At 72.3% G+C, this 57,671-nt stretch carries 46 protein-coding genes, 2 tRNA genes and 1 pseudogene (2 of these 49 cut by a window edge); 28 read left to right on the top strand and 21 right to left on the bottom strand.

The genetic code is table 11. The features are described from left to right. The 5 genes from clpX to DNK56_RS07540 form a co-directional block, all read right to left on the bottom strand. On the bottom strand, positions 1 to 124 hold the 5' end (the start) of the coding sequence (gene clpX, locus DNK56_RS07560) for an ATP-dependent Clp protease ATP-binding subunit ClpX (RefSeq protein ID WP_111331672.1). The gene continues 1,175 nt to the left of window position 1, outside the view; 124 of the gene's 1,299 nt are visible here — the first part of the coding sequence; it begins with the start codon at positions 122 to 124; its stop codon lies off the left edge, out of view. A 156-nt stretch (positions 125 to 280) separates the two neighbouring features. After that, positions 281 to 964, bottom strand: coding sequence for an ATP-dependent Clp protease proteolytic subunit (locus tag DNK56_RS07555; RefSeq protein ID WP_111331670.1), 684 nt, complete (start codon positions 962 to 964; stop codon positions 281 to 283). Between the two features lie 79 nt (positions 965 to 1,043). After that, on the bottom strand, positions 1,044 to 1,649 hold the full coding sequence (locus DNK56_RS07550; protein WP_185993056.1) for an ATP-dependent Clp protease proteolytic subunit: 606 nt from the start codon (positions 1,647 to 1,649) through the stop codon (positions 1,044 to 1,046). A gap of 266 nt (positions 1,650 to 1,915) precedes the next feature. Next, positions 1,916 to 3,310, bottom strand: a complete 1,395-nt coding sequence (tig, locus tag DNK56_RS07545) for a trigger factor (protein ID WP_111331666.1) — start codon at positions 3,308 to 3,310, stop codon at positions 1,916 to 1,918. Between the two features lie 151 nt (positions 3,311 to 3,461). Further along, a tRNA-Pro gene (locus DNK56_RS07540) sits at positions 3,462 to 3,538 on the bottom strand. A gap of 191 nt (positions 3,539 to 3,729) precedes the next feature. On the opposite strand from DNK56_RS07540, the gene DNK56_RS07535 reads away from it, so the two are divergent. Beyond that, positions 3,730 to 3,803: transfer RNA gene (locus tag DNK56_RS07535), tRNA-Gly, on the top strand. 68 nt (positions 3,804 to 3,871) lie between these two features. Here the strand turns inward: DNK56_RS07535 and DNK56_RS07530 are convergent. Next, complete coding sequence (locus tag DNK56_RS07530) at positions 3,872 to 4,066, bottom strand: hypothetical protein (protein ID WP_111331664.1); 195 nt, start codon at positions 4,064 to 4,066, stop codon at positions 3,872 to 3,874. A gap of 478 nt (positions 4,067 to 4,544) precedes the next feature. Here DNK56_RS07530 and DNK56_RS07520 point away from each other — a divergent pair, with 478 nt between their 5' ends. Then, positions 4,545 to 5,648 carry an acyltransferase family protein gene (locus DNK56_RS07520; protein WP_199563824.1) on the top strand — a complete coding sequence of 368 codons (1,104 nt, stop codon included), beginning with the start codon at positions 4,545 to 4,547 and terminating at the stop codon, positions 5,646 to 5,648. A gap of 71 nt (positions 5,649 to 5,719) precedes the next feature. Here DNK56_RS07520 and DNK56_RS07515 read toward each other — a convergent pair whose 3' ends face one another. Next, complete coding sequence (locus DNK56_RS07515; protein ID WP_111331658.1) at positions 5,720 to 6,199, bottom strand: HD domain-containing protein; 480 nt, start codon at positions 6,197 to 6,199, stop codon at positions 5,720 to 5,722. 196 nt (positions 6,200 to 6,395) lie between these two features. Here DNK56_RS07515 and DNK56_RS07510 point away from each other — a divergent pair, with 196 nt between their 5' ends. Next, positions 6,396 to 7,580 (top strand): cation:proton antiporter, encoded by a 1,185-nt coding sequence (locus DNK56_RS07510; protein ID WP_111331656.1) that lies wholly within the window; start codon positions 6,396 to 6,398, stop codon positions 7,578 to 7,580. Here DNK56_RS07510 and DNK56_RS07505 read toward each other — a convergent pair. The 4 genes from DNK56_RS07505 to DNK56_RS07490 form a co-directional block, all read right to left on the bottom strand. Further along, positions 7,566 to 8,711, bottom strand: coding sequence for a PP2C family protein-serine/threonine phosphatase (locus tag DNK56_RS07505; RefSeq protein WP_111331654.1), 1,146 nt, complete (start codon positions 8,709 to 8,711; stop codon positions 7,566 to 7,568). The two genes, DNK56_RS07510 and DNK56_RS07505, sit on opposite strands and share 15 nt — an antisense overlap. A gap of 105 nt (positions 8,712 to 8,816) precedes the next feature. Continuing rightward, positions 8,817 to 9,626 carry an Fpg/Nei family DNA glycosylase gene (locus DNK56_RS07500; RefSeq protein WP_111331652.1) on the bottom strand — a complete coding sequence of 270 codons (810 nt, stop codon included), beginning with the start codon at positions 9,624 to 9,626 and terminating at the stop codon, positions 8,817 to 8,819. Between the two features lie 76 nt (positions 9,627 to 9,702). After that, positions 9,703 to 10,191 carry a ribose-5-phosphate isomerase gene (locus DNK56_RS07495; protein ID WP_111331650.1) on the bottom strand — a complete coding sequence of 163 codons (489 nt, stop codon included), beginning with the start codon at positions 10,189 to 10,191 and terminating at the stop codon, positions 9,703 to 9,705. Positions 10,192 to 10,314: 123 nt separating this feature from the next. Then, positions 10,315 to 10,908: a biotin transporter BioY gene (locus tag DNK56_RS07490; protein WP_111331648.1), complete on the bottom strand. Its 594-nt coding sequence runs from the start codon at positions 10,906 to 10,908 to the stop codon at positions 10,315 to 10,317. Between the two features lie 370 nt (positions 10,909 to 11,278). On the opposite strand from DNK56_RS07490, the gene DNK56_RS07485 reads away from it, so the two are divergent. Continuing rightward, positions 11,279 to 11,920: a superoxide dismutase gene (locus DNK56_RS07485; protein WP_111331647.1), complete on the top strand. Its 642-nt coding sequence runs from the start codon at positions 11,279 to 11,281 to the stop codon at positions 11,918 to 11,920. 241 nt (positions 11,921 to 12,161) lie between these two features. On the opposite strand, the gene tnpA is transcribed toward DNK56_RS07485, so the two are convergent. After that, positions 12,162 to 12,590, bottom strand: a complete 429-nt coding sequence (gene tnpA / locus DNK56_RS07480) for an IS200/IS605 family transposase (RefSeq protein ID WP_111331645.1) — start codon at positions 12,588 to 12,590, stop codon at positions 12,162 to 12,164. 50 nt (positions 12,591 to 12,640) lie between these two features. Between tnpA and DNK56_RS07475 the strand changes: the two genes are divergently transcribed. From DNK56_RS07475 to DNK56_RS07465, 3 genes are all read left to right on the top strand, one after another. Further along, entirely contained in the window at positions 12,641 to 13,855 is a 1,215-nt protein-coding gene (locus tag DNK56_RS07475) for an RNA-guided endonuclease InsQ/TnpB family protein (RefSeq protein ID WP_111331643.1), read from the top strand. Between the two features lie 48 nt (positions 13,856 to 13,903). Beyond that, positions 13,904 to 14,743 (top strand): MOSC domain-containing protein, encoded by an 840-nt coding sequence (locus DNK56_RS07470; RefSeq protein ID WP_111331640.1) that lies wholly within the window; start codon positions 13,904 to 13,906, stop codon positions 14,741 to 14,743. A 94-nt stretch (positions 14,744 to 14,837) separates the two neighbouring features. Continuing rightward, a complete protein-coding gene (locus DNK56_RS07465) occupies positions 14,838 to 15,803 on the top strand; it encodes an aldo/keto reductase (protein ID WP_111331637.1) in 966 nt (321 codons plus the stop codon). On the opposite strand, the gene DNK56_RS07460 is transcribed toward DNK56_RS07465, so the two are convergent. Together DNK56_RS07460 and DNK56_RS07455 are read right to left on the bottom strand one after the other, a co-directional pair. Beyond that, positions 15,794 to 16,711 (bottom strand): DUF4232 domain-containing protein, encoded by a 918-nt coding sequence (locus tag DNK56_RS07460; protein ID WP_111331635.1) that lies wholly within the window; start codon positions 16,709 to 16,711, stop codon positions 15,794 to 15,796. The two genes, DNK56_RS07465 and DNK56_RS07460, sit on opposite strands and share 10 nt — an antisense overlap. Positions 16,712 to 16,834: 123 nt before the next feature. Beyond that, the gene (locus tag DNK56_RS07455; RefSeq protein WP_111331633.1) at positions 16,835 to 17,485 is read right to left on the bottom strand and encodes a mycothiol-dependent nitroreductase Rv2466c family protein; all 651 of its coding nucleotides are present in this window, start codon (positions 17,483 to 17,485) and stop codon (positions 16,835 to 16,837) included. A 132-nt stretch (positions 17,486 to 17,617) separates the two neighbouring features. On the opposite strand from DNK56_RS07455, the gene pepN (DNK56_RS07450) reads away from it, so the two are divergent. The 4 genes from pepN (DNK56_RS07450) to pepN (DNK56_RS07435) all read left to right on the top strand — a co-directional run bounded on the left by pepN (DNK56_RS07450) (position 17,618) and on the right by pepN (DNK56_RS07435) (position 27,842). Continuing rightward, positions 17,618 to 20,239, top strand: a complete 2,622-nt coding sequence (gene pepN, locus DNK56_RS07450) for an aminopeptidase N (protein WP_111331631.1) — start codon at positions 17,618 to 17,620, stop codon at positions 20,237 to 20,239. 208 nt (positions 20,240 to 20,447) lie between these two features. Further along, on the top strand, positions 20,448 to 23,759 hold the full coding sequence (locus tag DNK56_RS07445) for a S8 family serine peptidase (protein WP_199563825.1): 3,312 nt from the start codon (positions 20,448 to 20,450) through the stop codon (positions 23,757 to 23,759). Positions 23,760 to 24,118: 359 nt separating this feature from the next. After that, positions 24,119 to 25,147 (top strand): aspartate-semialdehyde dehydrogenase, encoded by a 1,029-nt coding sequence (locus DNK56_RS07440; RefSeq protein WP_111331629.1) that lies wholly within the window; start codon positions 24,119 to 24,121, stop codon positions 25,145 to 25,147. A gap of 118 nt (positions 25,148 to 25,265) precedes the next feature. Next, entirely contained in the window at positions 25,266 to 27,842 is a 2,577-nt protein-coding gene (gene pepN / locus DNK56_RS07435) for an aminopeptidase N (protein ID WP_111331627.1), read from the top strand. 263 nt (positions 27,843 to 28,105) lie between these two features. On the opposite strand, the gene alc is transcribed toward pepN (DNK56_RS07435), so the two are convergent. From alc to DNK56_RS07410, 5 genes and pseudogenes are all read right to left on the bottom strand, one after another. Beyond that, entirely contained in the window at positions 28,106 to 29,245 is a 1,140-nt protein-coding gene (gene alc, locus DNK56_RS07430) for an allantoicase (RefSeq protein ID WP_111331625.1), read from the bottom strand. Positions 29,246 to 29,304: 59 nt separating this feature from the next. Further along, entirely contained in the window at positions 29,305 to 30,255 is a 951-nt protein-coding gene (locus tag DNK56_RS07425) for a LysR substrate-binding domain-containing protein (protein WP_111331623.1), read from the bottom strand. Between the two features lie 34 nt (positions 30,256 to 30,289). Next, positions 30,290 to 30,520 (bottom strand): hypothetical protein, encoded by a 231-nt coding sequence (locus DNK56_RS07420; RefSeq protein ID WP_443064228.1) that lies wholly within the window; start codon positions 30,518 to 30,520, stop codon positions 30,290 to 30,292. Between the two features lie 57 nt (positions 30,521 to 30,577). Beyond that, the gene (malQ, locus tag DNK56_RS07415; RefSeq protein ID WP_111331619.1) at positions 30,578 to 32,755 is read right to left on the bottom strand and encodes a 4-alpha-glucanotransferase; all 2,178 of its coding nucleotides are present in this window, start codon (positions 32,753 to 32,755) and stop codon (positions 30,578 to 30,580) included. Continuing rightward, positions 32,756 to 32,947, bottom strand: a pseudogene (locus tag DNK56_RS07410) (hypothetical protein); the annotation flags it as partial. It abuts the gene before it with no gap. 316 nt (positions 32,948 to 33,263) lie between these two features. Between DNK56_RS07410 and DNK56_RS07405 the strand changes: the two are divergent. Beyond that, the gene (locus DNK56_RS07405; RefSeq protein ID WP_111331615.1) at positions 33,264 to 36,266 is read left to right on the top strand and encodes a beta-N-acetylglucosaminidase domain-containing protein; all 3,003 of its coding nucleotides are present in this window, start codon (positions 33,264 to 33,266) and stop codon (positions 36,264 to 36,266) included. Positions 36,267 to 36,384: 118 nt separating this feature from the next. Here DNK56_RS07405 and DNK56_RS07400 read toward each other — a convergent pair whose 3' ends face one another. Further along, positions 36,385 to 36,921: an HNH endonuclease gene (locus DNK56_RS07400; RefSeq protein WP_111331613.1), complete on the bottom strand. Its 537-nt coding sequence runs from the start codon at positions 36,919 to 36,921 to the stop codon at positions 36,385 to 36,387. Positions 36,922 to 37,144: 223 nt separating this feature from the next. On the opposite strand from DNK56_RS07400, the gene DNK56_RS07395 reads away from it, so the two are divergent. The 10 genes from DNK56_RS07395 to DNK56_RS07345 all read left to right on the top strand — a co-directional run bounded on the left by DNK56_RS07395 (position 37,145) and on the right by DNK56_RS07345 (position 49,289). Next, the gene (locus tag DNK56_RS07395; protein WP_111331611.1) at positions 37,145 to 38,200 is read left to right on the top strand and encodes a mechanosensitive ion channel family protein; all 1,056 of its coding nucleotides are present in this window, start codon (positions 37,145 to 37,147) and stop codon (positions 38,198 to 38,200) included. A gap of 178 nt (positions 38,201 to 38,378) precedes the next feature. Next, positions 38,379 to 39,599, top strand: coding sequence for an ROK family transcriptional regulator (locus tag DNK56_RS07390; RefSeq protein ID WP_111331609.1), 1,221 nt, complete (start codon positions 38,379 to 38,381; stop codon positions 39,597 to 39,599). Between the two features lie 68 nt (positions 39,600 to 39,667). Next, the gene (locus tag DNK56_RS07385) at positions 39,668 to 41,005 is read left to right on the top strand and encodes an ABC transporter substrate-binding protein (RefSeq protein ID WP_111331607.1); all 1,338 of its coding nucleotides are present in this window, start codon (positions 39,668 to 39,670) and stop codon (positions 41,003 to 41,005) included. Between the two features lie 10 nt (positions 41,006 to 41,015). Then, positions 41,016 to 41,957, top strand: a complete 942-nt coding sequence (locus DNK56_RS07380; RefSeq protein WP_111331605.1) for a carbohydrate ABC transporter permease — start codon at positions 41,016 to 41,018, stop codon at positions 41,955 to 41,957. 1 nt (position 41,958) lies between these two features. Continuing rightward, positions 41,959 to 42,861, top strand: coding sequence for a carbohydrate ABC transporter permease (locus tag DNK56_RS07375; RefSeq protein ID WP_111331602.1), 903 nt, complete (start codon positions 41,959 to 41,961; stop codon positions 42,859 to 42,861). Between the two features lie 3 nt (positions 42,862 to 42,864). Then, positions 42,865 to 44,130: a 6-phospho-beta-glucosidase gene (locus tag DNK56_RS07370; protein WP_111331600.1), complete on the top strand. Its 1,266-nt coding sequence runs from the start codon at positions 42,865 to 42,867 to the stop codon at positions 44,128 to 44,130. After that, the gene (locus DNK56_RS07365) at positions 44,121 to 45,095 is read left to right on the top strand and encodes an N-acetylglucosamine kinase (protein WP_111331598.1); all 975 of its coding nucleotides are present in this window, start codon (positions 44,121 to 44,123) and stop codon (positions 45,093 to 45,095) included. The genes DNK56_RS07370 and DNK56_RS07365 overlap by 10 nt, the downstream gene beginning before the upstream one ends. 339 nt (positions 45,096 to 45,434) lie before the next feature. Continuing rightward, entirely contained in the window at positions 45,435 to 46,835 is a 1,401-nt protein-coding gene (locus tag DNK56_RS07355) for a hypothetical protein (RefSeq protein WP_446750433.1), read from the top strand. Between the two features lie 83 nt (positions 46,836 to 46,918). Continuing rightward, entirely contained in the window at positions 46,919 to 47,890 is a 972-nt protein-coding gene (locus tag DNK56_RS07350; RefSeq protein ID WP_111331592.1) for a glutamate ABC transporter substrate-binding protein, read from the top strand. A 67-nt stretch (positions 47,891 to 47,957) separates the two neighbouring features. Continuing rightward, entirely contained in the window at positions 47,958 to 49,289 is a 1,332-nt protein-coding gene (locus DNK56_RS07345) for a hypothetical protein (protein WP_111331590.1), read from the top strand. 34 nt (positions 49,290 to 49,323) lie between these two features. Here DNK56_RS07345 and DNK56_RS36665 read toward each other — a convergent pair whose 3' ends face one another. After that, entirely contained in the window at positions 49,324 to 49,743 is a 420-nt protein-coding gene (locus DNK56_RS36665; protein WP_446750468.1) for a hypothetical protein, read from the bottom strand. Here DNK56_RS36665 and DNK56_RS07340 point away from each other — a divergent pair. The 6 genes from DNK56_RS07340 to DNK56_RS07315 all read left to right on the top strand — a co-directional run. Continuing rightward, a complete protein-coding gene (locus tag DNK56_RS07340; protein ID WP_446750435.1) occupies positions 49,637 to 52,081 on the top strand; it encodes a tetratricopeptide repeat protein in 2,445 nt (814 codons plus the stop codon). The genes DNK56_RS36665 and DNK56_RS07340 overlap by 107 nt on opposite strands. A 2-nt stretch (positions 52,082 to 52,083) precedes the next feature. Beyond that, positions 52,084 to 53,319: a PP2C family serine/threonine-protein phosphatase gene (locus DNK56_RS07335; protein ID WP_199563827.1), complete on the top strand. Its 1,236-nt coding sequence runs from the start codon at positions 52,084 to 52,086 to the stop codon at positions 53,317 to 53,319. Positions 53,320 to 53,423: 104 nt separating this feature from the next. Then, positions 53,424 to 54,761, top strand: a complete 1,338-nt coding sequence (locus DNK56_RS07330; RefSeq protein ID WP_111331584.1) for a vWA domain-containing protein — start codon at positions 53,424 to 53,426, stop codon at positions 54,759 to 54,761. Positions 54,762 to 54,803: 42 nt separating this feature from the next. Further along, positions 54,804 to 56,075 (top strand): FHA domain-containing protein, encoded by a 1,272-nt coding sequence (locus tag DNK56_RS07325; protein WP_111331582.1) that lies wholly within the window; start codon positions 54,804 to 54,806, stop codon positions 56,073 to 56,075. Between the two features lie 42 nt (positions 56,076 to 56,117). Continuing rightward, positions 56,118 to 56,522, top strand: coding sequence for a globin (locus DNK56_RS07320; RefSeq protein WP_111331580.1), 405 nt, complete (start codon positions 56,118 to 56,120; stop codon positions 56,520 to 56,522). A gap of 172 nt (positions 56,523 to 56,694) precedes the next feature. Then, a protein-coding gene (locus tag DNK56_RS07315) for an FtsX-like permease family protein (RefSeq protein ID WP_111331578.1) crosses the window boundary here: on the top strand, positions 56,695 to 57,671 show its beginning. Its footprint extends 2,344 nt past the window's final position; 977 of the gene's 3,321 nt are visible here — the first part of the coding sequence; its start codon is at positions 56,695 to 56,697; the stop codon falls past the right edge of the window.

Raw genomic sequence — 57,671 nt, 5'->3', positions numbered from 1 at the left:
AGAGATCGATGCACTCGTCGCAGATGTACACACCGGGACCCGCGATGAGCTTCTTCACCTGCTTCTGGCTCTTTCCGCAGAACGAGCACTTGAGCAGATCGCCGCCATCACCGATGCGTGCCACGAGGTGCTTCCCCTTCGCCTGGGAGACGCCTGGTTCAGCGGCTCCTGTGCCTCTATCCGACGGTACCTTGCCTGGCCCCCCATTCGGGCCCCCCTTGGCACGGTTCACACGGCCGGAGCCGGGTGTCGCCGCCGTGCCAAGGGGAAGCGGCGCAGGTCAGGCGAGCGCTCCGGACGCGCTCTTGCGCGTCGACACGATCTGGTCGACGAGGCCGTAGGCGAGGGCGTCCTCGGCGGTGAGGATCTTGTCGCGCTCGATGTCGTCGCGGATCTTGTCCAGCGGCGTGGTGGAGTGCTTGGCGAGCAGCTCCTCCAGCTGGGTCCGCATGCGCAGGATCTCGTTGGCGGCGATCTCCAGGTCGGAGAGCTGCTCGCGGCCGGTCTGCGAGGACGGCTGGTGGATCAGCACACGGGCGTTCGGCAGCGCCATGCGCTTGCCCGGCGTGCCCGCGGCGAGCAGCACGGCGGCGGCGGAGGCGGCCTGGCCCATGCAGACCGTCTGGATGTCCGGCTTCACGAACTGCATCGTGTCGTAGATCGCGGTGAGCGCCGTGAACGAGCCGCCGGGGCTGTTGATGTAGATGGAGATGTCCCGGTCCGGGTCCATCGACTCCAGGCACAGCAGCTGCGCCATGACGTCGTTGGCGGAGGCGTCGTCGATCTGCACGCCGAGGAAGATCACGCGCTCCTCGAAGAGCTTCGCGTACGGGTCGTACTCGCGCACGCCCTGCGAGGTGCGCTCCACGAAGCGCGGGACGATGTAGCGGTTGTCCACCTGCGGGCCCGTGTAGAGGCCGCTCGCGGAGGCGCCGGGGAAGTTGTTCATGTGGGTGTTCACCATCCTGGTGGCGTTCTGTGGCTGGGTGTCTCGGCGTACGAGAGATGCGCGGTGCGGTGGGGCGCCGTCCGGGAGGGCCGGATCAGGCGCCGGTGCCGCCGCCGCCCGGAACGCCCGATGCGATCGAGATGATCTCGTCGATGAGGCCGTACTCCTTGGCCTCCTCCGCGGTGTACCAGCGGTCGCGGTCGCCGTCGCGGATGATCGTCTCCACGGTCTGGCCGGAGTGGCGGGCGGTGATCTCCGCCATGCGCTGCTTGGTGCGCAGCAGGTACTGGGCCTGGATCTTGATGTCCGAGGCCGTACCGCCGATGCCGGCCGAGCCCTGGTGCATGAGGATGTCGGTGTTCGGGAGCGCGAAGCGCTTGCCGGCGGTGCCGCCGGTGAGCAGGAACTGGCCCATCGAGGCCGCCATACCCATGCCGATGGTGACCACGTCGTTCGGGATGTACTGCATGGTGTCGTAGACCGCCATGCCGGCCGTCACCGAGCCGCCGGGGCTGTTGATGTAGAGGTAGATGTCCTTCTCGGGCTCGGCCGCGAGGAGGAGCAGCTGCGCGGTGATCTTGTTGGCGATCTCATCGTCCACCTGCTGGCCGAGGAAGATGATGCGTTCGCCGAGCAGCCGGCTGTAGACCTGGTCACCGAGGCCACCACCGAGGGACGGCTCTCCGGCGGCGTAGGGCATCAGATTCGTCACGTATCCACCTGCTCGTCTCTGACGGCTCCGGCCGTCTCAGCGTCTTCGTACCGGGTGGGCCGGGACTACCCGACCCTTCCTCTTCATGGACCCTAACGCGCAGGTGGAACAACGCCATCCCGCTTCCGCGACTGTTCGCTGGGAGCGCAAGCTCCGCAGCCGGTACGCGGGTTGTGGCGAATCGTCCGCCGGTACGGCGACGGGCTCCGGACGCGATGGCGTCCGGAGCCCGTCGTACGGGGTCGGTGCGAGGCTCAGGCCTCGGTCTTCTCCACGGCGGCGTCGGCCTCGGTGGCGGTGGCGTCGGCGGCGACCTCGGTGGCCTCCTCGACCTCCTCCTCGTCCTCCAGCTCGACGACCTCACCGTTGGTGTCGACGACCTTGGCGGCCTCGACGACGACGGCGAGCGCCTTGCCGCGGGCGACCTCGCCGACGAGCATCGGCACCTGGCCGCCCTCGACGACGGCCTGGGCGAACTGGTCCGGGCTCATGCCGGAGGAGGCCGCACGCCGCATGAGGTGCTCGGTGAGCTCCTCCTGGTTGACGTTCAGCTTCTCCTTGTTGACGAGCTCGTCCAGGATGAACTGGGTCTTGATGCCCTTGACGGCCTGCTCGGAGGTCTCGGCCTCGAACTCCTCGGCGGTCTTGCCCTGGATCTCCAGGTACTTGTCGAGGGTGAGCCCCATCTGACCGAGCTGGTGGTGCTCCAGGTTGTGCTTGCGGGTCTGGATCTCGTCCGCGAGCAGCTTCTCCGGGATCGGGACCTCGGCGAGCTTGAGCAGCTCCTCCAGGACGCGCTCCTGGGCCTGGGTGGCCTGCTCGTACTGCTTGGTGTTCTCCAGGCGGCTGCGGCTGTCGGCCTTCAGCTCCTCCAGCGTGTCGAACTCGCTGGCCATCTGCGCGAAGTCGTCGTCCAGCTCGGGGAGCTCGCGGGCGGCGACGGCGGTGACCTTGACGGTGACCTCGGCGTCCTTGCCCTCGGCGGAGCCGCCCTTGAGCTGCGAGGTGAAGGTGGCCTCGCCACCGGCCTCCAGACCGGTCACGGCCTCGTCGATACCCTCCAGGAGCTCACCGGAGCCGATGGTGTACGAGACACCCTCGGCCACGCCGTCCTCCAGGACCTCGCCGTCCACCTTGGCCTGCAGGTCGATCGTGACGACGTCGCCCTCGGCGGCGGCGCGCTCGACCGGGTTGGTGGAGGCGAAGCGGTTGCGCAGCTGCTCGACGGCCTTCTCGACGTCCTCGTCGGTGACCTCGATGGCGTCGACGGTGACCTCGATGCCGGAGTAGTCCGGGATCTCGATCTCGGGGCGCACGTCCACCTCGGCGGTGAAGGCCAGCAGCTCGCCGTCCTTCAGCTCGGTGATGTCGACCTCGGGCTGGCCGAGAACGTTCAGCTCACCCTCGTTGACGGCCTCGGTGTAGAACTTCGGGAGCGCGTCGTTGACGGCCTCCTCCAGCACGGCGCCGCGGCCGAACCGCTGGTCGATGACCCGGCTGGGGATCTTGCCCTTGCGGAACCCCTTCACCGTGACCTGCTGGTTGATCTTCTTGTACGCCGCGTCGAGGCTGTCCTTGAGCTCCTCGAAGGGCACCTCGATGCTGAGCCGAACCCGGGTCGGGTTCAGGGTCTCCACGGCGCTCTTCACGGTTCGGTCTCCTTGGTGGCTGACTTCTTGGGGTTCTGCTCCGCCGCACCTGGGGCGGCTTCGCGGACCGAGCCCGGTACATCAGACACACGGGCACGCATTTTGCATAGTAACGGCAAGGGGGAGAACTCCCGCAACGCGATCTTGCCGGTGGTCGGGGTGGCCGGATTCGAACCGACGACCTTCCGCTCCCAAAGCGGACGCGCTACCAAGCTGCGCCACACCCCGTCGGTGCGACACGTAGGGTACATGGAGCGGAGGGCCGGGCCGGCAGCTTTCCACGGGCCGGTCGGGGCGCGGCTCGCGCCGGGCTTCCGTCGAGGGTGCCGGGCGGTCTCGTACGGAGTGTGCGGACAGCGCCCGTGACCCGCTACGATGCTTGTCGTGCCGCGGTCGCCGAGACCTGCGGTGCGCGCAGTGCGGGCGTAGCTCAATGGTAGAGCCCTAGTCTTCCAAACTAGCTACGCGGGTTCGATTCCCGTCGCCCGCTCCATCGCGAAGGGCCCGGTCTCCGAGAGACCGGGCCCTTCCGCGTGGTGCCCGGGGGCCGCCGGCGCGACCTCAGAAGTTGATCTGGCCGACGGACTCGATGATCGAGTTCATGAAGCGGTTGATCGACGGGCCCATGCCCGTGGGCGCCAGGAAGAAGCCGAAGAGCGCCGCGACCACCGCGGGGCCGGCCTTGATGGACCCGCTGCGGATCATGACCACGAGGACGATCCCCAACAGAAGCACCACTGACAGCGAAATGGCCACGTCTGCTCACACCCTCGGTCGGTCCGCCTTGCCGGCCCGGAGATGTGCGGCCGTGCACCCTCCGTCGCTCCCATCGTGCCACCAACTCCCCCCGGCCTGCTGCCGGGTGATGTATCGACCTGTCGATATCGCGCCATCCTGCGCCCTGTGCGCCCCCCATGCACCCAACCGGTTCCGGAGCCGCCCCCAGAGCCCTCCCCGGAGCCGCCCTCGGAGCCGCCCCGGCCGCATAACCGCACTTCGGAACGGCCTGCGACGATGATCGTTTCTGCATCCACGCGGTTTATCCACAGGGGAATTCGACGCCGAAAGCGAGGTAATTCACTTCCATCAACTGGCTGATGATTTACCCCTTTTGGGGGATATAAAGCGGGACAAACCAGTCACGGCCCGTGAGTTTGACATTTGATATGAAGGGAAGACGCGCTATTCGACCGCGGTTTTACGGATGCCAATCGAGACGTCTAGGGTGCCTGAGATGTTCCACGCTCCGAACGCAATGCAGAGGACCGCACTCCCCCCGGTGACCGAGGGTGCGGAGGTCAGACGCCCTGCGCGGGAGGATGCGGGCAGGAAGCGCGACGCCCACTTCGACAACGCCAAGTACCTCGCCATCGTGCTCGTCGCGGTGGCGCATTCCTGGGTTCCGGTCATGGACGGGAGCCGGACCGCCCGTGCGCTGTACATGGTGGTCTACACATTCCACATGCCCGCCTTCATCCTCATCTCGGGCTATTTCTCCCGGTCATTCGACCTGACCCCCGCCAAGGTGAAGCGGCTCATCACCGGCATCGCCGTGCCCTATGTGGTGTTCGAGACGGCGTACTCGCTGTTCCGCCGGTACGCCAACGACGTGCCGGGCGCCCCCGTCAGCCTGCTGGACCCCTGGTATCTGACGTGGTTCCTGGCCGCCCTGTTCATCTGGCGGCTCACCACCCCGGTGTGGCGCAATCTCCGCCATCCGCTGGCCGTTTCGCTCGTGATCGCCGTGCTCGCGTCGGTCTCCCCCAGCATCGGCCGGGACCTCGATCTGCCGCGCGTCCTGCAGTTCCTGCCCTTCTTCGTCCTCGGACTCCAGCTGAAGCCGGAGCACTTCGAGCTGGTCCGCCGCCGCGAGGCCCGGCTGATGGCGCTCCCCCTGTTCGCCTGCGCCCTGGTCGTCGCGTACTGGGCGGCGCCCCGGATGCAGCTGGGCTGGTTCCTGCGCGACTCCAGCGCCCAGGAGATGGGGGCGCCGTGGTGGTCGGGCGCGGTCATGACGCTGGCGATGTTCTGCTGCGCGACGCTGCTGACGGCCGGGTTCCTGGCCCTGGTGCCGCGCCGCCACATGTGGTTCACGGTGCTCGGCGCGGGCACGATCTGCGGCTATCTGCTGCACGGCTTCCTGGTGAAGGGCGCCGACTACGCGGGCGTCTTCGACGACCACGCGTGGCTGGTCTCCCCGACCGGCCTGGTCGTCGTGACCGCGGTCGCGGCCACCGCCGTCACCCTGCTGTGCACCCCGCCGGTGCGGCGGGCCCTGCGCTGTGTGACCGAGCCCGACATGGACTGGGCGTTCCGCCGGGACTCCGCCAGGATCTGACTTCCCGCCTACGCGTACGACGAAGCCCGGCCCCGTGCGGCCGGGCTTCGTCGCGCCGGGCCGGTGTTGGCTCAATCCCGTCGTTCGAGGGGCCCCTGCGGTGCGGTGAGCCCCAACAGCCCCCGCATCCGCGCATACTTCGCGGTCAGCCGGGTACGCACGGCCGGCTCCAGCACCGCGAGGCGGGCCGGGTCGGCGTTGTGGGCGAGGTCCGCCTCCTTGACGAGCAGGGCGCCGGGGGTCGCGAGGATGCGCCGGCCGTACGCCTCCGGCTCCTCCCCCGCCCGCTTGGTGACCGCGAGGACCATCGCCTTGACCTCCTCCGGCAGCGCGGCCCCGGCCAGCCACTCGGCGGACAGCGCGTCGTCCTCCACGGCGTCGTGCAGCCAGGCCGCGGCGATCTGCGCCTCGCTTCCGCCCCTGGCCCGGACGCCCTCCGCGACGGCGGCGAGGTGTTCGACGTAGGGCCGGCCGGCCTTGTCCCGCTGACCGGCATGAGCGGCGCGGGCCAGGGCCTCGATCTCGGTGAGGGTCAAGCGGGGAGGCGTCATGGCGAGGACTCCAGGCCCTCGGGCGGGCCCGGAGTCCGGCTTCGTACGCCCGTTCGCGGGCCCGGGGTCCGGCCCGCACGCCCGCCGGACAGTTGCAATGTCAATTGTTCGGTAAACTAACCGATGACTCCCCCTTGACCTTTTCTTGACCTCTTGAAAGGCCAGGCTCATCGGACACGCAGACACACTCATCGCCATGGGCGGCGCCTTCCTCGCCGCCGCCGTCCTCGCCCGCGTCGGCCGGCGCATCGGACTGCCGACGATCCCCCTGTTCATCCTGGCCGGGATTCTCCTCGGCCCACACACCCCCGGCATCGTCCTCGTCGCCGATCCGCACGAGCTGGAGATGCTCTCCGCACTCGGCCTGGTGCTGCTCCTCTTCTACCTCGGGCTCGAATTCCATCTGGACGACCTCAAGACCGGCGGCCGCAAGATGGTCGTCGCCGGGACCGTCTACCTCATCCTGAACGTGGGTGCCGGGCTCGGCTTCGGCTTCGCGGTGGGCTGGGGCACGGCCGAGGCGCTGGTGCTCGCCGGCGTGATCGGCATCTCCTCGTCGGCCATCGTCACCAAGGTCCTGGTCGACCTGGGCAGGCTCGGCGATCCGGAGACCCGGCCGATCCTCGGCATCATCGTGGTCGACGACATCTTCCTCGCCCTGTACCTGGCCGCCCTCCAGCCCGTTCTGTCCGGCGCGGACAGCCTCGGCGCGGCGGTGACGGACGGGAGCAAGGCGTTCGGCTTCCTGCTCGTGCTCGCCCTGGCCGCCCGCTACGGCACCCGGCTGATCGGCAGGCTGATCAACACGCGGGACGACGAACTCCTCGTCATCTCGTTCCTGGGAGCCGCCGTCCTGGTGGCCGGGATCTCGGACTGGTTCGGCGTCGCGGACGCGATCGGCGCCTTCATGGTGGGGCTGATGCTCGGCAACACGTCGTCGGGCGACCGCATCCGCACGCTGGTGCACCCCCTGCGCGACGCGTTCGGCGCGATCTTCTTCTTCGCCTTCGGTCTCTCCATCGACCCCGGCGACCTGCCGACCGTGCTGTGGCCGGTGCTGGCCGCCGTCGCGATCACCCTCGCGATGAACATCCTCTCCGGTATCGCCACGGCCAGGGTGTACGCGTTCGGCCCGCAGGCCGCCGCGAAGATCGCCACCACCCTGGTGGCGCGCGGCGAATTCGCGCTGATCCTCGCCACGATGGCGGCCGGTGCCGGGCTGAACGAACGGCTATCGCCGTTCATCGCGGGGTACGTCCTGGTCCTCGCGGTCCTCTCCCCGCTGGCGGCCGGGCGCTCGCACTGGCTGGCCCGCGTCCTGCCGGGCCGAAGCGAGCCGGCGCTCCCCGAGCCGGCCCGGACCGGTTCAGGACTTGCGTGACAGGAGCAGCAGGGCCCGGTCGTCGTTGACGTCCTTGGCGCAGGCTTCGATCAGGTGCCAGGCGGCGCCCTCGAAGCCGGTGCTCACATAGCGGTCGGCCTCGCCGGTCAGCCGGTCGATGCCCTCCGCGATGTCCCGGTCGGCGGCCTCGACCAGCCCGTCGGTGAACAACATCAGCACGTCGCCGGGGGCGAGATGGCCCTTGACCGCGTCGAACTCGGCGCCGTCGTACACCCCGAGCAGCGGACCCTCCGCCGCCTTCTCCTCCCACTGGCCGCTGCCGGCGTGGAGCTGGAGGGCCGGCGGATGGCCCGCCGAGAGGAGTTCGTAGTCGCCGGTCTCCAGGTCCAGGACGAGGTGGATGGAGGTGGCGAAGCCCTCGTCCCAGTCCTGGCGGAGCAGATAGCCGTTGGCGGCGGGCAGGAAGCCGTGCGGCGGCAGCGAGCCGAGGAGCCCGCCGAAGGCGCCGGACAGCAGCAGGGCGCGGGAGCCCGCGTCCATGCCCTTGCCGGAGACGTCGGTCAGGACGGCTTCCAGGGTGCTTCCGCCCTGGGTGCGGGCCGCGACGACGAAGTCGCCGGAGAAGGACTGCCCGCCCGCCGGGCGCAGCGCCATCTCGCGGTGCCAGCCGTGCGGGAGGCGGGGCAGCGAGCTCTGGACCCGGATGCGTTCGCGCAGGTCGAAGAGCATGGTGCCGCCGCGCCGCCAGGGCACCCCGACGCGGGCCCGGAACTGGGCGAGGATCAGCCCGAAGAGTCCACAGGCCGCGACGGTGAGCACGGTGCCGGGGGTGACTCCGGCCGGGCCGTCCTCGTAGGGGCCGAGCCGGACCGACTCGACGATGAGGGCGGCGGCGGACGCCGCGTACAGGCCGAGGAGGCTGGCGGGGCGCAGCAGCAGGCCGCCCGCGACGATCGGCAGGACGAGCATGGTGGGCGCGCACCAGACCGGGTCGAGCAGGGTGCAGGCGGTGATGACCGGGATGACGAGCATCAGGCCGGCCAGGGCGACCCAGTCGGAGCCGTCGCCGCGGAAGTAGTCGACCCCGGACCGGCGCAGCGTGCCGTAGACCCGGCGCGCCGATTTCCGCAATCGGGCCGGGTACGTCTCTGTTCCTGCGCGTCGGGCCATTGCGGGGACCTTATCCACCCGGCGGCCTCCGGTGCAGGGGGACCCCATGACAATGCGTTCGAAAACGGCCCGCCGGGTGTCGTACCGGCGGGTGGGCGAGAGGTGTCACGCGGTCTGGCAGCCGGGGCACCAGAAGAGGTTGCGGGCGGCGAGGTCGGCGGTACGGATCTCGGTGCCGCAGATGTGGCAGGCCTGGCGGGCGCGCCGGTAGACGTACACCTCGCCGCCGTGGTCGTCGACGCGCGGCGGGCGGCCCATGGCCTCGGGCAGGTGCTCGGGGCGGACGGTGTCGATGCGGTTGTGGCGTACGCCCTCGCGCATCAGTGCGCACAGGTCCGCCCAGATCTCGTCCCACTCGCGGCGGGTGAGGTCCCGGCCCGCGCGGTAGGGGTCGATGCCGTGCCGGAAGAGCACTTCGGCGCGGTAGACGTTGCCGACGCCCGCGATGACCTTCTGGTCCATCAGCAGGGCGGCGACGGTGATCCGGCTGCGGGAGATCCGCTGCCAGGCCCGTTCGCCGTCCTCGCCGTCGCGCAGCGGGTCGGGGCCGAGCCGGTCGTGTATCGCGGCCTTCTCGGCGTCGGTGATCAGGGCGCAGGTGGTGGGGCCGCGCAGGTCGGCGTGGTGCGCGTCGTTGAGCAGGCGCAGCCGGACGGTGTCGGTGGGCGGCGGGGCCGGCACCGTACCGAAGCCCAGTTTGCCGAACAGGCCGAGGTGGATGTGGACCCAGCCGGTGTCCCCGAAGCCGAGGAAGAGGTGCTTGCCGTGGGCGTCGGCGGTGTCGAGGACCTGTCCGTCGAGCAGGGCGGCGCTGTCCGTGAACTTGCCCTGCGGGCTGCTCGCCCGGACCGGCCGGCCGGCGAAGCGCTCGCGGTGGTCCGCGGCGAGGCGGTGAATCGTGTGTCCCTCGGGCACGGTGGCGGGTCTCCTGGCTGGTGCGGGGTCCGGACATGGCTGTGCCGCCGGGCGGACCGGCGGCACAGGAAGTCGGTCAGCCCTGCTGGGGGTGGTGGGCGGGGATCGGGGGGAGTTCGCCGGTGTTCTCGTAGGCGGTGAGCATGTCGATGCGGCGGGTGTGCCGCTCCTCGCCGGAGTACGGGGTGGCGAGGAAGATCTCGACGAACTTGGTGGACTCCTCGACGGTGTGCATCCGGCCGCCGATGGAGATCACGTTGGCGTCGTTGTGCTCGCGGCCGAGGGCGGCGGTCTGCTCGCTCCAGGCGAGCGCGGCGCGGACGCCCTTGACCTTGTTGGCCGCGATCTGCTCGCCGTTGCCGGAGCCGCCGATCACGATGCCGAGGCTGTCCGGGTCGGCGGCCGTCTTCTCGGCGGCCCGGAGGCAGAACGGCGGGTAGTCGTCCTGGGCGTCGTAGACGTGGGGGCCGCAGTCGACGGCTTCGTGGCCCTGAGCCGTGAGCCACTCGACGAGGTGGTTCTTGAGTTCGTAACCGGCATGGTCCGATCCGAGGTACACGCGCATGGGAGGAGTGTGGCACGTGCGGCGCGGGGCCGCCGACGACGGGGGGCGGCGTGCCCGAAGGCGGGCAGGGACGCGAAGAGGCCCGCCGGGGGTCCGGCGGGCCTCTCGGTGAGTCGGTACGGGTCAGCCGCGGCTGCCCAGGAGCTTCCAGGCGGCCGGCAGCGCGCCCATGGCGAGGGCGGCCTTCAGCGCGTCGCCGAGCAGGAACGGCGTCAGGCCCGCGGCGATCGCCGCGCTCGCCGACATGCCGGTGGCCAGGGCGAGGTAGGGCACGCCGACCGCGTAGATGATCGCGGAGCCGAGGACCATCGTCCCGGCGGTGCGCAGGACCGAGCGGTCGCCGCCGCGCCGGGCGAGGCCGCCGACGACGGTGGCGGCCAGGAGCATGCCGAGGACGTAGCCGAAGGAGGCGCCGCCGGCACCGGAGCTGCCGGCCGAGAACCACGGCATGCCCGCCATGCCGACGAGCGTGTACACGGCGAGGGAGAGGAAGCCCCGGCGGGCGCCGAGCGCGGTGCCGACGAGGAGGGCCGCGAAGGTCTGGCCGGTGACCGGGACCGGGGAGCCGGGGACGGGCACGGCGATCTGGGCGGCTATGCCGGTGAGCGCGGCGCCGCCGAGCACCAGCGCGGCGTCCACGGCGTAGCGGTGCCGGGCGGCGGGGAGCAGATCGGCGAGGACCGCTCCGGTGCGGGCGGGGGCGGCAGCAGTGCTCATCGGGGGACTCCGCGGGGTGAGGGTGGGACGGCTGGGGACGGACTGATCGTGACGTTAGCCGACTGAGCCGTGCTCGATCACCATCGGCGGCCCACAAAGCGGCGGTTGGGCCGTTGGTGGAATTCGCACAAGAAGTGCGGCGCAATCACCGCGGGGGGTGACGCTGGTCACGAAGGTGGGGATGGATTCCGCCGCTCCGGCGCGGGGAGGGGCACGGGCCCGTGACTGTGCACTCCCTCCAAAAGCGCGACACGCCGGTACGGGGGCCTAAGCCCAAGGACCGACCCGGAGTTCGGCACTTCTGCTGTTAGCCTGCTCTTGCATAGTGATTGCAATAACAACTTGTCAGCAGTTGGAGGGTTCGAAACCAATGGCCACGTACACGCTCCCGGAACTCCCGTACGACTACGCCGCGCTCGAACCGGTCATCAATCCGCAGATCATCGAGCTGCACCACGACAAGCACCACGCCGCCTATGTGAAGGGCGCCAACGACACCCTGGAGCAGCTGGAGGAGGCGCGCGACAAGGAGGCGTGGGGAGCGATCAACGGCCTCCAGAAGAACCTCGCCTTCCACCTGTCCGGCCACATCCTGCACTCCATCTACTGGCACAACATGACCGGTGACGGCGGCGGCGAGCCCCTCGCGGCGGACGGCGTCGGCGACCTCGCGGACGCGATCACCGAGTCCTTCGGCTCCTTCGCCGGTTTCAAGTCCCAGCTGACGAAGGCGGCGGCCACCACCCAGGGCTCCGGCTGGGGCGTCCTCGCCTACGAGCCGGTCAGCGGCAAGCTGATCGTCGAGCAGGTCTACGACCACCAGGGCAACGTCGGCCAGGGCTCCACGCCGATCCTGGTCTTCGACGCCTGGGAGCACGCCTTCTACCTCCAGTACAAGAACCAGAAGGTCGACTTCATCGAGGCGATGTGGGCCGTCGTCAACTGGCAGGACGTGGCCAGGCGCTACGCCGCCGCCAAGGAGCGCGCGGACGTCCTGCTGCTCGCCCCCTGACCGGGCACCCCGAACGTCCTGCCTCGTGATCGTCTTCTCACCCTTCACCAGGCAGGCGGTTGAAGAGGAGGCCCCCGCCCGGACGTGACGGACGGGGGCCCTCCTTGTTGCCCCGGCGGCTGCCATGATGCCCGCCATCCCTGATCTTGCGTAGGTATCCCTGGTTTCGGCCGGGAAGGGAAACGCGTCCTCGGATCGGAGGCGCGCGGCGCCGGGGTTCCCTGCGTCCCTGGAGTGAGGGTCAGACGGGTCGCTTCTGTCCGTCGATGTACTGGCGGATCACGGCCAGCGGTGCACCGCCGCAGGACCCGGCGAAGTAGGAGCGGGACCAGAACACCGAGCCGATGCCGGTCCGGTTGATCCGGTCGGCGTACTCCGCCCGCAGATACCGGGAGCTGACGCCCTTGAGTGAGTTGATCAGCTTCGACAGGGCAACCTTCGGCGGGTAGTGCACCAGCAGGTGGACATGGTCGGCTTCGCCGTTGAACTCGCGCAGCTCGGCCCCGAAGCTGCCGCATACCTCCCGCATGATCTCTTCACACCGCTTGAGCATGTGGTCATCGAACACATCACGCCGGTATTTCGTAACAAACACCAAGTGTGCGTGGAGGCTATAGATTACGTGACGTCCGGTGCGGATGTCGGGGTTTGGTTCCCAGCGTGGTGACATACGCCAACTGTATGGTGATCGAGCTGGCTTGACCGAAGGGAGTGGGCTGGGTGATCCGTGCGTATAAGTTCCTCATGCGGCCCACCGTGGGCCAGGCGGTCGCGCTCGGCGAGATGCTGCGTGATCACTGCTCGCTCTACAACGGGGCCTTGCAGGAACGCCGTGACGCCTACCGGCACGTTTCGAGGACGAGCGTCACGTACGGGCGGCAGTCCGCGCAGCTCAGGGAGATCCGGGTGTTCGATCCGGAGCGTCAGGGACGCTGGTCCTTCTCCTCGCAGCAGGCGACGCTTCGTCGTCTGGACAAGGCGTTCGCCGCGTTCTTCCGCCGGATCAAGTCCGGCGATACGCCTGGTTGTCCCAGGTTCCGGGGCGTGAACTGGTTCGACACGGTGGACTTCCCCAAGGACGGCGACGGCTGCCGGTGGGGCTCCACCCCGCACGATCCTGTCACCCGCGTCCGCTTCCAGGGTGTCGGGCACGTCAAGGTCAACCAGCACCGCGCGGTGGTCGGCAAGGTCAAGACCGTGTCGGTCAAGCGTGAGGGCCGCAAGTGGTTCGTCGTGCTCACTGCCGAGCAGAAACAGCCCGAACCGCTTCCCACGACGGGCAGCGCGGTCGGCATCGACCTGGGTATCGCCTCGTTCCTCACCATGTCCAGCGGTGGGCACATCGCAAACCCGCGCTACGCCCGCAAGGCCGCCAAGAAGCTCGAAGCGGCACAGCAGGCGCTCAGCCGCTTCCCACGCCGCAAGGCCAAGGACCGCACCCGCAATCATCAGCGCGCCGTGGAGAAGGTCGCGGCCCTGCACGGCAAGGTGCGTCGTCGGCGCCTCGACCACGCGCACAAGACCGCGCTGGGCCTGGTCCGTGAGCACGACTTCATCGCGCACGAAGACCTCAAGATCCGCAACATGAGCAAGGCCCCCGCGCCGAAGCCCGACCCCGGGACGCCGGGCGGCTTCCTGCCCAACGGGGCCTCGTCCAAGGCCGGGCTGAACCGCTCGATCGCTGATGCCGGGTGGGGGGGGTTCCTCGCGATCCTGAACGCAAAGGCTGAGAGCGCCGGGCGGGAAGTGATGGCCGTGGACCCCCGCGACACCTCACGACGGTGCCCCGAATGCGGGCACATCGCCAAGGAGAACCGGCCCACACAGGAGAAGTTCCACTGCCAGACGTGCGGCCACAACGCGCACGCCGACACGGTGGGCGCACTCAACGTTCTACGGGCCGGGCTGGTCCGCCGCGACGCCAACCAGGCATAGCGAGAAGCCCCCTTGCTCACGAGGGGGAGGAGTCACGAGGAGCACTTCATGACTATCACCGTCCACGAGTTGGTCCACTACCCGGTCAAGGGCTGCGCCGGAACCTCGGTGGAATCCGCCCGCGTCACCGTCACCGGCCTCGCCCACGACCGGACGTTCATGGTGGTCGCCGCGGCCGACGGCGCGTTCCGCAGCCAGCGCACCCACCCCGCGATGGCCGCGATCGGCGTCCGCGTCCTGGACTCGGGGGCGGCCCTCGCCCTGTCCGCCGAGGGGCCCGGGACACTGCGCCTGGAGGTCGACCCGGACGGGCCGCGCCGCGAGGTCAGCATGTTCGGCAGGGCCCTCGGGCCCGCCGTGGACCAGGGCGACGCGGCGGCGGAGTGGTTCTCCGAGGCGCTCGGGGCCGCGTCCCGGCTGGTACGGGTGGTCCCCGGCTTCGACCGCGACGGCTGGGGCGAGACCCCCGGCAAGGTCAACTTCGCCGACGCGCACGCGGTCCTGGTCACCTCGACGGCCTCGCTGGCCGGGCTCAACGCCCGCATCGCGGAGCGGGGCGACGCCGCGCCCGTCCCCATGAACCGCTTCCGGCCCAACATCGTGCTGGCCGGCGACGGCGAACCGCACTTCGAGGACCGGGTGGCCGGGATGGCCGTGGGCACCGCCGAACTCGCCTACTCGGTACGGGCGCTGCGGTGCAACGTCCCGCTCGTGGACCAGCGCACCGGCCTCCGCGCGGGCCCGGAGCCGGTGCGCACGCTGGCCACGTACCGCAAGGAGCCCGAGTACGGCAACAAGCTCAGCTTCGGCACGAAGAACGCGGTGGTCCGCGAGGGCGTGGTGCGGGTCGGCGACCCGGTCTCCGTGCACAGCGCGGTGGCCGGCTGAACCCCCCGTAAAACCGGCTGCCGCGCGCGGCCCGCTCTCCTATCGTCGTGCCGATGTTCCCCGTGTGAACGGGACGACGACGTGGAGGATGACTGTGCGCTACCGCGAGCTGGGACGCAGCGGACTTTCGGTGTCGGAGATCGGCTACGGAGCCTGGGGCATCGGCGAGTCGAGCTGGGTGGGGGCGAGTCGGGACGAGTCGCTGCGCGCCCTGAACCGGGCCGTCGACCTCGGCGTGAACCTGATCGACACGGCGCGCGGCTACGGCGAGAGCGAGCGCATCGTCGGGGAGGTCGTGCGCGCGCGGGCCGGTGACGGGGTGCTCGTCGCGACCAAGGTGCCGCCGAAGAACGGGGTGTGGCCGGCGGCCGACGGCACGGACCCGGCGGACGCGTTCCCCGGCGAGCACATCCGCGCCAGTCTGGAGACCAGCCTCGCCGCCTCCGGCCTCGACCACTTCGACGTGCTCCAGTTCCACGTCTGGAACGACGAGTGGCTGGGGCGCGGGGACTGGCTGGAGACGGTCGCCGCGCTGAAGCGGGAGGGCAAGATCCGGCTGTTCGGGGTCTCCGTCAACGACCACGCGCCCGACAGCGCCCTCGCACTGGTGCGCAGCGGTGCGGTGGACAGCGTGCAGGTCATCTACAACGTGTTCGACCAGTCCCCCGCCGACGCGCTGCTGCCGGCCTGTCAGGAGTACGGCGTCGGGGTCGTCGTGCGGGTCGCGCTGGACGAGGGCGGGCTGACCGGCCGGATCACCGCGGACACGACGTTCCCCGAGGGCGACTGGCGCAACCGCTACTTCCGCGACGACCGCCCGGCCGAGGTCGAGCGGCGCGTCGCGGCGATCGTCGCGGACCTGGGCATCGGGCAGGACGAGATCGCCGAGCACGCGCTGCGGTTCGTCCTGAGCCACCCGGCCGTCTCGACCGTCATCCCGGGCATGCGCAGCGTGCGCAACGTGGAGCGCAACACCGCCGTCGGCGACGGACGACCGCTGACCGCCGAGCAGTTGGCGGTGCTGGCGAAGCACCGCTGGCAGCGCGACTTCTACTCCTGAGAGGCGCCCGGCCTCTGGTCCGGTCGCGGCTGCCGGTCCTCCGGGGTCTTCGTCCACGGGCCGACGCCGAGCCGGCCGGTGGTCCCGAGGTCCAGTTCCGGGGTGACGGTCACCGGTTCGGCGCCGGGCCTGGCGGTGACCTCGACGTAGGGGGCGTCGACCGGGTCGCCGGCCGTGGTGGTGTTGCGCCAGGCGAGGTTGGCGTAGGCGCTCTCGCCGGGCCGCAGTGTGACAGGGCGGGGCGAGGGGTCGCCGCCGATGCCGCTGGAGATCTTGTCGGTGCCGCGCAGGATGTCCACACCGGTCACCGGCTCGCGGTCCTCGCCCAGGAGCCGCAGCGCGGGGTAGCCGTTCAGGCGGTAGTCGGCGGTGGAGCAGTTGACCAGGTGGATGCCGACGACGCGCAGGCCCATCGCGGCGTTGCCCTCGTCGTTGGTGACGCGGACCCCGGAGAGCGGGCAGGCGTCCGTCCCGCCGGGCGCCCCGTTCGCCGGGACGGCGCGGACCTTGGTGATCCGGGCCCGGTGGCCGCGCGCGGAGCCGGGGCCCTCGTCCGTGTCGAGGGGGCGGCGCACGGTCTGGCCGGGCTTCACCGCCTCGACGGTGCGCGTGACGCTGTCCATGGCCTCGCCGAAGCCGTTCACCAGGGTGAAGGTGATGGTGTAGGTGAGCGGTTCGTCGTCGTTGTTGGTGACCTCGTACCCGGTGGAGGGGGCGCCGGAGGGCCCGCACTCGCCGCTGATGACCCGGACGTCGTCCCAGGTCCGGCCGGCCGGGTCGGGGACCGGGGCGAGGGAGGCGCAGGTGGCGGCGGGCGCGGCTTTGGCGGCCGTCTCCTTCCCGCAGCCGGTGAGCAGCGCGGTGCTCGCGAGGGCGGCACACAGGGCGAGGACGGGGGCGGGGCGCATCCGTTCAGAAGATCAAAGCGCACCGGGAGGTGCTGTGCAACAGGTCACATATCGCGTCACGGTGGCGTCACAGACGGCGCGGGCCCGGCCGCCGGACGGCCGGGCCCGCGCACGGGGGTGTGCTCAGTCGAAGACCGGGCCCTGGGTGCGGGTGCGCTTGATCTCGTAGAAGCCGGGGATGGAGGCGACCATCAGGGTGCCGTCCCAGAGCTTCGCGGCCTCCTCGCCCTTGGGCGCGGGGGTGACGACCGGGCCGAAGAAGGCGATCTGTCCGCCGTCCGGGCCGGGTACGGCGATGACCGGGGTGCCGACCTCCTGGCCGACCTTCTCGATGCCCTCCCGGTGGGAGGCGCGCAGTTCGGTGTCGTAGGCGTCGGAGTCCGCGTACGCGGCCAGTTCGACGGGCAGGCCGACGTCCTTCAGCGCGGCCTCGACGGCCTCGGGGGTGACGCCCTCGCCCCGGTTGTGGATGCGGGTGCCGAGCGCGGTGTAGAGCGGGCCGACCACCTCGTCGCCGTGCTTCTGCTGGGCGGCGACGACGACCCGTACCGGGCCCCACGCCTTGTTCTCCAGCATGTCGCGGTACTCCTCCGGCAGCTCGTCGATCCGGTCCTCGTTGAGCACGGACAGGCTCATGACGTGCCAGCGGACCTCGACGTCGCGGACCTTCTCCACCTCCAGCATCCAGCGGGAGGTCATCCAGGCCCAGGGGCAGACCGGGTCGAACCAGAAGTCGACGGGGGTCCTGCCGCTCGCCGTGCTGTTGTCAGACATCTCTCTCCTCGAACTGGACCGAACGCTCCGTGCGCGAGAACACCGGACGACGCTCCGGCCATTCCCGCCCGCGACTCCGGGAGGCGGCATGCGAGGATCAAACTATTCGAACGTGACACAAAGGAGTGTGCCGTGCCCGGCGAGAACCTGTCCCGCGACGAGGCCCGCGAGCGAGCGGAGCTGCTGACCGTCGACGGTTACGACGTCGAACTCGACGTCCGTTCGGCGGTCGGTGACCCCGGCCGGGACGACCGGGCCCGGGGCCCGCTGACCTTCCGCTCGGTGACGACGATCCGGTTCCGCACGCGGCGCGGCGGCGCGTCCACCTTCGCGGACCTGATCGCCCCGTCCGTCAGCGCGGTGACGCTGGACGGTGCCGAGCTGGACCCGGCCGCCGTGTTCGACGGGGCGCGGGTGACGCTGGCGGACCTGTCGGAGGGCGAGCACGTCCTGGTGGTCGACGCGCAGTGCGCGTACAGCCGGACCGGCGAGGGCATGCACCGCTTCGTCGACCCGGAGGACGGCGAGGTCTACCTCTACACCCAGTACGAGCCGGCGGACGCGCGCCGCGTCTTCGCCAACTTCGAGCAGCCCGACCTCAAGGCCCCGTACCGCTTCCGGGTGACGGCGCCCGCGGAGTGGACGGTGTGGAGCAACGGCGCGGAGGAGTCCCGCGAGGGCGGGGTGTGGCGGTTCGCGGAGACGAAGCCGATCTCCACGTACATCACGGCGGTCGTCGCCGGTCCGTACCACTACGTGACGGACTCCTACAGCCGGACCTTCGAGGACGGCACGACGCTGGAGATCCCGCTCGGCGCGATGTGCCGCAAGGGGCTCGCCAAGCACTTCGACGCCGACGACGTCTTCCTGATCACCAAGCAGGGCCTGGACTTCTTCCACGACAACTTCGACTACCCGTACCCGTTCGGGAAGTACGACCAGGCGTTCGTGCCGGAGTACAACCTCGGCGCGATGGAGAACCCGGGCTGTGTGACGTTCCGCGAGGAGTACATCTTCCGCGGCAAGGTGACGCAGGCGGCGTACGAGGGCCGGGCCAACGTCATCCTGCACGAGATGGCGCACATGTGGTTCGGGGACCTCGTCACGATGGGGTGGTGGGACGACCTGTGGCTGAAGGAGTCCTTCGCGGACTTCATGGGCGTCTTCGCGATGACCGGCGCGACCCGCTTCGAGGACGGCTGGATCACCTTCGCGAACAACCGCAAGTCCTGGGCGTACCGCGCCGACCAGCTGCCGTCCACCCACCCGATCACGGCCGACATCCGTGACCTGGAGGACGCCAAGCTGAACTTCGACGGCATCACGTACGCCAAGGGCGCCTCGGTGCTCAAGCAGCTGGTGGCGTACGTGGGCCGGGAGGCGTTCCTGGAGGGCGCCCGGCGCTACTTCAAGAAGCACGCCTACGGCAACACCACGCTCGGGGACCTGCTGTCGGTGCTGTCCGAGACGTCCGGGCGGGACATGACCGCGTGGTCGCGCTCCTGGCTGCAGACCGCGGGCGTCAACTCGATGACCCCGGTGGCGACGTACGACGCGGCCGGCCGGATCACCGAGCTGGCCGTCCTCCAGGAGGCCGCCGAGTCCCACCCGGAGCTGCGGCCGCACCGGGTCGCCGTGGGCCTGTACCGGCGCGACGCCGAGGGCGCGCTGGTGCGCTACGCGCGTGCCGAGGCGGACGTGTCGGGCCCGCGCACGGTGATCGGGGAGCTGGCCGGGGCCGAGCGGCCCGAGTTGATCCTGGTCAACGACGACGACCTGACGTACTGCAAGGTGCGGTTCGACGAGGTGTCGCTGGCCACGCTGCGGGCGCATCTGGGCGACATCACGGACCCTTCCCCAAGCTCTTCGAGCAGGGGATACCCCATGGCCCGTGCTCTGTGCTGGTCGGCGCTGTGGAACCTCACCCGGGACGGGCTGATGCCGGCCCGTGACTTCGTGTCCCTGGTGCTGGCGTTCGCGGGGCGCGAGACGGACATCGGCGTGCTCCAGATGCTGCACGCCTGGACGCGCGGCGCGCTGACGCACTACGCGGCGCCCGCGTGGCGCGAGGAGGGCGGCCGGGCGCTGGCCGAGGGCGCGCTCGGCGAACTGCGGCTCGCGGAGCCCGGCAGTGAGCACCAGCTGGCCTGGGCCCGGTTCTTCGCGTCGGTGGCCGCGTCGGACACCGACTTCCAGCTGCTGTCCGGGCTGCTCGACGGGTCCGCCCGGATCGACGGGCTGGACGTGGACCAGGAGCTGCGCTGGGCGTTCCTGTCGCCGCTGGTCTCGCATCTGGTGGCCGACGAGGCGGCGGTGGACGCGGAGCTGGCGCGGGACGACACGGCGTCCGGCGAGCGGCACCGGGTGCGGTGCCTGGCGTCCCGGCCGTCCGCCGAGGTGAAGGCGCGGGCGTGGGCGGACGTCGTGGAGTCGGACGCGCTGTCCAACGCGCTGGTGGAGGCCACGATCGCGGGCTTCGAGCAGTCCTCGCAGCGGGAGCTGCTGGCGCCCTACGCCGAGCGGTACTTCGAGGCGATCGAGCGGGTGTGGGCGGACCGGTCGATCCAGATCGGGATGGCCGTGGTGCGGGGCCTGTTCCCGTCGCTCCAGGACGACCCGGCGACGCTGGAGGCGACCGACGCCTGGCTGGAATCGCACGCGGACGCGGCGCCGGCGCTGCGGCGGCTGGTCCTGGAGTCCCGCGACGACCTGGCGCGCGCTCTGCGGGCGCAGGCGGTGGACTCGGTGGCGTAACGGAGTCACGGGCGGGGCGAGCGGGACGGGCGGGTCGGTACGCGTGGCGTATCGGCCCGTTCGTCCCGTCTGACGCTTCGGCACCAGTGGCGGGATTACGCCATGTACTCAACAAGTCCCCCACAACTCTCCACAAACCCCTGTCATTTACGAAAGGGTGAGCGGTCATCCGGTACCGATTTCCGGACTCTCTCTTTCACATACAGGGATGCTGATGACCTCCGAATCCCCCGGCTCCATATCCGGAGCGAGACGAGCGGCCCGGGTGGCGGCCGTCGCCGGTCTGGCGGCCGCGCTGGCCGCCTCCGGTATGGCCCCCGTCCTCGCCGCCGACGACCCGTCAGGCTCACCCGTCAAGGAGGCCGGTGCCGCCGCTCCGGCCGACAAGCTGGGCACCGCCGACGCCGAGGTCCTGACCAAGGCCAAGGCCAAGGGCGAGAAGAACGTCACCATGATGGTCGCGACCGCCCCCGGCGCGACCGAGCAGGTCACCAAGCAGCTGGACGCCGTCAAGGGCTCCGTGCTGGGCCTCGCCTACGACAGGCTCGGCTACGTCCGGGCGACCGTGCCGACCTCCGCCGCCGAGGCCACCATCAAGGCGGCGTCGAAGCTCAGCTCCGTCCACGGCATCGATCTCAAGCAGGAGATCATGCTGGACGACCCGACGCCCGCGGCCGACCGGGCCACCGGCGCCAAGGCGCGCACGAAGTCCACCGGCAGCTACCCGGCGCCGGGCAGGAAGACCCCGGCGAAGAACCCGTACAACCCGTCCTTCGAGACGGGCGCGGTCGACTTCGTGCGGCAGCACCCCAAGGCGGACGGCCGCGGGATCACCATCGGCGTGCTGGACTCGGGCGTGGACGTCGCCCACCCGGCGCTGCAGAAGACCACCACCGGCGAGCGCAAGATCGTCGACTGGGTGACCGCCACCGACCCGGTGAGCGACGGCGACGGCACCTGGCTGCGGATGACGGACGCCGTCTCCGGCCCGGTGTTCACGTACAAGGGGCGTACGTACAACGCGCCCAAGGGCTCGTACCGGATCAGCGTGTTCGCCGAGGCCGCCACCAAGGGCGGCGACATGGCGGGCGACCTGAACCGCGACGGCGACACCACCGACACCTGGGCCGTCCTCTACGACCCGGTCACCGGCACCTCCCGCGTCGACCTGAACGGCAACGCGGACTTCCGCGACGACACCGCGCTCAAGCCGTACAAGGAGAAGCACCAGGTCTCCTACTTCGGCAAGGACGACCCGCGCACCGATGTGGTCGAGCGCATCCCGTTCGTCGTCGAGAACCGCGCGGACGTCGTCTACAACGCGGCGGGCGACACCGCCGACTTCGTCTCCATCGGCGTCATCGAGTCCGAGCACGGCACGCACGTCGCGGGCATCACCGCCGCCAACGGCCTGTTCGGCGGGAAGATGGACGGTGCCGCGCCCGGCGCGAAGATCGTCTCCTCGCGCGCCTGCACCTGGTCCGGCGGCTGCACCAACATCGCGCTCACCGAGGGCATGATCGACCTCGTCGTGAACCGCGGCGTGGACATCGTCAACATGTCGATCGGCGGTCTGCCGCCGCTGAACGACGGCAACAACGCCCGCGCCGAGCTGTACAAGCGGCTCGTGGACATCTACGGCGTCCAGCTGGTCATCTCGGCCGGCAACGACGGCCCCGGCGTCAACACCATCGGCGACCCCGGCCTCGCCGACCACGTCATCTCGGTCGGCGCGTCCATCTCCAAGGAGACCTGGGCCGCCAACTACGGCTCCGGCGTCACCAAGAAGTACGACATGATGCCGTTCTCCTCGCGCGGCCCGCGTGAGGACGGCGGATTCGCGCCGACCCTGACCGCCCCCGGCGCGGCCATCAACTCCACGCAGACCTGGCTGCCCGGCGGCCCGGTCAAGGAGGCCGGCTACTCGCTGCCCGCCGGCTACTCGATGCTCCAGGGCACGTCGATGGCCTCCCCGCAGGCCGCCGGCGCCGCCGCGCTGCTGCTGTCCGCCGCGAAGCGGAAGCACATCGAGCTGCCCCCGGCCGACCTGCGCACCGCGCTGACCAGCACCGCCACCAAGATCAAGGGAGTGCCCGCGCACGCCCAGGGCGCCGGTCTGATCGACATCGTGGACGCCTGGAAGCTGATCTCCCGGAAGGGCGCCCCGGCGCACGAGTACACCGTCAAGGCGCCGGTGGACACCGCGATCGACTTCGCGCTGAAGACCCCGGGCTTCGGCACCGGCCTCTACGACCGCGAGGGCGGCCTGAAGGCGGGCCAGAAGAAGACCTACGACATCACGGTCACCCGCACCACGGGCCCCGACCGCGACGTCGCGCACAAGCTCTCCTGGAAGTACGGCGACGGCACCTTCCGGATCGTCGGCCCCAAGAAGGTCTCGCTGCCGCTCGGCAAGCCGGTCACCGTCAAGGTCCAGGCGAAGCCGCGCACCGCGGGCGTGCACAGCGCGATCCTCCAGCTCGACGACAGGAAGACCGCCGGCACCGACCAGCAGATCCTCACCACGGTCGTCGTCTCCAAGGAGCTGGCGAAGCCGTCCTACGCGTACACGACGTCCGGCACGGTGCAGCGCAACAGCACCACGTCGTACTTCGTGACCGTGCCGGAGGGCGCCAAGACCCTGGAGGTCTCGCTGGGCGCCCTGCGCTCGGGCAGCCAGACCCGCTTCATCTCCATCCACCCGTACGGGGTGCCGGTGGACAACAGCGGTACGCCGTACTGCTACCCGAACTACGAGAACCCGGCCAACACCTGCCGCCCGGACGCGCGTTCCTACGCCGACCCGCAGCCCGGTGTCTGGGAGATCGAGGTCGAGGCGCGGCGCACCTCGCCGCTGCTGGACAACCCGTACCGGCTGAACGTGGCGCTGCTCGGCGCGACCTTCGACCCGGCGGTGCAGACCATCGCCGAGGCGAAGATCGGCACCCCGGCCGCGGTCGACTGGACGGTCACCAACAACGCGGGGCCCCTGGAGGCGCACCTCAAGGGCGGCTCGCTGGGCTCGGCGGCCGTGGAGCGCCCGTCGATCTCCACCGGTGGCACGTACGTCAAGGAGGTCACCATCGGTGAGGGCGTCGAGAAGCTGGACGTCGCCATCGGCGGCACCACCGACGCCAACGCCGACCTCGACCTGTACGTGTACAAGGGTTCCGCCGAGGTGGGCGCCTCCACCACGGCGGGCTCCGAGGAGTCCGTCAGCCTGCTGAAGCCGGCCGCCGGCACGTACACCGTCCTGATCGACGGCTACGACGTCCCGGCCGGCACCACCGAGTACGACTACCGCGACGTCTACTACTCGGCGGCGCTCGGCACCATCTCCGTGGACGAGTCGAAGGCCGTGAACCTGGCCGCCGGCGAGTCCGCCGAGGTCGGCGCCGAGGTGAAGGTGGCCGGCGCGGCCCCCGAGGGCCGGCAGTTCTTCGGTGAGGTCAGCCTGGTGAACGCGCGCGGCACCGCGGCGGGCACCGGCAGCGTGGTGATCCGGAACGTCACCCCGTAGTCACACCGTGTCGAACATGTGATCTGTCAAGGCAGTGGGGCGGGTGCTCACCGGGCACCCGCCCCATCTGTCTGTCACCCGCCGCCCGCCGAACCGGGCAATCGGTTTGGATGCATGCCCCGTGGACATACGCATCGTGACTCCTCCTCCTCGCGAACGAGGCGGCTTCTCGCCCGGCTGAAGAACCGGGCGACGGCCAAGCCCTGACCGCTGCCCGCGGGCAGGGCTGGAACTTACCGCGCCGCTCGGCATGTCACCAAACGGCCGCGAACCCGCCCGGCTCTCAGGACCGAAATCCGTTTGCGAAGATGTGGTGAGGAAGCGGCATCATGTCTGTTCGTACGTCTGAGGGAGTTCCTGTGAAGGTCGGAATCGTCGGCGCCACCGGTCAGGTCGGCACAGTCATGCGCAGCATCCTGGCCGAACGCGAGTTCCCGGCCGACGAGCTGCGGCTGTTCGCCTCCGCGCGTTCGGCCGGCTCCACCATCGAGTGGAAGGGGCGCGAGATCACCGTCGAGGACGCCTCGACCGCCGACTACACCGGGCTGGACATCGTGCTGTTCTCGGCCGGCGGCGCCACCTCCAGGGCGCTCGCCGAGAAGGTCGCCTCGCAGGGCGCCGTGGTGATCGACAACTCCTCGGCCTGGCGCAAGGACCCCGAGGTCCCGCTGGTCGTCTCCGAGGTCAACCCGCACGCGATCGCGAACCGCCCCAAGGGCATCATCGCCAACCCGAACTGCACCACGATGGCCGCCATGCCCGTGCTGCGCCCGCTGCACGAGGAGGCGGGGCTCGAAGCGCTGACCGTCGCCACGTACCAGGCGGTCTCCGGCTCCGGCCTGGCCGGTGTCGCCGAGCTGCACGGCCAGGCGTCCAAGGTCGTCGCCGACGCGGACAAGCTCACGCACGACGGCGCGGCCGTGGACTTCCCCGAGCCCGGCGTCTACAAGCGCCCCATCGCCTTCAACGTGCTGCCGCTGGCCGGCGCCATCGTGGACGACGGCTCCTTCGAGACGGACGAGGAGCAGAAGCTCCGCAACGAGTCCCGCAAGATCCTGGAGATCCCCGGCCTGAAGGTCTCCGGCACCTGTGTCCGCGTCCCGGTCTTCTCCGGCCACTCGCTCCAGGTGAACGCCCGCTTCGCCCGCCCGATCGGCGTGGAGCGCGCGTACGAGCTCCTCAAGGACGCGCCGGGCGTCGAGCTGTCCGAGATCCCCACGCCGCTCCAGGCCGCGGGCAAGGACGCCTCCTTCGTGGGGCGCATCCGCAACGACGAGACCGCGGAGAACGGTCTGGCGCTGTTCGTCTCCAACGACAACCTGCGCAAGGGCGCGGCGCTGAACGCGGTCCAGATCGCGGAGCTGGTCGCGGCCGAACTGCGCGGCTGAACCGGTCGTTCCCGAGCGCCGGACAGGGCCGGATTTCCGGCCCCGTCCGGCGCTGCGGACAGGCGCGGGGGCTCGTGGAAGGATGGCCGGAAACATCGCAGAGCAAGGAGATGACCGCGTGCCTGGCACGAATCTGACCCGCGAAGAGGCACAGGAGCGGGCGCGCCTGCTGACCGTGGACGCGTACGAGATCGATCTCGACCTCTCCGGAGCGCAGGAGGGCGGGACCTACCGGTCCGTCACCGTCGTGCGCTTCGACTCCGCCGAAGCCGGTGCGGAGACCTTCATCGACCTGGTCGCCCCCGCGGTGCACGAGGTCGAGCTGAACGGCAGGGCGCTGGACGTCGCGGCGGTGTTCCGCGACTCCCGGATCGCCCTGCCCCACCTGCAGGCCGGTGCCAACGAGCTGAAGGTCGTCGCCGACTGCGCGTACACCAACACGGGCGAGGGCCTGCACCGCTTCGTCGACCCGGTCGACGAGCAGGCGTACCTCTACACCCAGTTCGAGGTCCCGGACGCGCGCCGCGTCTTCGCGAGCTTCGAGCAGCCGGACCTCAAGGCGACCTTCCGGTTCACCGTAAAGGCCCCGGCCGGCTGGACCGTGATCTCCAACTCGCCGACGCCGGAGCCGAAGGACGACGTCTGGTCCTTCGAGCCGACGCCGCGCGTCTCCACGTACATCACCGCGCTGATCGCCGGTCCGTACCACTCGGTGCACAGCAGCTACGAGAAGGACGGCCGGACCGTTCCGCTGGGCATCTACTGCCGGCCCTCGCTGGCCGAGTTCCTGGACGCGGACGCGATCTTCGACGTGACCCGGATGGGCTTCGACTGGTTCCAGGAGAAGTTCGACTACGACTACCCGTTCGCCAAGTACGACCAGCTCTTCGTCCCCGAGTTCAACGCGGGCGCGATGGAGAACGCGGGCGCGGTCACCATCCGCGACCAGTACGTGTTCCGGTCCAAGGTGACGGACGCGGCGTACGAGACGCGGGCCGAGACCATCCTGCACGAGCTGGCCCACATGTGGTTCGGCGACCTCGTCACGATGGAGTGGTGGAACGACCTCTGGCTGAACGAGTCGTTCGCCACGTACACCTCGGTCGCCTGCCTCGCGTACGCGGAGGGCTCCGGCTGGCCGCACTCGTGGACCACGTTCGCCAACTCCATGAAGACCTGGGCCTACCGGCAGGACCAGCTTCCCTCGACGCACCCGATCATGGCGGACATCCGCGACCTGGACGACGTCCTGGTCAACTTCGACGGCATCACGTACGCCAAGGGCGCCTCCGTCCTCAAGCAGCTCGTGGCGTACGTCGGCATGGACGAGTTCTTCAAGGGCGTGCAGGCGTACTTCAAGGCGCACGCCTTCGGCAACACCCGGCTGACCGATCTGCTGGGCGCGCTGGAGGAGACCTCCGGCCGCGACCTGAAGACCTGGTCGAAGGCGTGGCTGGAGACGGCCGGCATCAACGTCCTGCGCCCGGAGATCGAGACCGACGAGAACGGTCACGTCACCTCGTTCAGCGTGCTCCAGGAGGCGCCCGCGCTGCCCGCCGGCGCCAAGGGGGAGCCGACGCTGCGCCCGCACCGGATCGCGATCGGCTGCTACGACCTGGATGCCGGGGGCAGCCTGGTGCGTACGGACCGGATCGAGCTGGACGTGGACGGCGAGCGCACCGCCGTGCCGTTCCCGGCCGGCACGGCGCGCCCGGCGGTCGTCCTGCTCAACGACGACGACCTGTCGTACGCGAAGGTCCGCCTGGACGCGGAGTCCCTGCGGGTCGTCACGGAGCACCTGGGCGACTTCACCGCGTCGCTGCCGCGCGCCCTGTGCTGGGCGTCGGCCTGGGACATGACGCGGGACGGCGAGCTGGCCGCCCGCGACTACCTGGCGCTGGTGCTGGCCGGGATCGGCAAGGAGTCGGACATCGGTGTGGTGCAGTCGCTGCACCGCCAGGTCAAGACGGCGATCGACCTGTACGCGACGCCGGAGTGGCGCGAGGCGGGCCTGACGCAGTGGACCGAGGCGACGCTCGCGCACCTGCGCGCGGCGGAGCCGGGCAGCGACCACCAGCTGGCCTGGGCGCGCGCCTTCGCGGCCACCGCCCGCACCCCGCAGCAGCTGGACCTGCTGCGCGCGCTGCTCGACGGCGCCGAGGCGATCGAGGGCCTGGCCGTGGACACCGAGCTGCGCTGGTCGTTCGTGCAGCGGCTCGCGGCCACCGGCCTGATCGACGAGGAGGAGATCGACGCCGAGTACGCGCGGGACCGGACGGCGGCGGGCGAGCGCCACGCGGCCTCCGCCCGTGCGGCGCGGCCCACCGAGGAGGCGAAGGCCGAGGCGTGGGCGTCGGTCGTGGAGTCCGACAAGCTGCCGAACTCCCTCCAGGAGGCGGTCATCGCGGGCTTCGTGCAGACCGACCAGCACGAGCTGCTGGCCCCGTACGCGGAGAAGTTCTTCGCCTCGGTGAAGGGTGTCTGGGACTCGCGGAGCCACGAGATGGCCCAGCAGGTCGCCGTCGGCCTGTACCCGGCGCTCCAGGTCTCGCGGGAGACCCTGGACGCGACGGACGCCTGGCTGGCCGCGGCCGAGCCGGGCGCGGGTCTGCGCCGGCTGATCTCGGAGTCCCGCTCGGGCGTGGAGCGCGCGCTGCGGGCGCGGGAGGCGGACGCGGCGGCCGCGACCGCGTAACCGGTACGTGTGAGTAAGGCCGACCGGCGAATGGGGGGTGGGTGAAGGAGCGGGGCTGGGCGCGTGCGGCTGCAAGGCGGAGGATTGAGGCATGGCGGAGCCATGGTGATTGACGACAACGCCGGAGGGGGCCCCTCCCTGGTCGAGCGAAGCCGAGAGCTTGGGGGAGTGCGTGCCCAGCCCCGCGACGCCGCCCCCCATTCGCCGGTCGGCCTTAAGGGGCACCCCTCGGGAGGGGTGCCCCTTGTCCGTGCCCGGGTCCGTCAGGCGCGGGACGCCTCGTGGCGGGCGGCCAGTTCGGCGGCGCCGGTCTCCGTGAGGGAGCCGTGCAGGCGCATCCGGGCGACCCCGCCGTCCGGGAAGGCGTCCAGCCGGACATGGGTGACCACGGCCTCCTCCGGCAGCGGGAAGCGGTGGACGGTGTCGGGCTGGAGCCGGGTGCGCGGGATGATCTCGAACCAGTCGCCGTCCTCGCCGTCCCGGCCGTGCAGGGCGATCCAGCCGGCCGCGTTGCCCAGGAGGCAGGCGGTGTCGATCTCGACCGCGCGGACGGCGCCCTGGGCGGGCAGCCGGAAGCGGACCCAGTCGTTGGTGCCGCGGACCCGGCGGCGGCGGTTCTCCCAGCCGTCGTCCATCTTGCGGGAGGTGCCGGGCAGGATGATCTGGGTCGGCGAGGAGTAGAAGCGGTCCGAGGCGTCCTCGTAGCTGCCGCCGTTGAGGACCGCGATCAGGTCGAAGGTGCCGAGCGCGGCCAGCCAGGACGGGTCGGGGACCACTTCGCCGTGCACGCGCAGGCGGGCGATGCCGCCGTCGGGGTGCTGGCAGAGCCGGATGTGGGTCCAGCGGCGTCCGCCGGTGACCTCGAAGCCGTTGGCGGCGTGGCCGCGTACGGGGGTCGGCGGGACGATCTCCTCCCACTTCACGTCGTCGGCGAGCAGCTCGTCGGGGCCGGGCGCGCCGTCCACGCAGGTGGCCTGGACCGAGACGCGCTGCGGGTAGTTGCCCCGGAAGTGGGCGGTGTCGACGACGATGCCCCGGATGATGCCGGGGGCGCCGAGGCGGATCAGGGCCCAGTCGTGGTCGTCGGGGGCAGGGAACGGATGGGCGGCGTCGGTGCCGCGCCGGCGGCGGGTCTCCCAGCCGTCCATGATCTTGCCCTTGTGGCCGAAGCGCTCGGGGTCGAAGACCGCGCGTTCGCGCAGGAGGAGGTTCTCGCGCTGGGCGAAGAACTCGTCGTTGGCGGCGATCACGCCCGCGCCGAGCCGCCGGTCGGCGAGGTCCACGAGGTCGGTGAAGGGGAGGTCGGCGGTGCGGTAGTCGGCGTAGGGGTCGCCACCGCCGTAGGGGGCCGCGTCGTTGGCGTGGGGATCGTCGTGCCGGGTCTCATCCTGTTCGGTGGTCATGGGCCCACTGTCGTACGCCGGAAGCACGTAGGTCCATCGAAAGTTTCCGCACGAACCGTTCAGGATTCCCGAATGGTCCGCCGGTCGGTCGCGGGGTCGTCGTACGGCCGCGCCGCCTCGCGCAGGGCGGCGAGGACCCGGGCGACGGCCGGGGCGTCCTCGCCCCCGCGCCGGACGGCGGCGACGACATGGCGCCGGGGCCGGTCCGCGTCCAGGGCCCGCATCACCACGCCCTCCCGGCCGTGCCGTTCCGCCGAGGCCATGCGCGGGACCAGGGCGATGCCCATGCCGGCCGCGACCATGGCGAGGATCGCCGTCCAGCCGGACGCGCTGTGCGCCCGGGCGGGTACGAAGCCCGCCGCCCGGCACGCGGAGCGGGTGATCTCCGACCAGGGGCCCGAGCCGCCGTAGATCCAGGGCTCGGCGGCAAGGTCGGCCAGCCGCAGTCCGGACGCGTCCGCGAGCGGATGGCCGGCGGGCAGGGCCACGTCGAGCGGGTCGGCGAGCAGCGGCAGCACGGTGAACCGGGGGTCGCAGGACGCGGGGGCGTCGGCGGCCAGCGACAGGGCCAGATCGGCCTCGGCGGCGGCGAGCAGTTCGTACGCGCGGGCGGCCTCCGCCTCCCGCACCCGGACGTCGGGGCCGGGGCGGCCGGCCGTGCGCAGCAGCTGCACGGCGGGGACGACCAGGGCGGGGACGGCGGTGGCGAACGCGGCGACGCGCACCTCGCCCGCCTCGCCGCGCAGATAGCCGGTCAGTTCGGCGTCGGCGCGCTCCAGCTGGGCGAAGACCGCCTCGGCGTGCCGCAGGACGAGATGGGCGGCGTCGGTGAGCCGCACCCGCCTGCCCTGGGCCTCCAGGAGTGGCACGCCGAGCTGTTTCGCCAGGTTGGAGAGCTGCTGGGAGACGGCGGACGGGGTCATCAGCAGGGCGTCGGCGGTCGCGGTGACCGTGCCCCGGTCGCGCAGGGTGCGCAGGATGCGGAGCTTCTTGACGTCCCACTCGGTCATGGCCGCGACCGGCCCCGGCCGCCGGGCAGGTGGGTCAGACCTGCTTCTTCGACTTGTCGAGGACCATGACCAGGCCCGTGATGACGGCGAACAGGACGATGGGCGCCGCGACGTACAGGCCGAGGGTGTCGAGCACGCTCAGGCCCGGGCCCGGGTCGTCGCCGTCGTCGCGGGTGAGCGCGAGCGCGGGGGACGACATGAGCAGCATCATCAGCGTCGTTCCGGCGGCGACGGCGCCGGCGCGCATAGCGTTCTTCTTGTCCACGGTGCCAACGTAGCGAACGCCCGCGCGGGCCGCGCGTCCGGGGTGCCGTACGGGCGCTCAGCTGCCTCCCCCCGCCGGGTGCGGTACGTCCATCAGGCGGTGCAGCCGGGGCGAGGCGGCGAGCTGTTCCAGGGTGACGGGGCGGCCCTCCGCGTCGGCGACGGGCAGCCGCCAGTTGGGGTACTCGTCGCAGGTGCCGGGGATGTTCTGCGGGCGGCGGTCGCCGATGGTGTCGGGCAGCCAGATCCCGGTGAGCCGGGCGGGGGTGCGCAGCAGGAAGCGGTGGACGGCGCGCACGGCCGCCTCCTCGTCGCCGCCTCCGGGGAGCGGGCCGGGGGCGCCCTCGGGGAGCAGTCCGAGCCGGGTGAACAGGGCCAGCCACTCGGCCGTCTCGGCGCCGTCCCGCCGGTGTTCCTCGTCCGGGGGGCCGGTGAGCAGGCCCAGCCGGTGGCGCAGCGTCACATGGTCGCCGGTCAGCCGGGCCGCGGTGGAGGGCAGGTCGTGGGTGGTGGCGGTGGCCAGGCAGTCGGCGCGCCAGCGCTCGGGGGCGAGGGGCCGGCCGTCGCCCGCCCAGTCCCGCTCGAACCAGAGCACCGAGGTGCCGAGCACGCCGCGCCGGGCGAGCGCCTCGCGGACTCCGGGTTCGACCGTGCCGAGGTCCTCGCCGATGACGGCCGCGCCGGCCCGGTGCGCCTCCAGGACCAGGACGGCGAGCATGGCCTCCGCGTCGTAGCCGACGTAGGTGCCCTCGGTGGGCGGGCGGCCCTCGGGCACCCACCAGAGCCGGGACAGGCCCATGACGTGGTCGATGCGCAGGGCGCCCGCGTGGGCGAGGAGGCCGCGCAGCAGGTCCCGGAAGGGGGCGTAGCCGCTCGCGGCGAGGGCATCGGGGCGCCAGGGGGGCAGGCCCCAGTCCTGGCCGCGCGCGTTGAAGGCGTCGGGGGGCGCGCCGACGGACATGCCGTGGGCGAAGGTGTCCTGCTGGGCCCAGGTGTCGGCGCCCGAGGGGTGCACGCCGACCGCGAGGTCGTGGACGATGCCGACGGTCATCCCGGCGTCCAGGGCGGCGCGCTGGGCCTCGGCGAGCTGGGTGTCGGTGAGCCAGGCGAGCCGGCAGTGGTGGTCGACCCGGTCGAGCAGTTCGGCGCGGGCGCGGGCGGTGGCGTCGGAGCGCGGGTCGCGCAGCCCGTCCGGCCAGCCGCGCCAGTCGGGGCCGTGCGCCTCGGCGAGCGCGCACCACAGGGCGTGGTCCTCCAGGGCCCGGCCCTGGCGGGCGAGGTAGTCGCAGTACGCGGCGTGCCGGCCGGGGGTGAGGGGGACGGCGAGGATCAGGTCGAGGGCTTGGCGCTTGAGGTCCCGTACGGCGTCCCGGTCGATGAGGGCGCCCTTGTCCAGGACGGCTTCCCGCAGCCGGGCGCCCTTGCGGCGCAGCGCGTCGAGGGCGGCCGGGTCGGGGACGTGGCCGTACTCCGGGACGGACTCGACGCGCAGGTGCACCGGGTCCGGGAAGCGCCGGGACGAGGGGCGGTAGGGCGAGGGGTCGGTGGGGGCGCCGGGGACCGCCGCGTGCAGCGGGTTGACCTGGACGAAGCCGCAGCCGAGCCGGCGGCCGGACCAGGAGGCGAGGTCGGCGAGGTCACCGAGGTCGCCCATGCCCCAGGAGCGGCCGGAGAGCAGGGAGTAGAGCTGGACGAGGAAGCCGTGGCCCCGGCCGGGGGGCTGCGGGGCGCGGGGCGGGGCGACGACGAGTGCGCAGCGCTGCTCCCGGTGGTCCGGGGCGCGGGCGGTCAGCCGGTGGACGCCGAGCGGGGGTTCGGTCCACCAGGGGTGGCCGGACGGTCCGGGCTCCCCGGCGGACCGGGATGCGGCACCGGGTCCGGCATCGGGTCCGGGCTCCCCGGCGGGCACCCGCATCGGTGCCTCCCGTGCCCCGCCGCTCCCCCGCGCCCCGTCCGGCGGCCCGACCGTCAGTTCCGTGCCGGTCGGCAGGCCGGTGAGCGCGGGCGGCAGCGGTTCGCCGGACCAGACCACCACCGTGTCCGGGAGGAGCCGGGCGCGGGCCGCCGACTCGGCGGCGGCGAGCGCGGCCCGTACCGCCTCGGGTGTGGTGGCGTCCACGCCGAGCGCGCCGAGCACGGCGACGACCGTGCTCTCGGGCACCGGCGCGGTGGGGCCGGAGGGCGGGGAGAAGGAGGTGGCGACGCCGTGCAGGGCGGCGAGCCGGGACAGGCCCATTCAGACTCCTGGGGACTCCGGGCCCCACGCGCAACCGGTCGCGGCCGGTTCGCTGGTCAGCGGGGCGAGGACGGCGAGCGGCGGCTCGCTGGTCAGGGGGGTGGCCTCGGCGAGCGGGGGCTCGCTGGTCAGGGGTATGGCGCCGGATGCCTGTTGGGGGAGGTCGGAGAGCGGGAGCTGCGCGGTGGCGGGCATGGTGGCCTCCTGGCCGTGGAGAACAGGACAGTGACGGCCTACCCAGCGGACGCCGCCGCAGACGTAGGCGTTATGACAACGAGTTCAACGTGCCGCGGGTCACATTCCGTTCCCACGGGGCCGGTTGCCCGCAAGACGTTCGCCGATTTAGGCCATTCGGCGCTGTCTTTCGCGTAGGGGACCGCCCTGCGCGGCGCGCCCGCCGCACCGCTCGTACCAGGACATTCCGCCATCGAACGCCTCGCACATTGACACCCTCGCGCGCGGGGTGGTGGGCTCGGAGCCCGAGGTGGGAGCGAGGGGAGAGACCGCGATGGGGCTCAGTGGCAGGACGCGGGCGACGGCGGTGGCCGTGGCCGTGCTCGGCGGGCTGCTCTCCGCCGGTGCCCCGCCCGCGCTCGCCGCTCCCCCGGACCCCGCGAGCGCCTCCGCCGCCGGGCCGGGGCGCACGGCGCAGGGCGCGCCCCCGGCGGTGTGGCCGCGCCCGCAGAGCATGGCGGCGGCCGGTCCCGGGGTCGCCCTGGGCCACGAGGTCACGCTGGTCGCGGACGCGGCGGCCGATCCGTACGCCGTGGCGGTGCTGCGCACGGTCCTGCGGGACGCCGGGGTGCGCACGGTCCACGAGGCGCTGCCGGGTGCCGGGCCGGTGATCCGGCTGGGCGGCGCCGGGGCGGCGGACGCGCTGCGCGCCCTGGGCGCGCCGGACCGGGCGGACCTGCCGGCGGGCGGTTACCGGCTCGCGGCGGGCCGGGCCGCGAAGCGGGGCACGGTGGCGCTGGAGGGCGTCGGCGAGGACGGGCTGTTCCACGCGGTGCAGACGCTGCGCCAGCTGGTCCGGGGCGGGAAGGTCGCCGGGGTCACCGTCCGGGACTGGCCGGCCACGGCGGTGCGCGGGCTGACCGAGGGGTTCTACGGGCAGCCGTGGAGCCGGGAGGACCGGCTCGCGCAGATCGACTTCCTGGGGCGCACCAAGCAGAACCGCTATCTCTACGCGGCGGGCGACGACCCGTACCGGCAGGCCCGCTGGCGCGACCCGTATCCGGCGGAGCGGCGCGCGGACATCCGGGAGCTGGCCGACCGGGCCGCCGCCGCGCATGTGGTGCTCGGCTGGGCGGTGGCGCCGGGCCAGTCCATGTGCCTGTCGTCGGACGGCGATCCGAAGGCGCTGAACCGGAAGATCGACGCGATGTGGGACCTGGGGGTGCGCGCCTTCCAGGTGCAGTTCCAGGACGTCAGCTACAGCGAGTGGCACTGCGCGGCCGACGCGGACACGTTCGGCAGCGGCCCGGAGGCGGCGGCCCGGGCGCAGGCCCGCGTGGTGAACGGTGTGGCCCGGCATCTGGCCGCGCGGCATCCGGGGGCGGCGCCGCTGTCGGTGATGCCGACGGAGTTCTACCAGGACGGCGCCACCGCGTACCGCACCGCGCTCGCCGGGGAGCTGGCGGACGGTGTGGAGGTCGCCTGGACCGGGGTCGGGGTCGTGCCGAGGACGATCACGGGCGCCGAGCTGGCGAGGACGCGGGCCGTGTTCGGGCATCCGCTGATGACCATGGACAACTACCCGGTCAACGACTACGCGCACGACCGGATCTTCCTCGGCCCGTACACCGGCCGGGAGCCCGCCGTGGCGGTGGGCTCGGCGGCGCTGCTGGCCAACGCGATGGAGCAGCCGTCCGCCTCGCGCGTCCCGCTGTTCACGGCCGCCGACTTCGCGTGGAACCCGAGGGGCTACGACCCCGCGCGGTCCTGGGAGGCCGCCATCGACGACCTCGCCGGTTCCGGCGGGGACGGCGCCGACGCGCTGCGGGCCCTGGCGGGCAACAGCGCGGGTTCGGTGCTCGGCGGCACCGAGTCCGCCTATCTGCGGCCGCTGATCGCCGCGTTCTGGAAGGCGTACGCCGGTGACGACGCCGGCGCGCTCGACGCGGCGGCGGACCGGCTGCGGGACGCGTTCGGCGAGATGCGCGCGGCGCCGGGCGGTCTCGCGGGGGTGGCCGGGGGCCGGCTCGGTGACGAGGTCCGCCCGTGGAGCGCGCAGCTCGCCCGCTACGGCCATGCCGGTGAGCTGGCCGTCGACCTGCTGCGCGCCCAGGCCGCGGGCGACGGGGCGGCGGCCTGGCGGGCGTCGCTGGCGCTGGAGCCGGTGCGCGAGGACATCGCGGCGGGCGGGGCGAAGGTCGGCGAGGGCGTGCTCGGCCCGTTCCTGGACCGGACCCGTAAGGAGGCCCGTTCCTGGACGGGCACGGACCGGGCGGGCGGCGAGGTGAGCGAGGCGCCGGGCAGCTATACGGTCCGGCTGGACCGGGCCCGTCCGCTGGAGGCCGTCACCGCGACGACCGTGCCGGACGCCGGGGCCGCCGCGGGCGCCACGGTGCAGGCGCATGTGCCGGGCGAGGGCTGGCGGTCGCTGGGCCGGCTGTCGGCGAGCGGCTGGACCCAGACGGCGGGCGGGGGGCTGCGGGCCGACGCGGTCCGGATCAGCTGGCCGGCCGCCACTCCGGCGACGGCCGGGTCGCCGCCGCTGATCATCCCGCCGCTGGCCGGGGCGTCCGTGGGCGCGGGCACCGCCCCCGATGTGCGCTCCCTGGTGCCGTGGTTCGAGGACGAGCCGGCCGCCCGGCTGGACCTGGCACGCGGCGAGACCGACGCCGTGATCGGCGGGAAGCCGCAGGAGGTGCGGGCCCGGCTGTCCGGGCGCCGGCCGGCCGAGGTGCGGGGCAGGCTGGTCGCGAAGGCGCCCGAGGGCATCGAGGTCCGGGTGCCGAAGCGGACGACCGTGCCGCGCGGCACGCGCACCGAGGTCCCGGTGGAGATCACGGTCCCGGCGGACACCCCGTCCGGGGAGTACGAGGTGCCGTTCTCCTTCGGCGGCGAGGAGACCACGCTCACCGTGCGGGCCTATCCGCGCACCGGCGAGGCCGATGTGCTGCGCGGGGCCACCGCCTCCTCGTCGGCGGACGAGACCGCGGACTTCCCGGCGTCCGCCGCGCTGGACGGCGCCCCGGAGACCCGCTGGTCCTCCCCGGCCGCGGACGGGTCGTGGTGGCAGGCGGAGCTGCCCGCCCCGGTCCGGCTGGGGCGGGTGGTGCTCGACTGGCAGGACGCGTACGCCTCCCGCTACCGGGTCCAGGTCTCCGGCGACGGGCGCACCTGGCGCACCGCGGCGACCGTGCGCGAGGGCGCGGGCGGCCGCGAGTCGGTGCGGATGGACGCGAAGGACACCCGGTTCGTGCGCGTCCTGGGCGACGAGCGGGCCACCGAGTACGGCATCTCGCTCTGGTCGGTGAAGGCGTACGCGGTGGCCGGGCACGACTGACCGCCTCCGGGCCCCGGCGGACGGGGTCCGGAGCCGGCGAGGGCCCGGAGACGACGAGGGCCCGGAGACGACGAGGGCCCGGAGACGACGAGGGCCCGGAGACGACGAGGGCCCGGTCTCAGGCTGAGATGCCGTCGATCCGGGCCATCGCGTCGTCCGCGCCGAACGGTTGCAGATAGGGCAGCCAGCGCGGGTCGCGATGGCCCGTGCCGATGATCCGCCAGGCGAGTCCGGTGGGCGGGGCGGGCTGCTGGTGGAGCCGCCAGCCCAGCTCGGGCAGATGCCGGTCGGCCTTGACGTGGTTGCAGCGGCGGCAGGCCGCCACCACGTTGTCCCAGGCGTGCTGTCCGCCGCGGCTGCGCGGAATGACGTGGTCGACGCTGGTCGCGGCGGCCCCGCAGTACATGCAGCGCCCGCCGTCCCGCGCGAACAGGGCCCGCCGGGTCAGCGGCACCGGACCCCGGTAGGGAATCCGGACGAACCGTTTGAGGCGGACGACGCTGGGGGCCGGGACGACACGGGTGGCGCTGTGCATGAGGGCACCGGACTCCTCGAGGCAGATGGCCTTGTTCTCGAGGACGAGGACGAGTGCGCGGCGGAGCGGTACGACGCCGAGCGGCTCGTACGACGCGTTGAGAACCAGGACATGCGGCACGGATGCCTCCTTGTACGCCGGCGGCGCGTGGCTCGCGCCGGGACGATCTCCGTTCTCAGTCTCCCCTCACGCCGGGTCATAGCGCCACCACGTGCGGAAAGGAATTTCACCGGGTGAGCCGCGTCTCTCCCCCCGCTCACGGCAACGGAGCACGGGTGATGCCCCGTTAGTGTGGTTGTTCAGCGCTGCACCACTCGGCGCTCACCCCCCAGGAGGTCTCGTCGTGTCCCTGTCCGCCCTGTTGGCCGCAGCCCCGTCACCGCAGCCCGGTGGCTCGCTGGACGAAGCCGCGGAGCAGGCCGGCAACGCCGCGGGCTGGGTGGAGGAGAACTGGTCCACCTGGCTGAACACCGGACTGCGGATCGTGCTGATCGCGGCCGTCGCGATCGTGCTGCGCCATCTGATCCGCCGTGCCCTGACCAAGTTCATAGACCGGATGAACCGCAGCGCCCAGGCGGTCCAGTCCACCGCGCTCGGCAGTCTGCTGGTCAACGCGGAACGGCGCCGCCAGCGCTCGGAGGCGATCGGCTCGGTGCTCCGGTCGGTGGCCTCGTTCCTGATCATGGGCACGGCGGCGCTGATGATCCTGGGCGCGTTCCAGATCAATCTGGCGCCGCTGCTGGCCTCGGCCGGGGTGGCCGGCGTCGCGCTCGGCTTCGGCGCCCGCAACCTGGTCACCGACTTCCTGTCCGGGGTCTTCATGATCCTGGAGGACCAGTACGGGGTCGGCGACCAGATCGACGCGGGCGTCGCGTCCGGCGAGGTCATCGAGGTCGGTCTGCGCGTCACCAAGCTGCGCGGCGAGAACGGCGCCATCTGGTACGTGCGCAACGGCGAGGTGAAGCGGATCGGCAACCTGAGCCAGGGCTGGTCCACCGCCGGGGTCGATGTGCAGGTGCTGCCCACGGAGGACCTGGAGAAGGTCCGTGCGGCGATCACCGGGGCCGCCGAGGAGATGGCCAAGGACGAGCCCTGGTCCGAGCGGCTGTGGGGTCCGGTGGAGGTCCTGGGCCTGGACGCGGTGCTGCTGGAGTCGATGACGGTCCGGGTCAGCGCCAAGACGATGCCGGGCCAGGCGGTGGGCGTGGAGCGGGAGCTGCGCTGGCGGATCAAGGTGGCGCTGGACGCGGCGGGCATCCGGATGGTGGCCGGCACCCCGGAGGAGGCCCCGCAGGCCGACCCCACGGCGGGCATGGCCGCCCCGTCCGCGTATGCGTCGGCGACCTCGCCGCAGTCCCTGGCGGCGACCCCGATCCCGCCGCCGAACACGGCGAAGTAGCCGCCCGGCCGGGGACCCGCGTGGTCCCCGGCCGGTGTCGTTTTCCGGCCGGACCGGTTTCCGGGTAACGCTTTGGTTGCCACCGGCCGTCAGGCCATTGACGCCCCGGTGGCAAGGGCCCTACCTTCCTTCTCACCGAATAGGAAACTTTCCTAACAGAGGGGCAGGTGCAGTGAGCATGGCCGGAAACACGCCGGGCACCCCCAGCGTTCTGCGCGCCATGAACGACCGTGCCGCCCTCGATCTCCTCCTGGCGCACGGTCCCCTCTCACGGACGCGGATCGGGAAGCTCACCGGCCTCTCGAAGCCCACCGCGTCCCAGCTGCTCGCCCGCCTCGAAGCGGCCGGACTCGTGGTGGCCACCGGCACCGCGGCCGGCCGCCCCGGACCCAACGCCCAGCTGTACGCGGTCAACGCCGCCGCCGCCCATGTCGCCGGGCTCGATGTGAACGCCCACCGGATCGTCGCGGCGGTCGCCGACGTGACCGGCGAGACGGTCGGGGAGTTCGAGCTGCGCACGCCCGGCCGGCGCGCCGAGAGCGTGCTGCGGCAGGTGACCGGGGCTCTGGACGGCGCGATCGCGGAGGCCGGGCTGACCAGGGCCGATGTGCACCGGGTGGTCATCGGCACGCCGGGCGCCTTCGACCCGAACACGGGCCGGCTGCGCTACGCCTCGCATCTGCCGGGCTGGCACTCCCCCACGCTGCTGGACGAGCTGGCGGCCGTGCTGCCGATGCCCGTCGAGTACGAGAACGACGTGAACCTCGTCGCCGTGGCCGAGCAGCGGCGCGGCGCGGCACGCGGCCACGACGACTTCGTCCTGCTGTGGAACGAGGAGGGCCTGGGCGCCGCCCTCGTGATCAACGGCAGGCTGCACCGGGGCTTCACCGGGGGCGCCGGCGAGGTCGGCTTCCTGCCGGTGCCGGGGGCGCCGCTGGTGCGCCAGGTCACCAAGGCCAACGCGGGCGGCTTCCAGGAGCTGGCGGGTGCCCAGGCCCCGGCCAGGCTGGCCCGGGAACTCGGCGTCGAGGGGGCGGTGCCGGACTCCGGCACGCATCACGAGGTCGCCGCCGCCCTGATCGGCCGGGCTGCCGAAGCGGTGGAGGCGGGCGAGGAGGGGCCGTACGGCCTGCTGCTCGACCGGCTCGCCACCGGGCTGGCCACCGGTCTCGCCTCCCTGGTCGCGGTGCTCGACCCGGAGGTCGTCGTGCTCTCGGGCGAGCTGTTCTCGCGCGGCGGCGAGCCGTTGCGCGCGCGGGTCGCGGCCGAGCTGGCCCAGCTCGCCGCGTCCAGACCCCGGCTGCTCGCCGGGGACGTCACCCACCATCCCGTTCTGCGCGGCGCGCTGGAGAGCGCGCTCGCCACGACCCGCGACGAAGTGTTCGACACCTCGCGCTGAACCCCCCACTCCCCGCATTCCCGTACACGTTCCGTCCTTCCTGCCCACCTCGTACCGGGAGACCCACCATGTCCGGAAACCGCCGGAAGCCGGCCGTCGCGCTCGCCGCGACCGCCGCGATAGCCCTGTTCGCCTCCGCCTGCACCGGGCAGAGCGACTCCGGGGCGCAAGACGACGCCTCCAAGGAGACGACCATCACCTTCTGGCACGGCTGGAGCGCGCCGGGCGAGGTGAAGGCCATCGAGGCCACGATCGACGCCTTCGAGAAGGCCCACCCCAACATCCATGTGAAGGTCGTCGGCAACATGACCGACGACAAGATCAACCAGGCGCTGCGGGCCGGCGGCTCCAAGGCGCCGGACGTGGTGTCCTCCTTCACCACCAACAACGTGGGCAAGTTCTGCTCCTCGAAGGCGTTCGTCGACCTCAACCCGTTCTTCGAGAAAGACGGCATCGACCCGGCGGCCACGTTCCCGAAGGCGATGAACGAGTACACCCAGTTCAACGGGGTGCGCTGCACGGTTCCGCTGCTGGGTGACGCGTACGGGCTGTACTACAACAAGGACGCGTTCGAGGCGGCCGGCATCGACAGCCCGCCGAAGACCTGGTCCGAGCTGGCGACCGTCGCGAAGAAGCTGACGAAGACCAAGGGCGACTCGTACGAGCAGCTGGGCTTCATGCCGAACTTCCACGGCTACGAGACCACCACCGAGCACTACCTCGGCGGCTGGAACCCCTCGTACTTCGACGCGGACGGCAAGTCGAACATCGCCAAGGACCCGGCGTTCGCCGACATGCTGACCACCCAGAAGAAGCTGGTGGACACGCTCGGCGGCTACGAGAAGCTGGAGAAGTTCCGGGCGTCCTTCGGTGACGAGTGGGGCGCCAAGCACCCCTTCCACCTGGGCCAGGTGGCGATGCAGCTGGACGGCGAGTGGCGTCTGGGCATGGCCGAGGACACCAAGCCGAAGTTCGAGATCGGCGTGGCCCCGATGCCCGTCGCGGACAGCGAGGCGGACACCTACGGCAAGGGCTACCTGACCGGCACCATCGCGGGTATCGCGGCCACCTCCGGCAAGCAGAACGCCGCCTGGGAGCTGGTCAAGTTCATGACGACGAACACGGACGCGGTCGTGAACTTCGCCAACGCGATCCACAACGTGCCCTCCACGCTGGAGGCGCTGAAGTCGCCGAAGCTGAAGTACGACCCCCGGTTCAAGACCTTCCTGGACATCGCGGCGAACCCGAACTCCACCACCACCCCGCCCTCGGTGAACGGCGGCGCGTACCTGGTGTCCCTGCAGAACCTCGGCTTCGACGTCGAGAAGGGCAAGCAGAAGGACATCAAGGCGGGTCTGGAGAAGACCGCGAAGGAAATCGACGCGGCGATCGACCAGGCGAAGTAGAGCCACCACGATGAGCACGTACACACTCCGTTCGAAGCGCCGCAGGTCGGCGCTTCGGACGGCGGCCTTCATGTCGCCGTGGCTGATCGGGTTCTGCGTCTTCTTCGCCTACCCGCTGATCTCCACGCTCTACTTCTCCTTCACCAGCTACGACGGGTTCGCCGCCCCCGAGTTCAGCGGCTTCAAGAACTGGTCGTACGTCTTCAACGACTACCCGCTGTTCTGGCCGGCGCTGCGCAACACGCTCTGGCTGGTCGTGGTGATGGTGACCTGCCGGGTGGTCTTCGGACTCGGTGTCGGGCTGCTGATCACCAAGATCAAGACGGGCACCGGGGTCTTCCGGACGCTGTTCTACCTGCCGTACCTGGCCCCGCCGGTCGCCGCCACGCTGGGCTTCGTCTTCCTGCTCAACCCCGGCACCGGGCCGGTCAACTCCATCCTGGGCGACCTCGGTCTGGGGACGCCCGGCTGGTTCACCGACGCCACCTGGTCCAAGCCGGCGCTGACCGCGCTCGCGGTGTGGGGCGTGGGCGACCTGATGGTGATCTTCATGGCCGCGCTGCTCGACGTACCGAAGGAGCAGTACGAGGCCGCCGAGCTGGACGGGGCGACCGCGTACCACCGGTTCCGGTACGTCACGCTGCCGAACATCTCGCCGATCATCATGTTCGCCGTGGTCACCGGCATCATCCAGACGATGCAGTACTACACCCAGCCGCTGGTGGCCGGGAAGGTCGCGTCCGGTGTCATCGGCGGCTCCGGCCAGCAGTTCGAACCGGGCTATCCCGACAAGTCGACACTGACGCTTCCGCAGCTGGTCTACAACCTCGGCTTCCAGCGCTTCGACTACGGCTCGGCCTGTGTGGTCGCGCTCGTTCTCTTCGCGCTCGCGATGGCGTTCACCGCACTGCTGATGCGGCGCCGCAGCGGACTGATCCAGGCAGGTGAGTGACATGGCGCAGGTTCTCGACACCCCGGCGACCGCGGCCCCGGCGAGCGAGCCCGCCTCGCCGGAGCGGCGCACCGCGCGCCGCAAGGCGCTGCTGCACTGGATCGCCGTGCACTCGCTCGGCGTGGCCGCGGCCCTCTTCTTCGTGCTGCCGTTCGTCTTCCTGGTGCTCACCTCGCTGATGAGCGACCACCAGGCGCTCACCCGCGATCTGTGGCCGCACCCCTTCGAGTGGGCCAACTACAAGAAGGTGTTCGACACTCCGGGCTTCCTGACCTGGTGGAAGAACACCCTGCTGTACGCGGGCCTGGGCACCGTCCTGACCGTGGTGTCCTCGCTGCCCGTGGCGTACGCGCTCGCCAAGTTCCGCTTCCGCGGCCGGCATCTGTCGCTGATGCTCGTCATCTCGATGATGATGCTGCCGCCGCAGGTCGTGGTCATCCCGATGTACCTGTTCTGGGCCAAGGAGCTGGACCTGTCCGGCTCGCTGTGGCCGCTGATCATCCCGATGGCCTTCGGCGACGCGTTCTCCATCTTCCTGCTGCGGCAGTTCCTCCTCACCATCCCGGACGAGTACCTGGACGCGGCGAAGGTGGACGGCTGCGGCGAACTGCGCACGCTGCTGCGCGTGGTGGTGCCGATGGCCAAGCCGGGCATCGCCGCCGTCGCCCTCTTCCAGTTCTTCTACGCCTGGAACGACTACTTCGGCCCGCAGATCTACGCCTCGGAGAACCCGGGCGCCTGGACCCTGAGCTACGGACTGGAGTCCTTCAAGGGCGCGCACCACACCGACTGGAACCTGACCATGGCCGCGACCGTTCTGGTCATGGCCCCTGTGATCGTCGTCTTCTTCTTCGCACAGAAGGCCTTTGTCGAGGGCGTCACACTGACCGGAGTAAAGGGCTGAACCATGAAGCTCGCTGTAGTGGGTGGCGGGTCCACCTACACCCCCGAACTGATCGACGGATTCGCCCGGCTGCGTGACACGCTGCCGGTCGAGGAGCTGGTCCTCGTCGACCCGGCCGCCGACCGGCTCGACCTCGTGGGCGGCCTCGCCCGGCGGATCTTCGCCAAGCAGGGCCACCCCGGCCGCATCGTCACCACATCGGACGTCGACGCGGGCGTCGCCGGGGCGGACGCCGTCCTGCTCCAGCTGCGCGTCGGCGGCCAGGCCGCCCGCAACCAGGACGAGACCTGGCCGCTGGAGTGCGGCTGCGTCGGCCAGGAGACCACCGGGGCCGGCGGCCTCGCCAAGGCCCTGCGCACCGTCCCGGTCGTCCTGGACATCGCCGAGCGGGTCCGGCGCGCCAACCCCGACGCCTGGATCATCGACTTCACCAACCCGGTGGGCATCGTCACCCGCGCCCTGCTCCAGGCCGGTCACAAGGCCGTCGGCCTGTGCAACGTGGCGATCGGCTTCCAGCGCAAGTTCGCCGCCCTGCTCGACGTCGCCCCCGGCGAGGTGCACCTGGACCACGTCGGCCTCAACCACCTCACCTGGGAGACGGGCGTGCGCCTGGGCGGCCCCGGCGGCGAGGACGTGCTGCCCCGGCTGATCGCCGAGCACGGCGACGCCATCGCGGACGACCTGCACCTGCCGCGCGCCGTCGTGGACCGGCTCGGCGTCGTCCCCTCGTACTACCTGCGGTACTTCTACGCGCACGACGAGGTCGTCCGCGAGCTGGGCAGCAAGCCCTCCCGCGCGGCCGAGGTCGCCGCCATGGAGAAGGAACTGCTGGCGATGTACGGCGACCCGGCGCTGGACGAGAAGCCCGCGCTGCTCGCCAAGCGCGGCGGCGCCTTCTACTCGGAGGCGGCCGTGGACCTGGCGGCGGCGCTGCTCGGGGGCGGCGGCTCGGCCCACCAGGTGGTCAACACGTACAACAACGGCACGCTGCCGTTCCTGCCGGACGACGCGGTCGTCGAGGTGCAGGCGAAGGTGGACGCCTCGGGCGCGACGCCGCTCGCCGTGCCCGCCCTGGACCCGCTGTACGCGGGGCTCGTCGCCAACGTCACGGCGTACGAGCACCTGGCGCTGGAGGCGGCGCTGCGCGGCGGCCGGGACCGGGTGTTCAAGGCGCTGCTCGCCCACCCCCTGATCGGCCAGTTCGAGTACGCCGAGGCGCTCACCGACAAGCTGATCGCGCACAACCGGGAGCACCTGGCGTGGGCGTGAACGGCGCGGTCCTGGCGATCGACGCGGGGAACAGCAAGACCGATGTGGCCCTCGTCGGCGCGGACGGCACGGTGCTGGCCACGGCCAGGGGCGGCGGGTTCCAGCCGCCGTACGTGGGCGTGGAGCCGGCGGTCGACGTCCTCGGGGACGCGGTGGCGCGGGTGCTGTCCGCGGCCGGCGCGGACGCCTCGTCGGTGGCCCATGTGTCGGCGTGCCTGGCCAACGCCGATCTGCCGGTCGAGGAGGAGCGGCTGACCGCGGCGCTGGCGGCGCGCGGCTGGGGCCGGACGGTCGAGGTCCGCAACGACACCTTCGCGATCCTGCGGGCCGGGGTGGACGAGCCGCGCGGCGTCGCCGTGGTCTGCGGCGCGGGCATCAACTGCGTCGGCATGGTCCCGGACGGGCGCACCGCGCGCTTCCCGGCGATCGGCCGCATCTCCGGCGACTGGGGCGGCGGTTCGGGCCTGTCCGAGGAGGCGATGTGGTTCGCCGCGCGCGCCGAGGACGGCCGGGGCGAGCCGACCGCGCTGGCCCGGACGCTGCCCGCGCACTTCGGTCTGGACTCGATGTACGCGCTGATCGAGGCGCTGCACCTGGGCCGCATCGAGGCGGAGCGACGGCACGAACTGACCCCGGTGCTCTTCGCGACGAGCGCGGCCGGCGACCCGGTGGCGCGGGGTCTGGTGGACCGGCTGGGCGAGGAGGTGGTGGCGCTGGCCTCGGTCGCGCTGAGCCGCCTGGAGCTGCTGGACGAGGAGGTGCCGGTGCTGCTCGGCGGCAGCGTGCTGGCGGCGCGCCACCCGCAGTTGGACGAGCGGATCGGCGAACTCCTCGCGGCGCGGGCCCCGAAGGCCGTGGTGCGGGTGGTGCGGGAGTCCCCGGTGCTCGGCGCCGGGCTGCTCGGCCTGGACCGCACGGGCGCCGCGCCGCAGGTGCACGCCCGGCTGCGGGCGCAGTACGCCTGAGCGTCCGGACGGCCCGGGAATCCGGGTTCCGGGCCGTCAGGGGCGCCCCTGCGCCTGCGGGTTGCGGGGCGCCTTTCGCGTGTCCGGGAACCGATCGGGTGTCCCGAACGTGTTGATGGTGGGGAGGACGGTTCGGCGGGGGATCGTGCCGTCCACCTTGATCAACGGCGCCGGTCTTGATCGAATGCCGTTGACCGCGGCCGGCCGTCGCGTGGTCCGGTGCCCGATCCAGGCGTTCTGGATGTGTGTGCCGGTCCCGGCGGCCATACTTCTGGCCGGGTACCAGTCCCCCGATCGGCCGGGGGGCGGGCCGCCGTCAATGACCGAGGGGGAGGTCACGTGACACACCCGCCGAGTGCGCGCCAGGCGCCGCACCGCGCTCCGGGGCAGCCGCCCGCGCCTGCGGCCGTACCCGTGCCGCCGCGGCCCGGCGCCCGTGCGGCCCTGGCCGGGCGGATGCGCGCCGCGGCCACCACCGAACCGGGCCGGCTGCGGATCATCGGGGCCGTCCTGGCGCTGCTGGTCCTGGCGTTCGGGGCGGTGACGGCGTTCGAGATCAGCGGCCGGGGTGACGCCGCCGACGATGTGGTGGAGCGCAGCCAGCCGCTCAGCGCGGACGCGGCGGGCATCTACCGCTCGCTGGCGGACGCGGACGCGGCGGCGGCGAGCGGCTTCCTGGCCGGTCCGCAGGAGCCGCGCGCGGTGCACGAGCAGTATGTGAAGGACATCGAGGAGGCGTCCCGGCTGCTGGTGAAGGCCGCGGCGAACACGGAGGCGTCCTCGGCGTCGGGCCGCGAGATCACCACGCTCAACGAGGGGCTGCCGCGCTACACGGGCCTGATCGAGCGGGCCCGCGCCAACAACCGGCAGGGCCTTCCGCTGGGCGGCGCCTACCTGCGGTACGCGAACCAGCAGATGTCCGGTGAGCTGCTGCCGGCCGCCGAGCGGCTGTACGCGGCGGAGACCGGCCGGCTGGAGGCGGACCACGGCTCCGCGCGGGCCTGGCCGCTGTTCTCGGTGGCCGCCGGGGTGATCGCGCTGGCCGCGCTGGTGTGGGCGCAGCGGCGCAACTACCGGCAGACGAACCGGGTGTTCAACCAGGGGCTGCTGGCGGCGACCGCCGCGGCGACGGTGCTGCTGCTGTGGCTGGCCGTGGGGCACACGGTGGCCAGGGCCGATCTGGCGGAGGCCGACGCGCACGGGCAGCAGTCGATGGACGTGCTCAACCGGGCGCGCATCGACTCGCTGAAGGCGCGCGCCGACGAGAACCTGACGGTGGTGGCCCGCGGCGCGGTGCTCACCGCGGACGGCAGGAACGACAAGTACGAGACCGATTACGCGGCGGGCATGAAGGCGCTCGGCGAGGAGCTGGCCGCGGCGGCGAAGCTGGCCGACGAGACCGGGGACACCGAGGGCGGCAAGCCGGTCGCCGCGGCGGCCGCCGCGGTCACGGAGTGGCAGGCCCGGCACCGTACCGCCCGGAAGACCGACGACGCCGGGGACTACGAGTCCGCGCTGGAGCAGATCATCGGCCAGGAGAATTCCACCGGAGAGTCCTTCAAGAAGGTGGACGACGCGCTGCGCGACGCCCTGGCGCACGAGCAGAGCGAGTTCACCCGTGCCGCGCGGGACGGCCGCGACGCCCTGGGCGGCCTGCCCGTGGGCGCGGCGGTGCTGGCCGTGCTGGGCGCGGTGGCGGCGATCACCGGCGTCAACCGCAGGCTCTCGGAGTTCCGGTGACAGGGGGAGCGATGACAGCGAAGGACCCGAGGACGGGCCGCGGACCGCTGCGCCGGCTGCGTGGCTGGGGCGGGGTGACGGCGATGGCCGCGGCCTGCGCGCTGACGGCGTCGCTGACCGTGCTGCCGCTGTCCCACGACGGCGACGACGTCTTCGGCCCCCGGATGACGGGGCCGGGCGCGGCGCGCGCCGTGCAGGCGCGCGCCGGCACGTGCACGGAGCCGGAGGCGAGTCTGCGGCCGGGCACGGTGGACGGGGACGCGGTCAGGAAGATCAAGGAGCGCGGCAAGCTCATCGCGGGCGTCGACCAGAACAGCTTCCAGTGGGGCTTCCGCAATCCGGAGTCCGGTCATCTGGAGGGCTTCGACATCGACCTGGTGCGGGCGATCGCCGAGGACATCCTCGGGGACGGCGACAAGGTGATCTTCCGGGCCATCCCGACCAATCAGCGCATCGCCGCGCTGGAGAACGACAAGGTGGACGTCGTCGTGCGGACGATGACGATCAACTGCGCCCGGCTGAAGCAGGTGTCGTTCTCGACGGCCTACTTCCAGGCCGGCCAGCAGGTCCTCGCCGCGAAGGAGGACCACTCGATCACCGGGTTCAACTCCACGCTGGCCGGCAAGCGGGTCTGCACCGCCGAGGGCTCCACGGCGTACGAGGCGCTGGAGAAGGAGTCGTTCGGCTCGGTCTACAAGGACGAGGCCGACGGCACGGCGGCCGACCGGGACCGGCTGACCGTCCCCAACCAGCTGGACTGCCTGGTGCGGCTCCAGCTGGGCGAGGTGGACGCGGTCGTCACGGACAACGCGCTGGCCGCCGGCCAGGCCGCCCAGGACCCGGCCGTGGAGCTGAAGGGCGACCCGTTCACCACCGAGTACTACGGCGTGGCGGCGAAGAAGGGCGCGGACGATCTGGTGGCGCGGGTCAACAAGGTGCTGGAGGGCTACCGCGCGGGCGGCTCGGACAGCCGCTGGATGAAGTCGTACCGCGCGTGGCTGGAGGGCGGCCTGCCGGGGATCGAGGCGCCGCCGGCACCGAAGTACCGGGACTAGATCCGTCCGAGGGCGGCGGCACTGATCCTGCGGGCCCCGGCCGGCAGGGAGAGCGGAGAGGTGATCGATGGGCGTCGCTGGCCCCTTCCCCGGCTACGCGGCCCGGCCCCCCGGCCCGGTCATGGACCGGGACGAGGCCGACCGTGCGCTGGCCCGGCTCGGCGCGGAGCACGAGGCGATCGAGACCTCGCTCCTCGCCCTCCAGGACCACGCGGGCCGCAGGCTCCTGGAGGGCGCCGAGCTGTCCGGCGTCACCCGGGAACGATGGGCCGTCACCGAGCGGTCGGTCACCCTGCTGTGGAGCTACTTCGAGGCGTACGCGGGCGTGCTCGACCAGGCGCGCGAGGTGCGGGCCAGGCGCCGCCACCCCAACCGCGAGGATCTGACGGTCCTGACCGAGCTGCTGCGCGGCCAGGGGGTCACCGTGGCGCACGCCGCCGCCGGGCACGACCCGTCCGTCACCGGCCCGGCCCGGCTCTCCGAGCGGTTCACGCTGGAGGAGCTGGTCGCCCGGATGAACCGGCTGTACGCGAGCGCCCTGGACATGGTGGTGGCGTCGGACACGGTGTGGTCGGCGATGCCCGCCCGGATAGACCTGCTCGCCGCCGAGCTGCGCCGCACGCACTCGCTGGCGCACTCGGTGGGCGTACGGCCCGGTGAGCATCCGGCGGGCGACGAGCTGGAGGCGATCACCGAGGAGCTGGGCACGCTGCGCGCCCAGGTGATCGCGGACCCGCTGGCGTTCTGGCTGCCGGGGCCGGGCAGCGCGGCGCCCGGCGGCGGGCGCCCGGACACGACACGCTACGACCGCGCGGCGCGGGCCCTGGAGGACGTACGGCGCGAGGTCGAGGCGGTGCTCGCGGTGCGGCAGGACGCCGAGCAGCGGCTGGTGCACCTGCGCGACGTGCTCTCCCGCGCCGACCGCACGCTGGCCGAGGCGCGGACGGCGCGCGGCGAGGTGCTGGCCAAGATCGCGGCGTCGGAGGTGCCGGTGGTCAACGGCCCGCCGACCGCCCTCCAGGAACGGCTGGCCGCCGCGTCGGAGTACCGCAGGCACGCCCGCTGGCACCGGCTGTCCCCGCTGCTGGAGGCGCTGGAGCGGGAGGCGGAGGAGGAGTTGCTGCGGGCCCGCGAGCAGTTGACGGCGGTGACCGCGCCGCTGGCCGTCCGGGCGGAGCTGCGCGGCCGACTCGACGCGTACAAGGCGAAGGTGGCCCGCAACGGCCTGGCCGAGGACCCGGTCCTGATCGAGCGGTACGACGCGGCGCGGCGGATGCTGTGGAGCGCCCCGTGCGATCTGCGGGTGGCCGCGCAGGCGGTGCGGCGCTACCAGGACGCGGCGCTGGAGCAGCTGGACGTCCCGTCGAGACGGCGGGGCGAAGAGGGGGAACGAACATGAGTACGCAGTGCCAGCGCCCCGCGTGCGAGGGCAGCTACGAGGACATGGGCGGCGGTGAGCTGTACTGCGACACCTGCGGTCTGGCGCCCGTCGTGTCGCCAGTGGGGTCTCCCCTGTTCGAGCGAAGCCGAGAACTTGGGGATGGGATGGTCGGTTCGCCGCCGACCGGGGTCGCGGTGGGCGGCCGGGGCAGCCGCGGGTCGAACAGCTCGTCGGCGCGCAGCGGTTCGCAGTCCTCGTCGCGGGCGTCCTCGCGCTCCTCGTCCCGGTCCTCGACGTCGCGGCGCTCGGTGTCGGGGCGGCTCTCGCGGTCGCTGTCCGGCGCGGCCACCGCGCATTCGGTCTCGGTGCGCTCCTCCGCCAGGTCGACCAACTCCTCGGGCCGCAACCGGCTGGGCGCGGGCCTGGTGCAGGTACCGGACGTGCCGCGCCCCGATCCGCGTACGGCCGTCATGGAGAACCCGGAGGTGCCCGAGCGCAAGCGGTTCTGCTCGCGGTCGGACTGCGGGGCTCCGGTGGGCCGGGCGCGGGGCGAGCGGCCGGGCCGCACCGAGGGGTTCTGCACCAAGTGCGGCCACCCGTACTCCTTCGTGCCCAAGCTCGAAGCGGGCGACGTGGTGCACGGGCAGTACGAGGTCGCGGGCTGTCTGGCGCACGGCGGGCTCGGCTGGGTGTACCTCGCGGTGGACCGGGCCGTGTCCGACCGGTGGGTGGTGCTCAAGGGCCTGCTGGACACGGGCGACCAGGACGCGATGGCGGCGGCGATATCGGAGCGGCGGTTCCTCGCCGAGATCGAGCACTCCAACATCGTGCGCATCTACAACTTCGTGGAGCACCTGGACCAGCGGACCGGTTCGCTCGACGGCTACATCGTCATGGAGTACGTCGGCGGCAAGTCGCTCAAGGAGATCGCCAACGAGCGCCGCACCCCGGCCGGGAAGCGCGATCCGCTGCCGGTGGAGCAGGCGTGCGCGTTCGGCATCGAGGCGCTGGAGGCGCTGGGCCATCTGCACAGCCGCAACCTGCTGTACTGCGACTTCAAGGTGGACAACGCGATCCAGACCGAGGACCAGCTGAAGCTCATCGACATGGGCGCGGTCCGCCGGATGGACGACGAGGAGTCGGCGATCTACGGCACCGTCGGCTACCAGGCCCCCGAGGTCGCGGAGCTGGGCCCGTCGGTCGCCTCCGACCTGTACACGGTGGCCCGGACGCTCGCCGTGCTGACCTTCGACTTCCAGGGGTACACGAACGTCTTCGTGGACTCGCTGCCGGACCCGGACAACATCGAGGTGTTCCGGACCTACGAGTCGTTCTACCGGCTCCTGGTGCGGGCGACCGACCCGGACCCGGCCCGCCGGTTCGCCTCGGCGGCGGAGATGGCGGAGCAGCTGACGGGTGTGCTGCGGGAGGTGGTGTCCCTGCAGAGCGGGCGTCCGCGTCCGGCGCTGTCCACGCTGTTCGGCGGTGAGCTGCGGGTCACCGACACGGAGCTGTTCGCGAACGGCGCGGGCGAGGTGTCGCGCCTGGGCGCCAGGGCCGCCGCGTCCGGCGGGCGCTTCGGCCGCCGGAAGGGCGCCGCGGGCGCCGGGGCGCCGGCCGCGCCCGCCGCCGTGACCCCGCCCGGCGGGATGCCGGGGGCGCTGCCCGCCGGGCCCGCCCCGTCGCCCGCGGGCGCGGCGCCGGTGCCGTCGGCCGCCACCCACGTCCGTACGCCGGGTGGCGCGGGCACCGGCTCGGGCCCGCTGCCGTACGCGCCGGCGGCCAGTGTTCCGGCGCCGCGCAGCCCGCTCCCGGCCCCCTCCCCCGGCGCCGCGCCCGCGGTGGCGGTGGGCGGCGCGCCCCGGCTCGCCGGGCTCGACGTACGCGGGACCTCGCTGGCGCTGCCCGTGCCGCGTGTCGACGCGAACGACCCCAACGCCGGTTTCCTGGCCGGGGTGATGGCGTCGGCGCCGGCCGAGCTGATCGCCGCGTTGCAGGCGGTGCCGGCCGCCTCGCTGGAGACCCGGCTGCGCGAGCTGCGGGCCCACCTGGAGATGGGCGACCTCGGTGCGGCGGCGAAGACCCTGGGCGAGCTGGAGGGACAGCACGCGGACGACTGGCGCGTCGTCTGGTACCGGGGCCTCACCTCGCTGGTGACCGGGGCCAACGAGAACGCGGCGCTGTCGTTCGACGCGGTGTACGACGCGTTCCCCGGCGAGCCCGCGCCGAAGCTGGCCCTGGGCATCTGCGCGGAGGTCCTGGGCCAGCTGGACAACGCCGCCGAGTACTACCGGCTGGTCTGGCTGACCGATCCCAGCTTCGTGAGCGCGGCGTTCGGCCTGGCCCGCGTGCAGATCGCGGCCGGTGACCGGAACGCGGCCGTCCGGACGCTGGAGTCGGTGCCGGAGGCGTCGATCCACTACACGGCGGCCCGGATCGCGGCCGTCCGGGCCCGGCTGCGCGAACGCGCCCCGGACGAACCGCTGATGGCGGACCTGACGGCGGCGGCGGCCCAGGTGTCGGGGCTCACCGGGCTCGGGCTCGACGCGGTCCGGCGGGAGAGGCTCGCGACCGAGGTACTCGGCTCGGCGCTCGACTGGGTACTCTCCGGTAGCCCGTCCGGCCCGCAGCCCGCCGCGCAGGCGGGGCCGCGCCCGGCGACGCTGCTGGGCAGCGAGCTGGACGAGCGCGGTCTGCGTTTCGGTCTGGAGCGTGCGTACCGGATGCTCGCCCGGCTCGCCGAGCCCGGCGACGAGAGGATCGAACTGGTGGAACGGGCCAACCGCTTCCGCCCCCGAACGTGGGTGTGAACATGTCGCAGAACCACCAGGAGACGGCCCTGCCGAGGTGCCCCGGCTGCGCGGAGCCGCTGGAGCGGGACGACCTGTTCTGCGGCGCCTGCGGGTACGACCTGTCGGCCGTGCCTGAGCCGCCGCGCGACCGCCCCACGGTCGCCATCGCCGCGCCGGACGCCCCCGGTCCGGCTCCGGCCGCAGCGCCGCGCGCCGCAGCGCCGGACCCGTCGTCCCCGGTGCGCCACGACGGGCCCGCCGCCTTCGCCGACTTCGAACTGGCCGCGCCGGGCGCCGCGCCCGATCCGCGTACCGGGCCGCCGGCGGCCCCGGCGGCCGGCGGCGCGGTCTGTGTGGCCTGCCGGGCCGGGCGGGTCGACGGCGACGGCTACTGCGAGAACTGCGGCCACGCGCAGCCGCGCGAGCGCGACCACATGGAGCGGGAGCTGGGTTCGGTCGCCGCTGTCAGCGACCGGGGGCTGCGCCACCACCGCAACGAGGACTCGTTCGCGGTGTCCACGACCGTGCTGCCGGACGGTTCGGCGGCCGTCGTCGCGATCGTCTGCGACGGGGTGTCGTCGGCCAGCAGGCCCGACGAGGCGTCGGCCGCGGCGGCGGGCGCGGCCAACGAGTCGCTCCTGGAGTCGCTGCCGCGCGGTACGCATCCGCAGCAGGCGATGCACGAGGCGATCGTGGCGGCGGCGGAGTCGGTCAACCGGCTGGCCCAGCAGGCCGTTCCGGAGCGCGATCCGCACCGCCACCAGAACGCCCCGGCGTGCACGCTGGTCGGCGCGGTCATGGCGAGCGGGCTGCTGGTGGTCGGCTGGGTCGGCGACAGCCGCGTGTACTGGGTGCCGGAGGACCGCTCCACCGCGCCCGCCCGGCTCACCGAGGACGACTCGTGGGCCGCGCAGATGGTGGCGACGGGCCTGATGAACGAGGCGGAGGCGTACGCGGACGAGCGCGCCCACGCCATCACCGGCTGGCTCGGCGCGGACGCCTATGAACTGGAGCCGCACACCACCTCGTTCAAGCCGGACCGGCCGGGCCTGGTGGTGGTCTGCACGGACGGCCTGTGGAACTACGCGGAGTCCGCCGCCGAGATGGCCGCCGCGGTGCCGCAGGACGCGTACGCCCATCCGCTGCGCGCGGCGCGGGCTCTGGTGGGGCACGCCCTGGACGGCGGCGGCCACGACAACGTAACAGTGGCCCTGCTGCCGTTCGCCGTCTCCCCGCAAGGGGCAGGCTCCGCCTGATGGAGACCGACCGGCGGGTCCGCCCCCTCCTGCCTTCGATGCTTTGTCCGTACCTTTGTACCTCTGTCTTCATCTGACAGGTGGAGCCTCAAGGAGCCGATCAGATGGCCAACTTCTCCAAGTCGAACGTGCCGCAGTTCTCCGTCGAGGTGTACCAGAACGAGTTCCTGCCCGAGGGCGGCCGCGAGGTCAACGGCATCATCACGGTCACGTCGACTGGGGGCGGCACCACCGGGGGCGTACCGCTGCCGGGGACGCCGGAGCGGTCCGGCGGCGCCGCCGTGGTGATCATGGTGGACTGCTCGGGTTCGATGGACTACCCGCCGACGAAGATGCGCAACGCCCGCGACGCGACGGCGGCGGCCGTGGACACCCTGCGCGACGGCACCTCGTTCGCCGTGGTCGGCGGGACGCATGTGGCCAAGGAGGTCTATCCGGGCAACGGCCGGCTCGCGGTCGCCGACGCGCGGACCCGGGCCGAGGCCAAGCAGGCGCTGCGCCGGCTGAGCGCGGGCGGCGGTACGGCGATCGGGACCTGGCTGCGGCTGGCGGACCGGCTGCTGGCCGCCGCCGACGTGGACATCCGGCACGGCATCCTGCTGACGGACGGGCGCAACGAGCACGAGGCGCCGGAGGACCTGCGGGCGGCGCTCGACGCCTGCGCGGGCCGGTTCACCTGTGACGCGCGCGGGGTCGGCACCGACTGGGAGGTGAAAGAAGTCACAGCGATCGCCTCGGCGCTCCTGGGCACCGCCGACATCGTCGCCGACCCGGCCGGGCTCGCCGCGGACTTCACGCGGATGATGGAGAACGCCATGGGCAAGGAGGTCGCGGACGTGGCGCTGCGGCTGTGGACCCCGGTCGGCGTGGAGATCATGTTCGTGAAGCAGGTCGCGCCGACGGTCGCCGATCTGACCGGCCGCCGCACCGAGGCGGGCCCGCGCGCCGGGGACTACCCCACCGGCTCCTGGGGCGACGAGTCCCGCGACTACCACGTGTGCGTCCGGGTGCCGGAGGCCGGCATCGGGCAGGAGATGCTCGCGGCCCGGGTCTCGCTGATCCTGCCGGACCCGGCGGGCGGGGCGCCGCAGACCCTCTCGCAGGGGCTGGTCCGGGCGGTGTGGACGGACGACATGGCGTCCTCGACCGCGATCAATCCGCAGGTCGCGCACTACACGGGTCAGGCCGAACTGGCACAAGTCATCCAGCAGGGACTCGATGCCCGCAAGTCGGGAGACTTCGACGGCGCGACGGCCAAACTCGGCCGCGCGGTGCAGTTGGCGTCGGCGTCCGGGAACGAGGACACTGCGAAACTGCTTTCGAAGGTGGTAGACGTCGTCGACGCCGCGACAGGTACTGTGCGACTGAAGGCGAAGGTCGCGGAAGCGGACGAGATGACTCTCGAAACGCGCTCCACGAAGACGGTTCGCGTCAAGAAATAGCGACGGCCCGCCGGCCGGAGAAGGAGAGGGGGAAGCGCCGACATGCCGACCTGCCCGAACGGACACCAGTCGGGTTCCGAGGACTGGTGCGAGGTCTGCGGCCATCGCATGGCCGGGGCGGGCGCGCCTGCGGGTGCGGTTCCCCCGCCTCCTCCGCCGCCCCCGCGGTACGGATACCCCCAGCCGCACGACCCGGACGCGACGGCCCAGGCCGAGCTGTGCCCGCAGTGCCGCACCCCGCGTGAGGCGATGGCGCCGTTCTGCGAGGAGTGCCGCTGGAACTTCCTCACGAACACGGCGACGTCCTACACGCCGCTGGCTCCCCGGCACAACATTCCGGGCGACCCCGGCCCGGCCGGCAACCGGCCGCCCGGCTTCCCGGCCCAGCAGCCGCCCCCGCCGCAGGCGCGCGACCCGTTCGACTACCAGGGCTCCCGGCCCTCGCAGATGAACCGGTCCGCCGAGCCGCTGTCCCCCGGTCCGGGCCAGTCGGGCCCGCAGGGCCAGGGTCCGGGTCAGGGCCGGCCGCCGTTCGGCCAGAGTCCGCAGGGCACCCCGCCGCCGTTCCAGCAGGGCCCGCCGCCCGGTCCGGAGGGCCGCCAGGGTCCGCCGCCCCCGCCCCCGTACCAGCAGGGGCCGCAGGGCTCGCCGCCCCCGTTCCAGCAGCAGGGCGCGCCGCCGCCCGCCTTCCAGCAGCAGACGGCGCCGCCGCCGGCCCCGCCGCGTTCGGACGGCGACGACTGGCTGCTGTCCCCGCCCTCGCAGCCGGCGCCGCAGGCCCAGGCGCCGCAGAACCCGATGCGGCAGCCGCCCTTCCCCGGCCGGCAGGGGCCCGGTCAGCCGCACGGCGCCGGTCCGCAGGGCCACGGCCCGCTGCACGGTCCGGGCGCCGGCCGGCCGCCGCTCTCCGACAACTGGACGGCGTTCATCGCGCCGGACCGCGAGTACTTCCTGGCGATGATGCAGCGCAGCGGCCCCGAGGCGACCGGGCTCAACCTGCCCGCGTACTCCCCGGAGCAGCAGCTCGCGCTCACCGGCAGCCAGATCACGATCGGCCGCCGCCGGCACAGCACGGGCGAGTCCCCGGACATCGACCTGTCGGTGCCGCCGGAGGACCCGGGCGTCTCCCACCAGCACGCGGTGCTGGTGCAGCAGCCGGACGGCAGCTGGGCCGTGGTCGACCAGAACTCCACCAACGGCACCACGGTCAACGGTTCCGAGGAGCCGATCCAGCCGTACGTCCCCGTCCCCCTCCAGGACGGCGACCAGGTGCACGTCGGGGCGTGGACGACGATCACGATCCGCCGGGACTGAGCGCCCCGTCCGGCCGGACGGGGCGTCTGCGACCATGGACGGGTGACTGAGAACCCGCGCGACACCATGCAGGTCGTGACCTTCTACGAGCAGGTCGGCGGCGAGGACACCTTCAGGCGCCTGGTCCACCTCTTCTACCTGGGCGTCGCCGGAGATCCGCTGCTGCGGCCGATGTATCCGGAGGAGGACCTCGGACCGGCCGAGGAGCGGTTCGCGCTCTTCCTGATGCAGTACTGGGGCGGCCCGCGCACCTACAGCGAGCGGCGCGGCCACCCCCGGCTGCGGATGCGGCACGCCCCGTTCCGGGTGGACCGGGCCGCACACGACGCCTGGCTGAGCCATATGCGGGCGGCGATGGACGAGCTGGCCCTCGACCCGGAGCACGACCGGCAGCTGTGGGAGTACCTGACGTACGCTGCCGCCTCGATGGTGAACACCGACGGCTGACCTACGGTCACGTACCGCCCACGTACGTGCGGAATGCGGAACTCCGCGGCCGGATACCGGTCACGAATGCGTCAAGTTGTGTCCGTAAGCGGTTTCACCAACCACCTGGTGTCTGAAAGCATCCAGGCAACGCCGGGGGCGGGCGGGGCGGATGCGGTGACGAGGGGGCCAGGTGACGGGGTTCGTCTTTCTGCGGGTGAGGGCGCACCGGCTCCTGCTCGCCGCGGCCGTGCTGGCCGTGCTGCTGACCACCTCGGTCCTGGCCGCGCTCACCGCGTTCTCCGGCTCCGTGGGCGACGCGGCCCTGCGCCACACGCTCACCCACCGCTCCGCCGAGCCCGCCTCGCTCGTCATCTCCGCGCAACTGCGGCCCGAGGAGCGCGAACCGGCCGACGCGGCGGCGCGCAAGGCCGCACGGGAGACGTTCGACGGGCTGCCGGTGACCGTGCGGACGCTGGAGGCGTCCGGCCCGTACGCCCTGCCCCGCAGCCTCCAGTCACCGGCCGCCCGGCGCGGTGACCCCGACCTCACGCACTTCGCCGCGCTGGACCGCAGCCGCGTCCGCGTCACCGCCGGGCGCCTGCCGGCCGCCGGGGCGGGCGGGAGCGGCGGGCCCGTCGAGGTCGCCCTGCCCGCGACCGCCGCCGAGGCGCTGTCGGTGAAGCCCGGCGCCCGGTTCGAGGTCACCGACCGGCTGGGCGGCAAGCCGCTGGACATCGTGATCACCGGGCTCTACAAGGCCGCCGACCAGGCCGACCCGTACTGGCAGCTCGACGCGCTCGGCGGGCGCGGCATCCGCAAGGTCGTCTTCACCACCTACGGCCCGCTGCTCGCCGACCCCGCCCTGCTCGGCTCGGGCCGCACCAGCGCGGGCGAGACGGCCTGGCTGGCGACCGCCGACTTCCGCACGGTCACCACGGACGCGATGGCCGACCTGCGCGAGGCGGCGACCGCGGGCCCGGAGCGGCTGCTGGCCGCCCCCGAGTTCAAGGACGGGGCCACCGCCCGCACCTCGCTGCCCACCGTGCTCGAAGAGATCGACCGCGCCCTGCTGGTCTCCCGCTCGACGCTGACCATCGTGGCCGTCCAGCTGGTCCTGCTCGCCGGCTACGCCCTGCTCCTGGTCGCCCGGCTGCTCAGCAGCGAGCG

This window comes from Streptomyces sp. AC1-42W, from assembly GCF_003248355.1.
Classification (GTDB): Bacteria; Actinomycetota; Actinomycetes; order Streptomycetales; family Streptomycetaceae; genus Streptomyces.
Note: the sequence above shows the minus strand (reverse complement) of the source record. Positions and strands in the feature narration are given on the sequence as shown.

Bases quoted from the DNA above. Each gene is read 5' to 3' on its own strand.
- DNK56_RS07385 (WP_111331607.1), top strand. From the start codon at position 39,668: ATGTCCGGAAACCGCCGGAAGCCGGCCGTCGCGCTCGCCGCGACCGCC.
- DNK56_RS07515 (WP_111331658.1), bottom strand. From the start codon at position 6,199: ATGACGCCTCCCCGCTTGACCCTCACCGAGATCGAGGCCCTGGCCCGC.
- tnpA (WP_111331645.1), bottom strand. From the start codon at position 12,590: ATGTCACCACGCTGGGAACCAAACCCCGACATCCGCACCGGACGTCAC.
- DNK56_RS07425 (WP_111331623.1), bottom strand. From the start codon at position 30,255: ATGACCGAGTGGGACGTCAAGAAGCTCCGCATCCTGCGCACCCTGCGC.
- DNK56_RS07555 (WP_111331670.1), bottom strand. From the start codon at position 964: ATGGTGAACACCCACATGAACAACTTCCCCGGCGCCTCCGCGAGCGGC.
- DNK56_RS07375 (WP_111331602.1), top strand. From the start codon at position 41,959: ATGGCGCAGGTTCTCGACACCCCGGCGACCGCGGCCCCGGCGAGCGAG.
- DNK56_RS07345 (WP_111331590.1), top strand. From the start codon at position 47,958: ATGGGCGTCGCTGGCCCCTTCCCCGGCTACGCGGCCCGGCCCCCCGGC.
- DNK56_RS07325 (WP_111331582.1), top strand. From the start codon at position 54,804: ATGCCGACCTGCCCGAACGGACACCAGTCGGGTTCCGAGGACTGGTGC.
- DNK56_RS07470 (WP_111331640.1), top strand. From the start codon at position 13,904: ATGACTATCACCGTCCACGAGTTGGTCCACTACCCGGTCAAGGGCTGC.
- alc (WP_111331625.1), bottom strand. From the start codon at position 29,245: ATGACCACCGAACAGGATGAGACCCGGCACGACGATCCCCACGCCAAC.
- DNK56_RS07350 (WP_111331592.1), top strand. From the start codon at position 46,919: ATGGCCGCGGCCTGCGCGCTGACGGCGTCGCTGACCGTGCTGCCGCTG.
- DNK56_RS07330 (WP_111331584.1), top strand. From the start codon at position 53,424: ATGGCCAACTTCTCCAAGTCGAACGTGCCGCAGTTCTCCGTCGAGGTG.
- DNK56_RS07380 (WP_111331605.1), top strand. From the start codon at position 41,016: ATGAGCACGTACACACTCCGTTCGAAGCGCCGCAGGTCGGCGCTTCGG.
- DNK56_RS07485 (WP_111331647.1), top strand. From the start codon at position 11,279: ATGGCCACGTACACGCTCCCGGAACTCCCGTACGACTACGCCGCGCTC.
- DNK56_RS07460 (WP_111331635.1), bottom strand. From the start codon at position 16,711: ATGCGCCCCGCCCCCGTCCTCGCCCTGTGTGCCGCCCTCGCGAGCACC.
- DNK56_RS07520 (WP_199563824.1), top strand. From the start codon at position 4,545: ATGTTCCACGCTCCGAACGCAATGCAGAGGACCGCACTCCCCCCGGTG.
- DNK56_RS07550 (WP_185993056.1), bottom strand. From the start codon at position 1,649: ATGCCCTACGCCGCCGGAGAGCCGTCCCTCGGTGGTGGCCTCGGTGAC.
- DNK56_RS07510 (WP_111331656.1), top strand. From the start codon at position 6,396: ATGGGCGGCGCCTTCCTCGCCGCCGCCGTCCTCGCCCGCGTCGGCCGG.
- DNK56_RS36665 (WP_446750468.1), bottom strand. From the start codon at position 49,743: ATGACGGCCGTACGCGGATCGGGGCGCGGCACGTCCGGTACCTGCACC.
- DNK56_RS07335 (WP_199563827.1), top strand. From the start codon at position 52,084: ATGTCGCAGAACCACCAGGAGACGGCCCTGCCGAGGTGCCCCGGCTGC.
- DNK56_RS07370 (WP_111331600.1), top strand. From the start codon at position 42,865: ATGAAGCTCGCTGTAGTGGGTGGCGGGTCCACCTACACCCCCGAACTG.
- DNK56_RS07405 (WP_111331615.1), top strand. From the start codon at position 33,264: ATGGGGCTCAGTGGCAGGACGCGGGCGACGGCGGTGGCCGTGGCCGTG.
- DNK56_RS07490 (WP_111331648.1), bottom strand. From the start codon at position 10,908: ATGAGCACTGCTGCCGCCCCCGCCCGCACCGGAGCGGTCCTCGCCGAT.
- DNK56_RS07445 (WP_199563825.1), top strand. From the start codon at position 20,448: ATGCTGATGACCTCCGAATCCCCCGGCTCCATATCCGGAGCGAGACGA.
- DNK56_RS07455 (WP_111331633.1), bottom strand. From the start codon at position 17,485: ATGTCTGACAACAGCACGGCGAGCGGCAGGACCCCCGTCGACTTCTGG.
- DNK56_RS07505 (WP_111331654.1), bottom strand. From the start codon at position 8,711: ATGGCCCGACGCGCAGGAACAGAGACGTACCCGGCCCGATTGCGGAAA.
- DNK56_RS07390 (WP_111331609.1), top strand. From the start codon at position 38,379: ATGGCCGGAAACACGCCGGGCACCCCCAGCGTTCTGCGCGCCATGAAC.
- malQ (WP_111331619.1), bottom strand. From the start codon at position 32,755: ATGGGCCTGTCCCGGCTCGCCGCCCTGCACGGCGTCGCCACCTCCTTC.
- DNK56_RS07495 (WP_111331650.1), bottom strand. From the start codon at position 10,191: ATGCGCGTGTACCTCGGATCGGACCATGCCGGTTACGAACTCAAGAAC.